The sequence below is a fragment of the Acidovorax sp. 94 genome, assembly GCF_003634645.1.
GTDB classification, from domain to species: domain Bacteria; phylum Pseudomonadota; class Gammaproteobacteria; order Burkholderiales; family Burkholderiaceae_C; genus Acidovorax; species Acidovorax facilis.
Genome location: NZ_RBJA01000001.1, coordinates 673757 through 731184 on the forward strand (window position 1 = coordinate 673757; position 57428 = coordinate 731184).

Here is a 57428-nt window from a genome sequence, read left to right on the forward strand (position 1 = left end):
CATCCGGTCTTCGGCGCGACGCCGCGGCAGCTGGCGTTTGACGGACGGGCGCTGCAGCCGCTGCTTGGGGTCTGCACCCTCGGGCAGATCAGTGGCCCGCTGCAACTGCAGGTGGGCTACCAGGCCGCCGGTGCTGGAGTTGGCCAGTGCAAAGATGCCGCCCATGCGCTGCACGGTTTTGTCCACGATGGAGAGCCCCAGCCCCGCGCCTGCCGCTGCGGTGCGCGCAGAGTCACCGCGAAAGAAGGGCTTGGTCAGATTCGACAACTGCTCGGGTGGCACGCCGGGGCCATGGTCGCGCAGTTTGACCAGCACCCAGTTCTCACGGCCTTTGGCGGCAATGTCCACGTTGGTGATACCGGTGTCCTCGGCCTTGCCGTAGCGCCGCGCGTTTTCGAGCAGGTTGGAGATCACGCGGGCCAGTTCCACTTCGTCGGCCAGCACGTTGAGGTCTTCGGGCACGGACATCGTGATCTGCAGTTCGCGATGGTCTTGCACCGCATAGACGCAGGACGACACCACAGCATGCAGGTTGACCGGTGTCAGCGTGACATGGTCCGGCCGAGCGTAGTCGAGGAACTTGTCGATCGTGGCGTCGAGCTGCACGATGTCTGCCACCATGTGCTCGCGGGCCACTTCATCGGTCACGCTCATCTCGGTTTCCAGCCGCAGGCGCGCCAGCGGCGTGCGCAGGTCGTGCGAAATGCCCGCTAGCATCACGGCGCGGTCCTGCTCCAGCTTGGCCAATTTTTGCGCCATGCGGTTGAAGCCGATGTTCACTTCGCGGATTTCGCTGGTCACCACTTCCTCGTCGAGGTGGCTCGCTGCGAAGTCGCCGTCCTTGACGCGGTTGGCCGCGTAAGAGAGCTGCTTGAGAGGCCGGTTGATCAGCCGCGCAATGGCCGCCGCACCGGCCAAGGACAACGCCCCTGCCGTGATCAGCCAGATCAGCCAGGTGCGGCCGCCCGCCGGGCTGAAGCGCGAGCGGTCCATCAGCAGCCAGTTGGGATCGCCATTGATGTTGAAGCCGACCCACAGGCCGGTTTCCCCATTCACGTTTTGCGCCACGATGGTGTCGGGCCCCAGGCGCTGGGTGAGTTCGTCGGTCAGGCGGTTGCCCAGGGCCGTGCCCTCCAGAAGCTCGAACTTGTCGCGCGGCTCGCGCGGCAGGATGCGCACGCCTTCCTGGTCGGCCATGGTCTTGATGAGCGACACACGAGCAATGGCGTCGGAATGCACCAGCGCCGCACGGCTCAGGTTCACCAGCGATGCGATCTGCTGCGCGGTGTGCAGGGTGCGCGGCTCGAACTCCAGCGCCCGCAAGGTCTGCAGCCACGCCAGAATGCTCCCCACCAACAGCAGCGCCAGCAGGAAGAAAGTGCGCCAGAAGAGATTGAGGCCCACACGCGCCCGCTGCTCCCGGGCCTGTCGCAAGGACTCCAGGGGAGCGGGGCTGGTGGCATCGGGGGAAGCGGTCACGGACTGCCGGACCGATGATGAAGATCTCGACCTCGAATTGCCGTCGGAATTGTGCATACAGGCAAGGAAAGAGGGGTCAGCTGGTTCCGTCCGGCACGAACACGTAGCCTACCCCCCACACGGTCTGGATGTAGCGCGGGGCGGCGGCATCCACCTCCACCAGCTTGCGCAGGCGCGACACCTGCACATCCAGGCTGCGGTCAAACGGCTCAAACTCGCGGCCACGGGCCAGCAGGGCCAGCTTTTCGCGCGAAAGGGGCTGGCGTGGGTGGCGCACCAGCGCCTTGAGCATGGCAAATTCGCCGGTGGTCAGGGGCAGTTCTTCGCCATTGCGCTGCAGTGCTCGGGTGCCCAGGTCGAAGGTAAAGGGACCAAAGGTCACGACCTCGTTGTCGCCCGAGGGGGCGCCAGGCGCTTCCTGTGCGGGGCGGCGGCGCAGCACGGCGTGGATGCGGGCCAACAGTTCGCGGGGATTGAAGGGCTTGCCCAGGTAGTCGTCGGCGCCCACTTCCAGGCCCACGATGCGGTCCACGTCCTCGCCTTTGGCGGTGAGCATGATGATGGGGGTGCGGTCATTGGCGGCACGCAGGCGGCGGCAGATGGAAAGCCCGTCTTCGCCCGGCATCATCAGGTCGAGCACGATGATGTCCACGGTTTCGCGCAGCAGAAGGCGGTTAAGCGCTTTGCCGTCTTCGGCGACCATGACTTCAAAGCCTTCCTGCGTGAGGTAGCGGCGCAGCAGATCACGGATTCGTGCATCGTCGTCCACCACCAGAACTTTGTCGGTGCGATTGGTTGTTGTGGCCATCTTGATCCCAAGTCCAATTTGTAACAGAGCCGATTCTGACCACTTGGAACGCCGAAGTTCGGGTTTTGGGGCTGGGTTTGACCAACTGTTACAAGTTTTGCCCAGCTTCGCACGCGCGGTGGAGGGGCTTCATCGCAACGCATGGGCAGTGCGGTTAAGGTGGTGCCCCGCATGGCCCGGCCCAGGGCCGTGCACCGATATCAAGGACACCTTTGTGATGAAAATTACTACTAAATTGATAGCTGCTGGCGTTTTGATTGCTTGCGCTGGTGCCTCTTTTGCTCAAAATTCTCCACCCCCCGAGCTGCGCAATGTCGTGCAGCTGTCGGCCACGGGCACGGTGGAGGTGCAGCAGGACCTGCTGGTGCTCAACCTTGCCACCAGCAAGGAGGCTGCCGACGCTGCCACGGTGCAGACGCAGCTCAAGCAGGCGCTGGACGCAGCCCTGGCCGAAGCCAAGCGCAACGCCCAGCCGGGACAGCTCGATGTGCGCACCGGCCCGTTCGGCCTGTACCCGCGTTATGGCAAGGACGGCAAGATCAACGGCTGGCAGGGCCGTGCCGAGCTGGTGCTGGAAGGCCGAGACTTTGCGCGCATCACCGCCACGGCCGGCAAGATCCAGACCCTGGCCATCAGCAATGTGGCTTTCGGCCTGTCGCGCGAGGCCCGGGCCAAGGTGGAGGGCGAGGCCCAGACCCAGGCCATCGAACAGTTCAAGGCACGCGCGGCCGAACTGGCCAAGGGTTTTGGCTTCAGCAACTACAGCCTGCGCGAGGTGGCGGTGAACAGCAATGAGATGGTGCCCGGGCCACGTCCGCGCATGATGGCCATGGAGGCCAAGGCGGGCTCGTTCTCTGATTCCGCCGTGCCGGTCGAAGCGGGCAAGGCCCAGGTCATCGTGAACGTGTCGGGTTCGGTGCAGATGCGCTGATTTTTTTAGGTAATATTGGCCGCCAGCGCTTATCTGGTAAGCGCTGGATGCTATCAATTTTGCAATTTACCGGGCGTCTGTGCTGGCATGTCACCAGCGATCAGACGCCCGCGCGTGCTTTCTCACTGCGCTGCCCAGCCGCCATCCATGTTCCATGCCACGCCACGCACATTGTTGGCGGCGGGGGAGCAGAAGAACACAGCCAGCTCGCCCAGTTCTTCTGGCGTGGTGAACTGCATGGACGGCTCTTTTTCGCCCAGCAGCAGTTTCTTGGCGTCTTCGTTCGACAGGCCGTGTTCGGCCGCCTTGGCATCCACCTGTTTTTGCACCAGGGGCGTCAGCACCCAGCCAGGGCAGATGGCGTTACAGGTCACGCCGCTGGTGGCGTTCTCCAGCGCCGTCACCTTGGTCAGACCCACGATGCCGTGTTTGGCCGCCACGTACGCAGCCTTCTGTGCCGAGCCCACCAGGCCGTGCACCGATGCCACGTTGATGATGCGGCCCCAGTTGGCACTCTTCATGGCCGGCAGCGCCAGGCGCGATGTGTGAAAGGCGCTTGTGAGGTTGATGGCGATCACTGCATCCCAGCGCTCCACGGGGAAGTCTTCCACATTGGCCACGTGCTGGATGCCTGCGTTGTTCACCAGGATGTCCACGCGCCCGAACAGCGCGGCGCTGTACTTCATCATGTCCTCGATGTCGGCCACCCGGCTCATGTCTGCACCGTGGTAACCCACTTCGGCGCCAGCAGCTTCGCCAGCTGCCAGCACCTCGGCGCGGGGGCCATCCACATCGCCAAAGCCATTGAGCACGATGTTGGCACCTTGGCGGGCCAGCGCCTTGGCGATGCCAAGACCAATGCCACTGGTGGAGCCGGTGACGAGGGCGGTTTTGCCTTTCAGCATGTGAGTCTCTCCGAATGAATTACGATGCAACGCAAGAAAAAGTCGGCACGCATGAACGAACAATGGGTGCCGACGGCTCCTGCATTATCGAGCGCTGCCCCCGGATTTCGCACCCATGATTGAACCTACGCTGAACTACGTACTGTGCCCTGGCCCGGGGGCGCCTGTGGTGTCTTCCGGTAACTCCTCCGCATCTGCGGCTACACACCATCGCATGGCGTATTGGGAGTGGAATGCCACGGGCAACCCGGCGCATCCCCATGTGGTGGTCTGTGTGCATGGCCTCTCGCGCCAGGGGCGCGACTTCGACACCCTGGCCCGTGCGTTGAGCCAGCATGCCCGCGTGATCTGCCCCGACGTGGTCGGGCGCGGCCAGAGCGACTGGCTGGTTGACCCCATGGGCTATCAGATTCCCCAGTACGCCGCGGACATGCTGGCCATGCTGGCCCAGGTGCACCAGCAGGCACCCATCACCACCCTCGACTGGGTGGGCACCAGCATGGGGGGGCTCATTGGCATGGGCATTGCGGGCCAGCCGGGGCTGCCTTTGCCGGTGCCTGTGCGCAGGCTGGTACTCAACGACGTGGGCCCCGTCATCCAGTGGGAGGCCCTGCAGCGCATCGGCTTGTACCTGGGGCAACAGGCGCGGTTCCAGTCGCTCCAGCAGGCGGCCGACGCCATGTGGGCGATTTCCACCAGCTTTGGCCCCCATACACCCGAGCAGTGGCTGGACTTGTCGCGTGCCATGGTGCGCGCGTTGCCGGAATCTGCCGGTGGTGGCATCACGCTGCACTATGACCCGGCCATCGCGGTGCCGTTCAAAACACTCACGCAAGAGTCCGCAGTGGCTGGTGAGGCCATGCTGTGGCAGCTGTATGACCACATCACGGCCCGCACCTTGCTGCTGCGCGGTGCGCAGTCTGACCTGCTCTCTCGCGAAACCGCGCAGGCCATGGCGCAGCGCGGGCCCCGGGCACACGTGGTCGAATTTGAAGGCGTGGGGCATGCTCCCACGCTGGTGGCGGGCGATCAGGTGGCTGCGGTCACCGGCTTTTTGCTTTCGGCGGAAGGTGTTGTGGCCGGATGAAAACCTACCCTCCCGCACAGGCGTCCCACACCCCCCAGGCCGACGCCGTCCCCCAGCTCATTGCCGCTACCGCACACACCCTGCCTGAGCAGGTGAACGCGCTGGCGCGTGCGCGCGCGTTTGCCGAGCCCTTGATGGCTGGCGAAACGCTGGATTCCGGCGAAAACACGCTGGCCCACGCCGATGCCGTGGCTGCCATCCTCAAGGGCATTGGCGGCTCGGAGGCCATGCAGGCCGCCAGTTACCTGGTGCATGCGTGCATTCATCTGAACAAGCCTGAAGAGGTGATCGCCAAGGCCTTTGGTGCCAACTTTGCCGCGCTGGCGGTAGAGACCACCAAGCTCATGCGCGTGCAGCAGCAGGCCCGCACCGCAGAGCACCTGGAAGACCCCGCCGTGCAGACCGAGAACGTGCGCAAGATGCTGCTCGCCTTCTCGCGCGACCTGCGTGTAGTGATGCTGCGCCTGGCCTCGCGCCTGCAGACGCTGCGTTTTCATGCGGCCAGCAAGCGCCCCGTATCGCCCAGCCTGGCGCGCGAGTCGCTGCAGGTGTTTGCACCGCTGGCCAACCGCCTTGGTATCTGGCAGGTCAAGTGGGAGCTGGAGGACCTGTCCTTTCGCTTCCTGGAGCCTGACATCTACAAGGAAGTGGCCCGCCTGCTCGACGAAAAGCGGGGCGAGCGCGAGGTGTACATGGAGCAGCTGCGCGCGCGGCTTGAATCCGACCTGCGCGCACGCAGCATCAGCGCCAGCGTGCAGGGGCGCCCCAAGCACATCTACAGCATCGTCAAGAAGATGCGCGGCAAGTCGCTCAACTTCGATCAGGTGTTTGACATCCGCGCGCTGCGCGTGGTGGTGCCCACGGTGAAGGACTGCTACGCGGCCCTGAGCTGGGTGCACGAGCAGTTCAAGCCCATCGTGGAGGAGTTTGACGACTACATCGCCAAGCCCAAGCCCAATGGCTACCAGTCGCTGCACACCATCGTGCGCGACGACAACGGCAAGCCCATCGAGATCCAGATCCGTACCCAGGCCATGCACGACCATGCGGAGCACGGAGTGGCGGCGCATTGGGCCTACAAAGAGGCAGGCAGCAAGGGCTATGCAGGGGTTTCGGCCACCGGTGAATACGACGCCAAGATTGCGGTGCTGCGCCAGTTGCTGGCCTGGGAGCGCGATCTGTCGGGTGCCTTGCCCAACCGGGGCCTGTTTGAAGACCGCATCTATGTGCTGACCCCAGATGCTGCTGTGGTGGAGCTGCCCCAGGGCGCCACACCGGTGGACTTTGCGTATGCCGTGCACACGAGTGTCGGGCACCGTTGCCGGGGCGCCCGGGTGGACGGTGCGATGGTGCCGCTCAACACACCGCTGCAAAACGGACAGACGGTGGAGATATCCACCGTCAAGGAAGGCCGCCCCTCACGCGACTGGCTCAATGCTGAGCTGGGCTACCTCACCAGCAACCGCGCCAAAGCCAAGGTGCGAGCCTGGTTCAACGCCCAGGCCACGCACGAAACCGTGGCCCGTGGGCGTGAGGCGGTCGAAAAGCTGCTGCAGCGCGAGGGCAAGACTGCCATCAAGCTCGACGATCTGGCGGTGCAGCTGGGCTTCAAGTCCGCCGATGCCTTGTTCGAAGTGGTGGGCAAGGATGAATTCTCGCTGCGCAACATCGAAACGGTGCTGCGACCGCCCGAGCCGGTTTTGCAGCCCGACGACTATTTGTTGCTCAAGAAAACACGCACCAACGATGCCGCACCCAAGGGCGGTGTGCTGGTGGTGGGCATTGACTCGCTGATGACCCAGCTGGCCAAGTGCTGCAAGCCAGCCCCGCCGGACCTGATCCGTGGTTTTGTCACGCGGGGCAAGGGCGTGAGCGTGCACCGGGCCGACTGCAGCAACTTCCGCGAAATGGCCGCACGCAGCATTGAGCGGGTGATCGATGTGGAGTGGGGCTCCACCTCCAAATCGGCTGCACTGGCTGCCGTGTACCCCGTGGACGTCGCCGTGGAAGCCGCCGACCGTCAGGGCCTGCTGCGCGATATCTCCGAAGTCTTTGCGCGCGAGAAGACCAATGTGATCGGCGTGCAGACGCAGTCGGTGAAAGGCACGGCGTGGATGACCTTCACGGTGGAGGTTGCCGATTCGGGCCGGCTGAACAAGGTGTTGGGCATCGTGGCCGGCGTGCCCGGTGTGCGCTCCGCGCGCAGACGCTGAGTGGCGGGACGGTAGGCATGGAACAAGAGCCACGAACATCTCTTTGCCGTTTGCTGTGCTGTTTTGATCGAAGCACCCGATTTTTATGGCTATAATCGTGGTCTAAACAACGACAGGCGCGTAGCTCAGCTGGTTAGAGCACCACCTTGACATGGTGGGGGTCGTTGGTTCGAGTCCAATCGCGCCTACCAAGTTTTTCCCTGAAAGAAACCAGCTTTCAGACCACTGAAAAACTTGTGGAAACCTTGACCAGGTTTCACAAAGCACAAAGCCACCTTTTTACAGGTGGCTTTTTCTTTGGTCGCGCTCGAATCAGTCCTCTTTTTTATGCGATGTCGGGCGTCGCGGTCGTTCATCGCCCTGGGGATACCGACGAACTTCTTTGTTGGCTCCTTGCACCCATTGGGTTCACCGAGGGTGGCGGCGCCTGCGTGTCTGGCGGCAAATCAATGAATTGGTTTTTGTCTGACACGAAGACGCACGGGGTCGCGATAACTTTGGTGCCTTCAAAGAGAAGGGATGCCACCATGAACACTCCATCCAATTCTTCAAGTGTCCACCAGGGTTTTGTGGACACTGATCCTGAACTGGGTCTGTACGACATCCGGATCTTCTGGCTTGCAGCTCTCGCCGCCATCGTCGCGGTGCTTGCGGTGGCGTACTTCAAGATGGGCTATTGAGGAAGAATGCCCGTGTTCCGGCATGGTTGCTATCGTGGCGACATCTGGCGGGGCTTCTTGTGGGTGCATCGATAGCGCTGCCTTGGCTCAGGCCTTCAACGGGGGCTCTTGCGCGAGTGGTCTCGTCGGTGCTTCAGCCCACTGTGCAGGCACACGCACTTGTGGAAGGCAGTCCGGGTATTCGCGTTGAATGAAGGTCACCAGCGCTTCGCGCACCCGGCACCGCAGGTCGAACGCCAGGCCGGATGATCGTGCGGAGACCAGCACGCGGATTTGGATGGTGCGCTCGGTCACATCGGTGAGCTGCAGCACGTTCACGCGCCTGTCCCACTCTGGTGCGGTTTCCAGCACCCGCTGCAATTCGGCCCGCAGCGGGTCAAGCGGCAGGCGATAGTCGGCAAACAAGAAAACGGTTCCCAGGATTTCAGAGCTGGTGCGTGTCCAGTTTTGAAACGGGTTTTCGATAAACCACTGCAGCGGGATGATCAAGCGCCGCTCGTCCCAGATGCGCAGCACCACATAGGTGCTGGTGATTTCTTCTACCCGCCCCCATTCCCCTTCGACGATGAGCACATCGTCGATACGGATGGGCTGGGCCAGTGCGATCTGCAGGCCGGCGATCATGTTGCTGAAGACCGGGCGCGCTGCAATGCCCGCCACAATCCCCACCACCCCGGCCGACGCGAGCAAACTGGCACCTACTTGCCGGGCCCCTGGAAAAGTCATGAGCATGAGCGCGAGGCCCGCCATCACCACACCGGTCATCGCCGTGCGCGACAGCACGCGTGCCTGGGTGGCGATGCGTCGGGCGGTGAGGTTGTCTTCCACATCTGCGGGGTGTTGGGCAATGACGCCATTGGCCAGGCCGCCAATCGCGGCAATCAGCAGCCAGCAGGCCCCGCCAATCACCGCCAGGCCATTGAGATGGCGGATACCGCCGATGTACGGCAGATCATCGCTGGCGGCTTGCCATACCAGTTGCAGCGCGATCAACGGCAGCAGAATCCGCATGACCGGTATGCATGCCAGCACCACGGTCTGCACCACGGGGAGGGGGGTTGTTGCGCGGCGCAGAACGATGGCGACCATCCGATGGGCGATGGCTGCCAAGGTCGTGGCAAACAAGGCCGCTACCGCCGTAGCGAGCCAGGGGGAGAGCTGCAAACTTTCGAGCATCGTGTGGAAAAGAGGGCAAACGCCCACTATCGCACCGGCAAACGTATTCAGCTGTCAGACGGTGCGCCGCACCGGTGGATGGGCTGGTGCAGGCCTGTGACGGCTGCGCCAAGCGTGGTGACGCTACCGGGCCCGGCAAGTGTCACCCCGGCGACAGTGGCGCGCAGCTAGTCATCAGGGTATTCCTTTGCTGGTGCCGGGCTGCCCGTTCCCTAGAATGTGCTGCACTGCAATACATGGGCTTCCAGCCCGAGGAGTTCGTCGTGTCCGAACAGAAAAGTGCCGCGCCCAAGTCGGCGCAGCGTGTCATCAAAAAATACCCCAATCGCCGTCTGTACGACACAGACACCTCCACCTACATCACCCTGGCCGAGGTGCGCCAGTTGGTCATGGCCAACCAGCAGGTGGTAGTGCGCGACGCCAAGACGGGCGAAGACCTCACGCGCAGCATTCTGCTGCAGATCATTCTGGAAGAAGAGGCCGGTGGCGCACCCATGTTCACCGAGGCGGTGCTGGCCAACATCATCCGTTTTTATGGCCATGCCATGCAGGGTTTCATGGGCGCGTACTTGGAGAAGAACGTACAGGCGTTTACCGACGTTCAGGCCAAGCTGGCCGAGCAGTCGCAGAGCGTGACGCCAGAGATGTGGGCCCAGTTCATGAGCCTGCAATCGCCCATGCTCAAGGGCATGATGGGCAACTATGTGGAGCAGTCGCAGTCCATGCTCACGCAGATGCAGGAGCAGATGCAAAAGCAGACGGAGCAGATGCTGGGCGCGTTTGGACTCAAGCGGTAGCCCCCCTGAGCCGCTTCGCGGCTTCCCCCCAGGGAGACGCCACCAGCGCGGCGGGGCGGCCCTTGCGCGGTGGCCGCTGGCCTAGGATCGCGCCAGTTTCATAGGTCGCGGCGAGTCGCAAGCATTGCAGGCAATTGCCCGTCCCACCGGTCTGACGCCGGAACTGGGACAATACGGGGATATGAGCGAAGCAATTGCCCCCACCAAAACACCCAAAGTCGGATTCGTCAGCCTGGGCTGCCCCAAGGCGCTGACCGATTCCGAGTTGATTCTCACGCAGCTGAGCGCTGAGGGTTACGAAACCTCCAAGACCTTCCAGGGCGCGGACCTGGTCATCGTCAACACCTGCGGCTTCATTGACGACGCCGTCAAGGAAAGCCTGGACACCATTGGCGAAGCCTTGGCCGAGAACGGCAAGGTCATCGTCACCGGCTGCCTGGGCGCCCGCACGGGCGACGACGGCGGCAACATGGTGCGCCAGATGCACCCCAGCGTGCTGGCCGTAACCGGTCCGCATGCCACACAAGAGGTGATGGATGCCGTCCACCTGAACCTGCCCAAGCCGCACGACCCGTTTGTGGACCTGGTGCCGGGCAGCTTTGGTATTGCGGGCATCAAGCTCACGCCCAAGCACTATGCGTACCTCAAGATCAGCGAAGGCTGCAACCACCGTTGCACCTTCTGCATCATCCCGTCCATGCGCGGTGACTTGGTGTCGCGGCCCATTGGCGATGTGCTCAGCGAGGCCAAGGCTCTGTTTGAAGGTGGCGTCAAGGAGTTGCTGGTCATCAGCCAGGACACGTCGGCCTACGGTGTGGATGTGAAGTACCGCACCGGCTTCTGGGACGGCAAGCCGGTCAAGACGCGCATGCTGGAGCTGGTGCAGACGCTGGGCGAGATCGCCGAGCCCTACGGCGCCTGGGTGCGGCTGCACTACGTGTACCCGTACCCCAGCGTGGACGAGGTGATCCCGCTCATGGCCACGGGCCGCGTGCTGCCCTACCTGGATGTGCCTTTCCAGCACAGTCATCCCGACGTGCTCAAGCGCATGAAGCGCCCGGCCAGCGGCGAGCGCAACCTGGAGCGCATCCTGCGCTGGCGCGAGGCCTGCCCCGAGATCGTGATCCGCAGCACTTTCATCGCCGGTTTCCCTGGCGAGACGGAAGAAGAGTTCCAGCATCTGCTCGATTTTGTGCGCGAGGCGCAGATCGACCGTGCGGGCTGCTTTGCCTACAGTGATGTGACAGGTGCTGCTGCCAATGAGCTGCCGGGCATGTTGCCTCTGGAAGTGCGCGAAGAGCGCCGTGCCCGCTTCATGGCTGTGGCCGAAGAGGTGTCGATTGCCAAGCTGCAGCGCCGCGTGGGCGCCACCATGCAGGTGCTGGTGGATTCGGCTCCCGGCCTGGGCCGCAAGGGCGGTGTGGGCCGCACCTATGCGGATGCGCCCGAGATCGACGGCACCGTGCAGCTGCTGCCGCCCGAGAAGATCAGCAAGACCATGAAGGTGGGCGAGTTCACCAAGGCGCGCATTGTCGGCGTGCGTGGGCACGATCTGGTGGCGCAACCCATTTGATAGCTATGTAATTGATAGCTATCTGCGCTTTGTAGATAAGCGCTGGCGGCTAAAAATACCATGAAAAAAGGCTTCCCGAGGGAAGCCTTTTTCATGGTCGTTCTCCCGCAAGGGAGAACTGCGCAGGGCAGCTTACACGCGCTTGCGGTATTCGCCGGTGCGGGTGTCGATTTCGATCTTGTCGCCTTGGCTGACAAACAGGGGCACGGGCACTTCAAAGCCGGTGGCGATCTTGGCAGGCTTCATGACCTTGCCGGAGGTATCGCCCTTGACGGCGGGTTCCGTCCAGGTGATTTCACGCTCGACGCTGGTGGGCAGTTCGACCGAGATGGCCTTGCCGTCGTAGAACACCACTTCCACGGTCATGCCGTCTTCCAGGTAGTTCAGCGAGTCGCCCATGTTTTCGGCTTCCACTTCGTACTGGTTGTACTCGGTGTCCATGCACACGTACATGGGGTCGGCGAAGTAGGAGTAGGTGCACTCCTTCTTGTCCAGGATCACGTTGTCGATCTTGTCGTCGGCCTTGAACACGACTTCGGTGCCGAAGTTGCCGATCAGGCTCTTGAGCTTCATGCGCACGGTGGCTGCACCGCGGCCGCCGCGGGCGTATTCGGTCTTCAGGACCACCATGGGGTCCTTGCCGTGCATGATGACGTTGCCGGCGCGGATTTCTTGAGCGATTTTCATAGCAAGTTGCTTGGGTTGGGGCCGCTCAACGCGCGGGCTGGCAAACCGCCTGGTTTGCGCGCCGGTGCATGTTCTGCGGCGAAAGTGCGCGGGGTGGTGGCACTGCTGTGCCGTACCTGATTTGCGCAAAGCCTCGGATTTTACCGTTTTTCGGCGACAAAGCCCAAAAGTTGTGCAACGAGGTTGTCCTGTGTCAGCAGGCGCGCACGGGCGGCCCGGGTGCAGGCCGTCCACTCGGCCAGGGTGTCGTCGCCGGGCCATTGCAACGGCTCGGCGTCCAGTCCGTTCCAGGTCGCGTGGAACTGCCGCAGCGAGGCGGGGGCCTGCAGCCAGTCCAGAAACGCCCAGAGCTTGTCGTGGTGCGCGTTGTCATGCTGCGGGTAGATCTGCCACACAAACGCCTGGCCCGCCCACAGCGCCCGCACCAGCGAGTCCTCGCCGCGTACGGCGTTGAAGTCACAGGCCCAGAGCATCTCGTCAAACGCAGGCTGGGGGCGGTGGGGTAGATATGAAATTGATAGCTGCTCGCGCTTGTCAGATAAGCGCTGGAGACCCTTTTGAGCGATATTTTGATCACAGCCCTCAGCCAATGCAGCCCGCACGGCGGCCGTGGGGCGGCCCGGAGTCACCAGCAACTGCGTGGGCCGTGTCTGGCCGTGCCGCAGCAGCTCCGGCAAGGCGGCGGGTTCATAGCAGAACAGCGAAACCCAGCGCTGCTCGGCGCAACCATCGCCCAGCCCGAAGGCGGCGGCGTGTTCTGCACGCCAGGCGCTGCGGTCAAACGTCTCGCGCCTTGCCATCAGGTCGGGTTCGCGCAGCAAGCCGCCCGTGCCGGGCGTGAAGCCAGGGTAGAAGAACCAGCGCGTCCACCCTGCCGCGGGGCCGGACAGGATGGGTGACGGCAGCCTGTGGTTGCGCTCCACGTAAGCTTCTGCCGACAGGTATTCCAGGTTGATCCAGACTGGTTTGGAGGATTTTTTGCCTCTAGCGCTTGATGGATAAGCGCTATAAGCTATGAATTCAGGAGCAATGTCGCAGCCGAAGGCCTCCACCATCACATCGGGGGCGGGTTCATCAGGGCTCGGTGGTGGCGAACCCCAGGCGCGCAACTCCACGCCGGGGCAGCCTTGGGGCGCCATCCACTGCAGGGCCGAAGCGTCGTCCACCCACAGGCGCACGCGGTGGCCCAGCGCGGCCAGTTGCGCCACGAGGCGCCAGCACACGCCGATGTCGCCAAAGTTGTCGATCACGCGGCAAAACACATCCCACTGGAGCGGGGGCAGGGGGCGGCTCATGGTGATGGCCCCGTTGGCTGCGCGCGCAGGTGCTCCACCAGCAGCCGGGCAACGCTGGAGAGCGATTCTTCAGACCGCACACACAGTGCCAGCCGCCGCTGCGCCCAGGGCTCGTTCAGCGTGACGGTGCGGATGGCCAGCGTGCCCCGGTACAGCGCGGCGCTGCCACGGGGCATCACGCCCACACCCAGGCCCGCGTTGACCATGAGGCACAGCGCGTCGTAGCTCGTCACCTGCATGCGCAGGCGCAGTGGCAGGCCCGCCTCGGCGGCCGCGCGGGTCAGTTGGTTGTTGATGACGCTGCCCGGGTGCGCGCCCACAAAGTCAAAAGGCAGGGCGTCTGCCAGGCGCACGGACTTGCGCCGCACCAGCGCGTGGCCGGTGGGTACCACCAGCACCAGTTCGTCGGTGCGGTAGGGCAGCAGCGTCACGCGTTCGCCGTAGCTGCCTTCGTTGAGGATGCCCACGTCGGCGGCGTTCTCGGCCACGGACTGGGCAATCGCGGTGCTGATCTGCTCCTGCAGCCGCACATCCACCTGAGGGTGTTGCTCCAAAAAGCTCTGCAACTCGGCGGGTAAAAACTGCGTGATGGCCGAAATATTGGCCACCACACGCACATGGCCGCGCACGCCCGTGCCGTAGTCGCGCATCTGCGTGGCGATGCCGTCCAGGTCGTTCAGCACACCGCGCGCCAGGTTCAGCAGCGCAAACGCGGCGGCGGTGGGCTCGGTGCCTTTGTTGCTGCGGGTGAACAAGGCCACCTGCAGCGCGTCTTCCAAGTCGGCCAGGCGGCGGCTGACGGCCGATGCGGCCAGGTGCTCGCGCGCGGCGGCAGCGGCGATGGTGTTTTCTTCCATCACGGCAACGAACAGGCGCAGGGAGACGGGGTCGAGTTTCATGGGGCACCGATGGTAGCAAGCTGCTTGTTTGCCATGCCGGATTGCGATGGTGGCTTGTTGCTTGAGCGTTTTGCAGGAGGGCCGCAGGTGCGCATCATTCCCGCCCAGCATCACCGCCCGCAGGAGACACACAGTTCCATGGATTCCATCGCTTCCCCCGCCGCACTGCAAGGCGTGCGCGTCATCGAAATGGGCCAGCTGATTGCCGGGCCGTTCTGCGGCAAGACGCTGGGCGAGTTTGGCGCCGACGTGATCAAGATCGAAGCGCCCGAGACCGGCGATCCGCTGCGCAACTGGCGCCTGATCAAGGAAGGCACCTCCGTCTGGTGGCAGGTGCAATCGCGCAACAAGCGCTCGGTGGCGCTGGACCTGCGGCAAAAGGAGGGGCAAACAATAGCTCGCCAGCTGATCGCCGAGGCCGATGTGCTGGTCGAGAATTTCCGCCCCGGCACGCTGGAAGGCTGGGGCATGTCGCCCGAGGAACTGCACGCGCTCAACCCCGGCCTCGTGATGCTGCGCATCTCGGGCTATGGCCAGACGGGGCCCTACCGCGACCTGCCGGGCTTTGGTGCCATCGGCGAGGCCATGGGCGGCCTGCGCCACCTGACGGGCGAGCCCGGCCGCGTGCCGGTGCGCGTCGGTGTCTCGATTGGCGACACGCTGGCGGCGCTGCACGGCACCATCGGCGTGCTCACGGCGCTGTACCACCGCAAGGTCAACGGCGGCAAAGGCCAGGTGATCGACGTTGCGCTGCACGAGGCGGTGTTCAACGTGATGGAAAGCCTGATCCCCGAATACAGCGCTTTCGGCGCGGTGCGCGAGGCCGCAGGCAGCGCCCTGCCGGGCATTGCGCCCAGCAACGCCTACCCCTGCACCGACGGCTGGGTGCTGGTGGCGGGCAATGGCGACAGCATTTTCAAGCGGTTGATGGACGCGATTGGCAGGCCCGATCTGGGCGCCGCGCCGGACCTGTCCAACAACACCGGCCGCGTGGCCCGCGTGGAGGAGATCGACGCTGCGATTGGCGCCTGGAGCGCGCAGCGCACCGTGCAGCAGGTGCTGGACGCGCTGGGCGCCGCCCGCGTGCCGGCGGGCAAGGTCTACACCGCCAAGGACATCGCCGAAGACCCGCACTACCGCGCCCGCGACATGCTGCTGACGCAGCAGACGCGCGACGGCTACAGCGTGGAAGTGCCGGGCATCGTGCCCAAGCTCTCCGGCACGCCCGGAACCATCCGCAGCAGTGCTCCGCACCTGGGCGATGACACCGATGCGGTGCTTGCCGACGCGGGGTTGACGGCCGAACAGATTGCCCTGCTGCGCAGCAAGGGGGTCATTCAATGAGTGCATCCAACACCGTGTGGCAAGGCGCGAACCGCCGCATCCACATGCAGGAGGTCGGCCTGCGCGACGGCCTGCAGATGGAGAAGACCTTCGTTCCCACTGAAGACAAGATCACGCTGTGCAATGCGCTGTCGGCAGCGGGCCTGTCCAAGATCGAGGTGACTTCGTTCACATCGCCCACCGCCATTCCCGCGCTGAAAGACGCCGAGGTCGTCATGCGCGAGATCACGCGCCGCCCTGGCACGGTCTACACCGCGTTGGTGCCCAACCTGCGCGGTGCCGAGCGCGCCATCGAGTCGCGCACGGACGAGCTGAATCTCGTCATGTCGGTGAGTGCCACGCACAACCTGGCCAACCTGCGCATGACGCAGGAACAGTCGTTCGCTGCGCTGGCGCAGGTGGTGGCGCTGGCGCAGGGCTCCACTGTGGCGGTGAATGTGTCGCTGTCCTGCGTGTTCGGCTGCCCCATGGAAGGTGATGTGGCCCAGGCCGACGTGTTCGGCTGGGTGCAGCGTTTTGTGGACCTTGGGGTGTGTGGCATCACGCTGTGCGACACCACGGGCATGGCCTACCCCACGCAGGTGCACCAGCTCACGGCGGCGGCCCGCGCGCGCTGGTCAGGCGTGGAGTTCACGCTGCACTTTCACAACACGCGCGGCATGGGCCTTGCCAACGTGCTGGCAGCCATCGACGCGGGTGCGGACCGGTTCGATGCCTCGCTGGGCGGCCTTGGCGGCTGCCCCTATGCGCCGGGCGCCAGCGGCAATGTGTGCAGCGAAGAGATCGTGCATGCGCTGGCGCTGATGGGCTACGACACGGGCGTGGACCTGGCCCGGCTGGTGGCAGCGGCGCAGCAGTTGCCTGTGCTCATCGGCCACGACATTCCGAGTCAGATCGCCAAGGCAGGCCCGCGCCTGGCGCTGCACCCGGTGCCTGCGGACTTCGAGGCGATCCGCGAAAGAGCGCTTGCCCGCTGAATGCGGGCGAGCCTGCATTCATTCACAACCACAGGAGACAAAAGCCATGGCATTTCAAACCCCACTGTCCCGCCGCATCTTCACGGCCGCTGTGTTGTGCTCTGCAGCCATGGCCGCAGGCGCGCAGGACAAGTACCCGTCCAAGCCCATCACCGTGGTCGTGCCCCAGGCTGCGGGAGGCGCCAATGACGGCATTGCGCGCGTGGTGGCGCAAAAGCTCGGCGAGCAACTGGGCCAGAGCGTGATCGTGGAGAACCGCCCTGGTGCCGGCGGCACGCTGGCCACGGGCACCACGGCCCGCACGCGCAACGATGGCTACACCCTGCTGCTGACGGCCGACAGCGCCCATGTGATTGGCCCCGCGCTGTACAAGAACCCCGGCTTTGACCCGGTGAAGGACTTTGCCCCCGTGGCCCCTGTCGCCACGGCCGGTTATGTGCTGGTGGCGCACCCGTCATTTCCCGCCAACAACGTGGCCGAGCTGGTGAACTTGGCCAAGGCCAGCCCTGGCAAGTATTCGATTGCCTCGGCGGGCAACGGCACGCTGAACCACCTGATCGGCGAGATGCTGCAAAAGGCCGCTGGCATCCAGCTGCAGCACATCCCGTACAAGGGCTCTGCCGCAGCCGCCACCGACGTGGTGGGTGGGCAGGTGCCGCTGTCGGTGCAAAGCCTGCCGTCGGCCATCGCCTTCATCAAGGCGGGCAAGCTCAAGGTGCTGGGCGTGGTCAATGAAAAGCGCGTGGCTGCGCTGCCCGATGCGCCCACCATTGGCGAGACGATCAAGGGCTTTGGCCAGGCGCCCTGGTACGCGTTGTTTGCCCCGGCCGGCACGCCTTCGCCCATCGTGGCCCAGCTGCAGGCCGAGGTGGCCCGGGCGCTAGAGCACAAGGACGTGGTGGACAAGCTGGCTACCGTGGGCTGTGAACCCTTCAAGGGCACGGCAGCCCAACTGGCGGCGCTGGTGCAGTCCGACCTGCCCAAGTGGAGCCGCGTGGTGAAGGACACCGGCGCCACCGTAGATTGAGCGCCTGAGATGGCTATGGCGGGTGCTGGCTGCCCAGCCGCCGCCCCGGAACGATATTCAACAACAGAGAAAGCGGAGACATCGCATGAACCTGCATCGCAAGCAATTCACGTCCCTGGCCCTGGCGGCCATCGCCACCGGCTTTTGGGGTTCTGCCCTGGCGCAAGGCGCCTACCCTACCAAGACAGTGACCATGGTGGTGCCCACCGCCGCGGGTGGCACCACCGACCTGTCGGCCCGCATGCTGGCCCAGGCCCTGGCGCCGGTGCTGGGCCAGTCGGTCATCGTGGACAACAAGGGCGGCGGCAACGGCAATATTGCCGCCAGCATCGTCAAACGCGCCGAGCCCGATGGCTACACCGTGTTCATGCAGTACTCGGGCTATCACGTCATCTCGCCCCACATCACCAAACAAAAGCAGTGGGACCAGGCCGACTTTCAGCCCGTGGCCAACGTGATCTCGGCACCGCAGATCATCGTGGTGCGCAACGACCTGCCCGTGAAGACGCTGCCTGAGCTGATGGCCTATGCCAAGGCCAACCCTGGCAAGCTCAACTACGCCTCGTCGGGCAATGGCTCGCTGCAGCATGTCACGGGCGCCATGCTGGAGCAGCAGGGCGGCATCAAGATGGTCCACGTGCCCTACAAAGGAACGGGCCCTGCGCTGCAGGACCTGCTGGGTGGGCAGGTGGACCTGACTTTTGGCACCGCGCCTCCGTTCATGCCCCACATCGCCAGCGGCAAGCTGCGCGTGCTGGCCGTGACGGGCAAGCAGCGGCTGCCCAGCCTGCCCGATGTGCCCACCACGGCCGAGGCGGGTTACCCCAAGGTCGATGCCACGTCGTGGTTCGCGTTGTTTGTGCCCGCTGCGGTGCCCAAGCCGGTGGTGGACAAGCTCACTGCCGACATCCGCACCGTGGTGCAAAGCGCCGCCTTCCAGCAAAAGGCGCAAGAGCAAGGCGCCACGGCCGACTACCAGACCCCGGCGCAGCTGGGTGACAAGGTCAAGGCGGACCTTGCCAACTGGGCGCAGGTGGTGAAAAGCTCGAAGATCGAAGCAGAGTAGTGGTCAAATTGGCTGCTAGCGCTTGATGTGTAAGCGCTAGTAGCTATTTTTTTCATAGTACACAGGCCAGGCTGCGCGCGGGGCCACAATACGCGCCATGTCCCATTCCGAAGAACTGCTGGCGCAGGTGGCTGCGCTGCCCGCGCTGCCGGGCGTGTACCGCTATTTCGACGCCCAGGGCGCGCTGCTGTATGTAGGCAAGGCGCGCCACCTCAAGCGGCGCGTGTCGAGCTACTTCACCAAGAACCATGGCGGCACGCGCATCGGCCACATGGTCAGCAAGATCGTGCGCATGGAGACCACGGTGGTGCGCTCCGAGGCCGAGGCGCTGCTGCTGGAAAACAACCTCATCAAGACGCTGAACCCCAAGTTCAACATCCTGTTCAGGGACGACAAGAGCTATCCCTATCTCAAGATCACAGGCACGCCCACGGCCAGCGGCAATGCGCCCGCTCAAGTGTTTCCGCGCATGGCTTATTACCGGGGTGCGGTCGATAAGAAGCACCGCTATTTCGGTCCGTACCCCAGCGCCTGGGCGGTCAAGGAAACCATCCAACTGCTGCAAAAGGTGTTTCGCCTGCGTACCTGCGAAGACACGGTGTTTGCCAACCGCACCCGGCCCTGCCTGCTATTCCAGATCAAGCGCTGCACCGGGCCTTGTGTGGACTTGATCTCGCCCGAGGCCTATGCAGCCGACGTGCAGCATGCCGAGGCACTGCTGCGCGGCGAAACGCAGGAGGTGCTAAAGGCCATGGAGGTGCGGATGATGGCGCATTCCGACAGGCTTGAATTTGAGCAGGCCGCCGATGTGCGCAACCAGATCCAGGCGCTGTCGCGGGTGCTGCACCAGCAGTCCATCGAGATTGCGGACGACAAGGATGTGGACATCTTGGCCGTACGCGTGCAAGGCGGCCGCGCCTGTGTGAACCTGGCCATGGTGCGCGGCGGGCGGCATCTGGGAGATCGGCCGTATTTTCCGGTGCATGTGGAAGACGCTGCCGCCGTGTTCGAGGAAGAGGGCGGTGATGGCACCGATGAGAATACTCCGGCCGCGCCCTTTCGCCGTGTCGAGGTGCTGGTGCTGGAAGCGTTCATCGCCCAGCATTACATCGGCGTGCCGGTGCCGCCGGTGCTGGTCACCAGCGAACCAGTGGACAAGGCGTTGCTGGAGGCACTGGGCGACCAAAGTGGTGTGCGCGTGACCGCCATCCACCAGCCGCGCGAACAGCGCCGCGCCTGGCTGGACATGGCGCAAAAGAACGCCGATCTGCAGTTGGCCCGCCTGCTGGCCGAAGAGGGCTCGCAACAGGCGCGCACGCGTGCCCTGGCCGAGGCGCTGGATCTGCCGCCCGAAGACCTGGACCAGCTCACCATCGAGTGTTTTGACATCTCGCACACGGCGGGTGAATCCACCCAGGCATCGTGTGTGGTGTTCCATCACCACAAGATGCAGAGCAGCGAATACCGCCGCTACAAGATCGAAGGCATTACGGGCGGCGACGACTATGCCGCCATGCGCCAGGTGCTGACGCGCCGCTACAGCAAGGTGGCCGAGGCCGCGCGCGAAGCTGGGGGCATCGACTTTGCGGCCGACCCCGCGCCCGGGGGTGAAGAGCCCACCAAGCCCAAAGGTGTGGCACGCCTGCCCGATCTGGTGCTCATCGACGGTGGCAAGGGCCAGGTGGGCGTGGCGCGCGAGGTGTTCACCGCGCTGGGGCTGGATCTGACCCGCATCGTGGGCGTGGAAAAGGGCGAGGGCCGCAAGGTGGGCCTGGAAGAGCTGGTGTTTGCAGATGGCCGCGAGAAGGTCTACCTGGGCAAGGATTCGGCGGCGCTGATGCTGGTGGCGCAGATCCGCGACGAGGCCCACAGGTTTGCCATCACCGGCATGCGCGCTGCACGGGCCAAGGTGCGGGTGGGGGGGGGGCAGCTCGAAGAAATTGCGGGGGTGGGCCCCAAGAAGCGTGCACGGCTGCTGCAGCGTTTTGGCGGGGTGCGCGGTGTGGCTGCGGCCAGTGTGGAGGACCTGGTCACCGTGGACGGCATCTCGCGTGAGCTGGCCGAAGAGATCTATCGCGCCTTGCGTTGAGTCCCCGGCCGGACTGCTCGCCTGCCGTGACACAATCGACCCATGTTCTGGACTATCCCCACCTTGATGACCTGGACGCGCATCGTCGCGATACCTTTGATCGTGGGGGTGTTCTACGCACCGCTGGACCCGGCCACGCGCAACCTCATTGCCACCGTGATGTTTGTGGTGTTCGCAGCCACCGACTGGCTGGACGGCTACCTGGCCCGCAAACTGAACCAGACCTCGTCGTTTGGCGCCTTTCTGGACCCGGTGGCCGACAAGTTTCTGGTGTGTGCATCGCTGCTGGTGCTGGTGCATCTGCAGCGCGCCGATGTGTTCGTTGCGCTCATCATCATCGGCCGCGAGATCGCCATATCAGCCCTGCGCGAGTGGATGGCGCAGATCGGCGCGAGCAAGAGCGTTGCTGTGCACATGATCGGCAAGGTCAAGACCACGGTGCAGATGGTGGCCATCCCCTTCCTTCTTTATGACGGGCGCCTTTTCGGCGTCATCGATACCGGCGTGTGGGGCACCTGGCTCATCTGGGCCTCGGCTGTGCTCACGGTCTGGTCGATGGTGTACTACCTGCAAAAGGCATTGCCAGAAATCCGGGCGCGTGTGAAGTAGCAGGAGTGTGGCGCGCGCATCCCGTCGGTGGTTTTGCGGATGAATGCGGGGGACTGTGGCCTGCGCTGCATTGTCGGAACTGGGGTGTCAATACGGAGTGCTGCCCATACGGCGTGTTTGAGACAAAAACGCCCCACAAGCCCTGTCGCAGCGTGAAATACGACTAGAATTCAGCCCAACGCTGCGCCAAACCAGCGTGTTGTATTGACACCCGGAAACTCGATGGCTTTAATCTGATGCAGCAGCCACTGCTGTGTATGCCAGTCATTCCCCCGTCTGTTTTCAACCAGCCTCCGGCTGCGCTTTCGGACGTGTGAAGACCAGATATCCGCGAGACATTCCATCAACTCTTTTCCGAGAGGCTTCTTGTGAACAAAACCGAACTGATTGAGCACATCGCTACCAACGCCGACATCTCCAAGGCCGCCGCTGCTCGTGCCCTGGAATCCACGATCGAGGCCGTCAAGAAGACCCTGAAGAAGGGCGGCACCGTTTCGCTCGTCGGTTTCGGTACCTTTGCGGTCGGCAAACGCGCTGCTCGCACGGGCCGCAATCCCCGTACCGGCGCTACGATTAAAATCAAAGCTGCTAAAGTTCCAAAGTTCCGTCCTGGCAAGGCATTGAAAGATGCCTTGAACTGAGGATCAGTTTAGGTGGGGTCCTTAGCTCAGTTGGTAGAGCGGCTCCTTTACACGGAGTAGGTCGGCGGTTCGAGACCGTCAGGACCCACCACCACCGAACAAAGGCGAACGCAAGTTCGCCTTTTGTTTTTTGCCTTCTGAAAGATCGACCATGTTTGAATCCATCCGCAAGCACTCCAAGATCGTGATGATCTTATTGTTCTTGCTGATCATTCCATCGTTTGTGCTGGTAGGCATTGACAGCAACTACTTCTCTGAAAAGAGCCCAGTGGTGGCGCGCGTCGATGGCGACAAGATCAACCAGACTGACTGGGACAATGCCCATCGCATGGAGACCGACCGCATGCGTGCGCAGTCTCCCTCGGTCGATCCCAAGCTTCTTGACTCTCCCCAGGCCCGCTACGCCACGCTCGAGCGCCTGGTGCGCGACCGCGTGCTGGCAGCTGCCGCCAAGGAAATGCACCTGGTGACGAGTGATTCGCGGCTGGCACGCAGCCTGCAGGAGATTCCCGCCATTGCAGGGCTCAAGCGCGCTGACGGTACGCTGGACGCAGAAGCCTATCGGGCCCTGGTGGGTACGCAAGGTTTGACGCCGGAAGGCTTCGAGGCCAATGTCCGCCGCGATCTGTCGATCAACCAGGTCATTGGTGGTGTGATGGGTACAGCCTTCAGTACCAATGCCCAAGTCAAGCTTGCGCTGGACCCGCTCTATGAGCAGCGAGAAATCCAGGTGGTGCGCTTCAAGTCTGCAGATTTCTCTGCCAAGGTTGCGCCCACGGATGCAGATCTGGAGTCCTACTACAAGGCAAATCCTGCAAAGTTCCTTCAGATGGAGCAGGCTTCGGTGGAGTATGTGGTTCTGGACCTCGACAGCGTGCGTTCCGGTATCACCCTCAATGAGGACGACTTGCGCACCTACTACAAGGAAAACGTGGCGCGAATGGCCGGCAAGGAAGAGCGTCGCGCCAGCCACATCCTGATCAATGCCTCCAAGGACGCATCGTCTGCCGACCATGAGAAGGCCAAGGCACGTGCTACGGAACTGCTGGCCCAGGTGCGCAAGGCGCCAGCCACGTTTGCGGATGTGGCCAAGAAGGCCTCGGACGACAAAGGATCGGCCACCGCAGGTGGCGATCTGAATTTCTTCGGACGGGGCGCCATGGTCAAGCCGTTTGAAGACGCGGCCTTTGCCCTCAAGAAGGGTGAAATCAGCGATTTGGTGGAAACCGACTTCGGTTACCACATCATCCAGCTGACCGACATCAAGGCACCCCGCCAGCCTTCCTTTGAAGAACTGCGCCCCACCATGGAAGCCGAACTCAAGCAGCAGCAGGCCCAGCGCAAGTTTGCCGAGGTGGCGGAGTCATTCACGAACAGCGTGTATGAACAGGCAGACAGCCTCAAGCCGGTGGCAGACAAGCTCAAGCTCAAGGTGCAGACCGCGTCTGGCCTCACCCGCACGCCAGCTCCTGGCGCGGTGGGACCACTGGCCAACCCCAAGTTCCTGGAAGCACTCTTCTCTTCGGATTCGGTGCAGAACAAACGCAATACCGAGGCCGTGGAAATAGGCCCCAACCAACTGGCTGCTGGCCGTGTGGTGCAGTACACCCCCGCCAAAACCCTGCCGCTGGAAGAAGTGCGAGCCCGCGTGCGCGAACTGTATGTGGGGCAGAAAGCCTCTGAATTGGCGCGCAAGGATGGCGAAGCCAAGCTGGCTGCGTGGAAAGCGGCCCCGGCAACCGCCAGCGGCCTCGGTGCCCCCATCCAGATTTCGCGTGAGCAGGCCCAGAACCTGCCCCGGCCTCTGATTGATGCAGCGTTGCACGCGCCGACAGCCGACGCGCTCCCAGCCTGGGTTGGTGTGGACCTGGGGAGTGAGGGCTATGCCGTGGTCAAGGTGAACCGTGTGGTGCCTCGGCCGTCTCCAGAGGGCCAGCGCGCGCAACAGGAGCGGCAGCAATATATGCAGTGGTGGGCTTCGGCGGAAGGCCAAGCGTACTACGAGATGCTCAAGAAGCGTTTCAAGGCAGAGATCAAAGCGCCGCGACCCTCGGCCACTTTGCAGGCCGCTGCAGAAAATTAAGCAAATTGGTCTTGGGGCTCAAATCCCAGGCTATAATACAAAGCTACGGTGGCTGTAGCTCAGTTGGTAGAGTCCAGGATTGTGATTCCTGTTGTCGTGGGTTCGAGCCCCATCAGCCACCCCAAATCAGAAAAAGCGCCGCAACAAATGTTGCGGCGCTTTTTTGTTTTGGGCCTCCAGCATGTGAGGGGCAGTCCGGAGCCATTGCTTCTGCCCACTCTTCGAACAGTCTTTCTTGGCGGGATTTGGGTAGTGCCGGGATGGAGCGCGTCGTATGCAGCGCATACTGCGTCTTTAGCTTTTTCTGGAGTCTTCCATGAGCCTTGTGATCCGCGACGCGTCGCCCAGCGAAAAACGTGGCAACGCCATGTCAGCAGCCCTTGCCAAGGAGCAGCTGGAGTACGCGGTCCAGATCGTTCGGGAGGTTTTGCCTCAGAGTGCGGGCGATGGCGCGCTCATTGGCGCAGTGGTCCAGGCCATTGCCATGAACTACGCTGCGGTCCCGCAGCCAAACCGATAGTGCTCCGAATGTTTTGATGGAAGGGAGTGTCCCTTCAGGCATCAGTGCATGAAATGTCCGTGCCGAAGTAGAACTGAGCCACCGCGCCGCTTGAATCGTGAGCCAGGGGTGGAAGCCGACGCTGTGATGGTCGGCTGTGGACCGCATTCCACGCTGTGGCTGTGCGGTCTCCTGATCCATTGAACGCTGATGATCCTGACGCTGGAATCGACAAGATAGAACCCGGGAACTACCGGGCCCAAGTATTTGACGGCCGTGAGGAGCTGGGTGATTTTGGAGCCCCGGGAGGACATAGGCAAATTCACCAGCTTGGCGCCTTGCATCGCCCTTCGGGAGCTGGAGGGGCCGACCTCTTCACCACCCCAAAACCGACGTTACATGGGCCGTGCCCGCAACTTTGGCTTAGGCTGGATCAAAGACATCCTCTACACTTCAAATGATACGTATTCTTATGAAGGGGTGGAGATGAATTTGCGAGACGTTGGCGTGGGCTTGATTTTCTTCCTGGGAGCGAACCTAGCTCAGGCCGTCTACACGATCAACATCAATCAGGTGGGGCCTGATGTCGTGATGAGTGGCTCAGGCTCGATAAACACCAGTTCTTTCTCCTCCGTGGGCCTCATTGGACCGTGTCTTCTTGGCGATGGATTCATCGGTACAAATGCCCTCTGCATTGGCTCAGACACAAACGGAGATTGGTATCCTGGGGCGCTGTCGCCTGGCATTTCGCTGCCTTCTATAGTGCCGACCGCTGGGTCAAGCTCTTCGGGGCCCAACGTGTTCCTCCTGGGAACTGAACTGTACCTACCGGAAAACTATGTTTCAGCGTCTCCGCTCGTCAATCAAACGACTTTTGCAGGTACGACGTTGGCAGCGATTGGCCTCAACGTGGGGACTCAAACGTTGTTCGTGCCATCTGGCGACGAGATCATCATCAATGTGGGGCTAGCGCCACCCGCCGCTCCAGCTAGCATTCCCACGCTCGGTGAGTACGCCTTACTTGGACTGTCGTCATTGCTGGCTATTCTGGGCATGGTAGCTATGCGGCGTCAGCGGGGCTAAGGGACGTCCGCAATCGGAAGAAATCTGGTCCTGGGCGACAGGCCCACAGGATCTGCACCTTCATCCTCAATTTCGCCAACGTAGTCCGGCCCTGATTGGGAGAGCTGGGGCTGCGGGGGGACAGTCGACGTCTCGGTACTGGGCGGCAGGTCGCCCGGGGGAAGGGGATAGGTCTCGGGGACCTTGTGGGCTGGGTGTTCGTTCGGGTCGGTGGCCATGGCGAGCTCCTTGCGGAAAGAGTCCATTGGGACACTCGCCTGTGTCGGCCGTCGTAGGAGGTCATCCATATAGAACGACCGTCCAGAGCTGGCTTCAGGCGTGAGCTAGTTGGTCAAAGTCCGCCAGCGGCATCTCGGTGCCATCGTGGGCCACAAGAACGCCAGCAGTGGCATCCGATACCTCTACCGGGCTGCCATTGAATTTGCTTTGCTCTGGCTTCACGCCATTCATTGGCACGCAGCCATAGAGGCGGCACAGAAGCAGATCGTCGGCCTGGGCCCTGGTCAGGACCAGCTTCTGCGGTTGCGCTGTACCGTGTGCGCGCCAGTGTGCGCGGAATGCGTTTGTCGCGCGGCGGTGGGTGTCTGCCATGCCTGGGCGGCAGGGTGGGAGGTCTACGATGTTCTGGGCGGCCATGCCTGCGATTTTGTCAGGATGGCGGAGCATCAATCGAAAATTCCTCCCCGATTCTTCCCTGGCGCAATGCAGAAAAGGTGTTTTTCAGAGGGGATGGGGTGGCCTGCCCGGAGGGACTCGAACCCCCGACCTATAGCTTAGAAGGCTATTGCTCTATCCAGTTGAGCTACGGGCAGTAGACAAGCTTTTTGCAGAGAAGCGCCTACTTGCTTGTATTGCAAAACATTTCGCAACTGCGCTGTAGCGCAGACCGCGAATCATACCCTGCGTACGGAGCTGGCCCGAAGATGGCGGCTCCGATGTTGGTAGTAGCAAAAGCCCTGTGGATGCGGGTATAACGAGGTCACCTACCCGCTAACGCATTCCCCCACCCCGTCCGCACCATGCCGCACAGCGTCACGCTCATACACACCATCGCTGCCGCGCTTGGGCTGGCCCTGGCGTTGGGTTTTGTGGCTACGCGGTTGCGGTTGCCAGCGTTGATCGGGTATCTGCTGGCGGGCGTGGTCATCGGGCCGTACACACCTGGTTTTGTGGCAGATGCGGCAATGGCCAGCCAGTTGGCTGAAATCGGCGTGATGCTGTTGATGTTTGGCGTCGGCCTGCATTTCTCGTGGGGTGATCTGCTGGCCGTGCGCAAGATTGCGGTGCCCGGGGCGGTGGTGCAGATAATGGTGGCCACGGCGCTGGGCATGGCTTTGGCCACCTGGTGGGGCTGGGGCTTGGGCGGGGCTTTGGTGTTTGGCTTGGCGCTCTCGGTGGCTAGCACGGTGGTGCTGTTGCGTGCGCTGGAGACCCTGGGCATTCTGGACAGTCACACGGGCCGGATTGCCGTGGGTTGGCTGGTGGTGGAAGACTTGGCCATGGTGTTGGTGCTGGTGTTGCTGCCGCCGCTGGCAGGCTGGCTGGGTGGCGGCAAAGGGGGGGAAGGTTCCGCCGCCCAGGGCGTGGATGGCGCGGCGCTGTGGCAGACCTTGGGATGGACGTTGCTGCAGGTTGGAGGGTTTGTTGCGCTGATGCTGCTGGTGGGGCGCCGTCTGTTCCCTTGGGTGCTCTGGCAGGTGGCGCGCACGGGTTCGCGGGAGCTGTTCACGCTCTGTGTGGTGGCCGCTGCGGTGGGCATTGCGTTTGGGTCGGCAGCGCTGTTTGGGGTGTCGTTTGCGCTGGGGGCTTTTTTTGCCGGTATGGTGATGCGCGAGTCGGAATTCAGCCACCGGGCTGCGCAAGAGTCTTTGCCGCTGCGCGACGCTTTTGCTGTGCTGTTTTTTGTCTCGGTGGGCATGTTGTTCGACCCCTCCGTGCTGTGGAGCCGGCCAATGCAGGTGCTGGCGGTGGTGGCGATCATCATGCTGGGCAAGACGCTGGCTGCGGCAGCCCTGGTGCTGGCATTTCGCTACCCGCTCAATACGGCGCTCACCGTTTCGGCGAGCCTGGCGCAGATCGGGGAGTTCTCTTTCATTCTCGTGGCGCTGGGTTCGTCACTGGGGCTGCTGCCGCCCGAAGGGGCCAGCCTGGTGCTGGCGGGGGCGCTGATCTCGATGGCGCTCAATCCGATGCTCTTTCACGCCATTGCCCCGCTGCAGGCCTGGCTGCGTGCCCGTTCGGCATTGGCGCGGCGACTGGAGCAGCGCGACGACCCCCTGGCCGAACTGCCCATGAGCACCGACGCCCGCTATCTCGCGCGGCAAGTGGTGCTGGTGGGATACGGCAGGGTGGGGCGCCGCGTTGCCAATGTGCTGGTGGCCAACGACATCCCGTTCGTGGTTGCCGAGCAGAACCGCGAACTGGTGGAGTCATTGCGGGAGTCTGGCATTGCAGCAGTGTTTGGTGATGCGGTGGACCCTGCCGTGCTCATTCAAGCGCACATTGCCCGCGCCGCCATGCTGGTCATTGCTACGCCGGACACCCTGAATGTGCGGCAGATCATCACCACCGCGCGCACACTGAACCCCCATATCGAAACCGTGGTGCGCAGCCACAGCGGCGATGAAGCGCGGCGGCTTGCGCAGGAGTGCGACAGCACGGTGTTCCTGGCCGACGAGGCGCTGGCCCAGGCCATGGCCCGCCATGTGCTGGAGCGTACCGAAGCACGCCTTGCGCGGCATACCCGCCCTGCATCGCTGCACGGTGGGGTCTGAATATCAGTGTGTTTGGCTGCTAGCGCTTGATGGACAAGCGCTGGTAGCTATTAGTTTTATAGTTTTTTCTCTGCCGGGGCACTGGTTGCAGCCTCGTTGGGCTGCTCCTGCGCACTGCCTCCTGCGCCTTGGCCCGTATTTCTGCCGCCTGGACCCACAAGACCTTGCGTTGTTCGGCAGTGGTGGGTTTCAGGCAGGCGCATTCAAGCGCTAGTTGATGTCTTCAAACACCAGGGCAGGGGGGGACATGATGCGCGCGGTATTTCCCAGCTCGTCAATCAGGTGGTTGGCAAAGTAGCTGTTTTGCGTGTCGGGCTCCAGGGCGGCCACCGCCAGGTTGGCGCGGGGCTGATTCAGTGGCACATAGAAGCTGCCCGCAGGCACGTCGATGGCACTGCGCACTGGCGATACCTGCACGCGGACAATGCCCTTACCCCCGGCGATGGTGCCGATCACGTCCTGCCGGTCGCCGGACTCACGCGCGGTTTCGCGGTAGATATCGGCCAGTGCCGATCCGGATTCGGCCACGCGCATCACCTGCAGGCCGAGCATTTTCAAGCGCTCAACGGCGGCGGTGGAGCTGGCCGACAGCCAGTAGCCGCAGGGGCGGGCGCGGGTTTTGGTGGGGCGCAAGGTGAGGGATGAGTTCCAGTCCACCCGGATGGCGCGGTCTGCACCCGTTTCGGGGTCCAGGAAGTCCAGCTCGCGCTGGGTGGGAGTGGCCGCTGCCTCTACCACCACTTGGTCGCGGCAGGCCTGGGCGCTTACGTCGCGCACGACGAAGGATCGGACCTGCTCCAGGTTGGCTGCCCGCTCGGCGGTGCTGCGCAGTGCACTGGTGATGGCCGTGACCTGCGAATGCACGCGGCGCTGGATGTGCATCCGCCCGATGCCCACGCCCCGTGTTTCGATCAGCAGGCTGACGGTGTTCTTCAGGCCGTTCACATTGCGGCCGGTGTCGGGTTGGGTGCCCCCCATGGAGATGCGTTTGTCGTCCGGGTTCGTCGAGGTGGTGTAGTACCAGTCGCTGGTCAGGCCCTGGGCCTTCAGGGCCGCCACCATGGGCTGGTGGTACCACTCCTGCGAGGCCTTGGTCAGAAACTCGGGGTAGTTCGCGGTGGTGGTGTACTGCAGCAGGGCGTCATAACGCTGGATGGCGTTGAATTTCTGCAGGTAGCGGCCCACCACCGTGTATTCATGGGCATCCACCACCAGGATGGGGCGGTAGTCGTTCACCACCTTGGCCAGAGCGCGGGCCTCGGGGGTGTTCAGCAGCAGGTGGTCGCGGTTCATGTCCACGCCATTGGCCGTGACGCGGGTGCCAACGGCGGCGCCATCGGGGTTGGCGCGCGGCACTACCACCACGTTGATCCGGTCTAGCAGGGGTTCCAGCAGCCCATGGGTCAGTTCACGGCTGATCACGAGCAGCGCCTCGCTGCCTGCGGGCTCGTCGCCGTGCTGCTGGCCGACGAGCACCACGGTGGGCCGCCCGCTGGTGTCCAGGTTGGCGGGTTCCGTGCCCGCAGCGCGGGTCACCAGCAGGCCCAGGATGGGTTCACCGCGCTGCGACATGCCCAGGTTGAGCAGCTTGGTGCGCGTGGGCCCACGGGGAGCCGGGTCGGCCAGTGAATGCAGCCACTGGCCCAGCTCCGCGTTGGTGGTGAATGCCCTGCGGTCCGGCCCCAGGCCGGGCGTGCTGTAGGCCATGGGTGGATCAGGGAACCGGGCCGCCACGGCCGCACCGTAGGGTGGCGCCATCGGGCCTTCGTTTTGCACAACCAGCGGAGCGGGCGGTGGCAGCGGGCTGGCGATCGCCCCTTGGCGCGGGGCCTGTGCCTGTGGTGCCTGGCCCAAGGGCGCTGGCACCACCGTACCTGGCTGAGCGCGGGGCAAGGGGGCCGGTGCGCTGGTTCGCGTGGCTGGCGCTGATGGCCAGGGTGGCAGCGGGGTGCTGGAGCACGCCGTCAGCAGCACGGCTGCCAGCAACGCCGAGACCTTCCAGGGCATGCGCTGTGGGCGAGCCGGTGGCGGCAGGGCCGATGACGCTTCTGGTGGGGTGCGGTGAGGGTTGGGGTACATGTTCATGGTGGTATCTGCCTTTTGGGGCCTGGCCGGGCGGCTTTGTTACGGTGATGTTACCTGCCCGTCACCGCCATGCCGTGTCAGCGTACATCCCGTTGCAAACCCGGGGTTGACGCGCCAAAGCCCTGTGCGATGTCACAGTTTTGGGGCCGATGGGACTGGATTCGAGGCCAGCGAGGTGCCGGCGGAGGTGGACGGTGCAGGTGAGGGCTCCGTCTGCTGTGCCATCTTCAGCCGCAGCAGTGCGCGCACAAAACCGTGGTCCGATCGGGTCCTGTCACGTCCTTCGTGCAGGTGGTCGTTGAAGTAGTCCACGCGCCGCACGTCGCCCATGCTGTTCCTGCCGTTGTGCACGAATTCCTCGCTCACCAGAATCTGGTCCAGCACGCTGGGCGAGCCTTGGTGGATGTGTGAGTACGCGACATCCTTCTTCAGCGCCGCATCGCCCTGCAGGTCGTAGGCATTGAACAGCGCGACATCGCGTGCCGAGCGGTCGTAGGCGATCTCATTGGTGGCGCAGATGAGCTGTGTGGTGACGCTGTCCGGGGTGTCATTGAAATCGCCCAAGACCACCAGCGGCACGCTGGTGCGGTGCAGCAGGTCGATGACCAGGCAGCGCAGCGCCATGGCTTCGGCGCCCCGCATGATCAGCGAGCGCAACGATGCCAGCGCCATCACCTTGCGGTCGTCCCGGTCTTCCGTGGGGTTGCCCTGTGCATCCTGCAGGAACTTGGGCCGCTTGGATTTGAGGTGGGCCGTCAGTACGTTCAGGCTCTGTCCGTGTTTCATGCGCAGTGTTGCAACCAGAGGCGGCCGTTCAAAGCGGGTGTGCAGGCCCAGGCCCGGTATTTCTACCTGGAAGCCCGGGGGAAATTCCGCAAACGACTGCAAGGCATCCACCTTGAGCCGTGTCGCAATGCCTACCCGGGGCGTGCCTTGTGCTCCAGTGTGCGTCGCATCGTTCTCCGCCCCGGGTACCGCCACGAAGTCGTAGCGCAGGCCGCTGCGGCCGAGGGCGCCCTTGAATGCTGCGTCGTCCCACACCTCCTGTACTGCCAGCACGTCGGCATTGAGCATGCGAAACCGGTCGCCCAGCCAGGTGAGCTTGCGATCAAACTCTGTCTGGCTGTAGGGGTCTTGGTTCTCGTAGAACAGGCGGCCAGGATTGGCCAGGTTGAGCACATTGCAGGTGGCCACCATCAAAGTGGCCAGGGGCTGGGGGAAGTCGTTGGGGCGCATAGGCCACAGCATCGCACAGGCAACTGCAGTGGACTGAGGAGGAGGTCAGAAGACCTGCAGCGCGTTGCCTGACAGGACGTGCAGCCCCGAAGGCCGCGTTTGCACGGCATGGACAAGCGCTCGCGCCACATCGTCACCGGGGCGGGCGCGGTAGCTGGCGGGGATGAGCGGGTCCAGCAGCTTGAAGGCCTTGATGGACAGGGACTCGGCGGGGCGCGCGGCCTGGCCCAGAGCCCGGCGTTCACCCAGCAGCAGCGATGGGCGCGCGATCACGAGCGTGTCAAAGCCCAGGCTTTTGAGCGCCTGCTCGACCTCGCCTTTGATACGGTTGTAGAAGATGCGGGAATTTGCGTCTGCACCCATGGCGGTCACTACCCCGCAGCGGGTGGCCCCGGCCGCCATCGCTGTGCGCGCGGTGGCAATGACCGCGTCGTGGTCCACCGCGCGAAAAGCCTGCTGGCTGCCAGCCGCTGCGATGGTCGTCCCCAACGTGATGTAGACATCATCTACATGCGGCAGGCCCGGGACCGCGGGCTGTGCGCCCAAGGCCGCAAAATCCACAGCGTGCAGGTGCAGCCGTGGATGCGTGATGTCAGGCGTGCGCCGACCAAGGGCATACAGCGCATGCACCTCGGGTGGCAGCGCTTCGCCCGGCGCTGTGCCGGTATGGGCTGTGTTTTTGCCTACCGACGGATCAGCGGCCAAAAGAGCCGCGAGAACCGCCCGGCCCACGAGACCCGTTGCCCCGGCCACCAGAACCACCCGTGCCTCCGCCATAGCCGCCACCTCCACCGTTGTTGCCACGATAGCCACCACCGCCACGGCGACCGCCGCCGCCCAAGCTGTCCACGCTGGTGCGCATGGGATCTGGCTGGCCGCCAGCGCCGCCGCCTGCATGGCTGGAGTTGCGATGGCCTGGGTTGGCATGGCCCATGTGCGTGCCCAGGTGGGCATTCGCGCGTGGGGGTTGCGAGTCGTCGTAGCGATTGCCGCCTTCGTAGCCGCCGCCTCCGCCACCGGCGCTGCCGCCGGAGCGGCCGCGTGCAGGTGCCTGGCCGCCAGCGCGTGCGCCGCCGCCCTGGGCGCCACCGCCACCACCGGCACGGCCACCGCGCGGACCATTGCCGCCACCGCCCGCTGCAGCAGGGGCACCACCGGCGCGGCCACCACGGGCACCACCGCCGCCGCCACTGCGGGGGCCGCGGTCACCGCCACCGCCGCCGCCAGCACCCTGGCCGGCCTTGTTGGTGCGGATGCGGTCCATCATTTCGCTGCGGGCTGCCTTGGCGGCTGCCTGCATCACGTCACGGCTCGGGGGCTTGCCTGCACCGCCCCAGATGGTCTGGCGGCCCATGGCGATGGGCTCTGCCTTCTCGCCCGCGTCGGGGCCGAAGCCTTCGATGATCTGGACCGGGATCTGCTGCTTGGTGAAGCGCTCGATGTCCATCATGAAGCCTTCTTCGTCCATGCAGACCAGGCTCACGGCTTCGCCGGTAGCGCCAGCGCGGCCCGTGCGGCCAATCCGGTGCACGTAGTCTTCAGAGACGTTCGGGATTTCGTAGTTGACGACGTGCGGCAGGTCGTCGATGTCAATGCCGCGCGCTGCAATGTCGGTGGCCACCAGAGCGCGGATTTCGCCGCTTTTGAAGCCTGCCAGTGCCTGGGTGCGCGCACTCTGACTCTTGTTGCCGTGTAGGGCCATGGCCTGCACGCCGTTCTTGGTCAGGAACTCGGCCACATTGTTGGCACCAAACTTGGTGCGGGTGAACACCAGCACCTGGCTCCAGTTGTGCTGCTGGATGATATGCAGCAGCACCTGCTTCTTCTTGCCACGGCCCACGGGGTGAATCACCTGCGAGATGCGCTGCACGGTGGTGTTGCTGGGGGTGACCTGGATGCTCTGAGGGTTCTTGAGCAGGGTGTTGGCCAGGTCGCGGATTTCATCGCTGAAGGTGGCCGAGAACAGCAGGCTTTGCTTGTCCTTGGGCACCAGGGCCAGCACCTTCTTCACGTCGTGGATGAAACCCATGTCCAGCATGCGGTCGGCCTCGTCGAGCACCAGCACCTGCACGGTCGACAGGTCCAGGAAGCCCTGCTGCTGCAGGTCCAGCAGGCGGCCGGGCGTGGCCACCAGAATGTCCACCCCGCGCTTGACGCGGTCGATCTGCGGGTTCATGCCCACACCGCCGAAGACGACGGTGGAGTTGATATCCAGGTATTTGCCGTATTCGCGCACGGATTCTTCCACCTGGGCGGCGAGTTCGCGGGTGGGCGTCAGCACCAGGGCACGGATGCCCTTGCCACCGAACTTGTTCTTGGGGGCAGCGCTTTGCGAAAGGCGGTGCAGCATGGGCAGGGTAAACGCGGCGGTCTTGCCGGTGCCAGTCTGCGCGCCAGCCAGCAGGTCGTGGCCTGCGAGCACGGCGGGAATGGCCTGGGCCTGAATGGGCGTGGGGGTTTCGTAGCCCGTTTCGTGCACGGCCTTCAGGATGGCAGGAGCCAGGTTCAGTTCGTCAAATGTCATGTCTTTGGATGCGCCCGTCCGGGGCGCTGGGTATCGGCCTGTCGTGCAACCGGGAGGTTGTCGAGCCAGTCTCAAGCCGATGAGGTTCAAGAGTGGGAGCCTGGAAGTTGATGCTTCCTTCGTCCCCAGCAGTGTGCTGATGTGGCGGGCAACTGGAGCCCGCTACGGTGGGTATTGTCGCATGGCCCGATAATCTCGGTTTGCACGCAGAATTTCTGCTCATTTTTGCAGGTTTGACACTCAATGGCCCAATACGTTTTTTCCATGAATCGCGTCGGCAAGATCGTGCCGCCCAAGCGGCAGATCTTGAAAGACATCTCCCTGAGCTTCTTCCCGGGCGCCAAGATTGGCGTATTGGGGACTAACGGTTCGGGTAAGTCCACCCTCCTGAAGATCATGGCGGGCCTTGACAAGGAAATCGAAGGCGAGGCCATCCCCATGGCCGGTCTGAACATCGGCTATCTGCCCCAGGAACCCCAGCTGGACCCGACACAAACCGTGCGGGAGAGCGTGGAAGCCGGCATGGGCAAGGTTTTTGCCGCCAAGGCCCGTCTGGAAGAGGTATACACCGCCTATGGCGCTGAAGATGCCGACTTTGACGCGCTGGCCGCCGAACAGGCCGAGCTGGAAGCCATTATTGCAACGGCGGGTACCGACTCCGAGCACCAATTGGAAATCGCCGCCGACGCGCTGCGCCTGCCACCGTGGGACGCCAACATCGGCGTGCTCTCCGGTGGTGAAAAACGCCGCGTGGCGCTGTGCCGCCTGCTGCTGTCCAAGCCCGACATGCTGCTGCTCGACGAGCCTACCAACCACTTGGACGCCGAATCGGTGGACTGGCTGGAGCAGTTCCTGCAGCGCTACTCCGGCACCGTGGTGGCCATCACCCACGATCGCTACTTCCTGGACAACGCCGCCGAATGGATTCTGGAACTGGACCGTGGGTCCGGCATCCCCTACAAGGGCAATTACTCCGACTGGCTGACCCAGAAAGGCGCCCGTCTGGAAGCCGAACAAAAGGGTGAGGAAGCCCGCGCCAAGGCCCTGAAGAAGGAACTTGAATGGTCGCGCCAGAACCCCAAGGCCCGCCAGGCCAAGAGCAAGGCCCGTCTGGCCCGCTTTGAGGAACTGAGCGATTACGAATACCAGAAGCGCAACGAAACGAACGAAATCTTCATCCCCGTGGCGGACCGTCTGGGCAGCCAGGTGATCGAGTTCAAGAACGTCACCAAGTCGTTTGGCGACCGCGTGCTGATCGACAACTTGAGCTTCAACATTCCTGCAGGCGCCATCGTCGGCATCATCGGGCCCAACGGCGCCGGTAAGTCCACGCTGTTCAAGCTGATTGCGGGCAAGGAAAAGCCGGACGCGGGGGAGGTCGTTATCGGCTCCACCGTCAAGATGGCCTTTGTGGACCAGCACCGCGATGACTTGTCGAATGACAAGACCGTCTGGGAAGACGTATCGGGCGGGCTCGACATCCTGAACGTGGGCAAATTCCAGATGGCCAGCCGCGCCTACTGTGGCCGGTTCAACTTCAATGGCGGCGACCAGCAAAAGAAGGTTGGCATGCTCTCAGGGGGGGAGCGCGGTCGTTTGCACCTGGCCAAGACCCTGATTGCGGGCGGCAACGTGCTGATGCTGGACGAGCCGTCCAACGATCTGGACGTGGAAACCTTGCGGGCTCTGGAAGACGCGCTGCTGGAATTTGCCGGCACGATGTTGGTAATCAGCCACGATCGTTGGTTCCTGGACCGGATCGCCACCCACATCCTGGCGGCTGAAGGTGACAGCCAGTGGACGTTCTTTGACGGCAATTACCAGGAGTACGAGGCCGACAAGAAGAAGCGCCTGGGTGAAGAAGGGGCAAAACCCAAACGAATGAGGTTCAAAGCCCTCAAATAAGGCGTCAGGTCAAGTAGCATTGCATCTGGAAACCTGTTGTCCGATCGATTCCTCCCCACCATGTCCCAGACTGCTTCTCGTTCGAGAACTGTTTTCCGCGCCTGTGTCGTCAACGCCGTGCGCGGCGGCGAGGCGTTGATGCAGGAATTGGTCAAGGTCACGCAAGGGGCCCTGACGGGTGAGGAGTCTGTCGTCCGCAATATCCAGCAGCGCAATCTGGTCAGTGACAGCCTGCGCTTGCTGAACCAGCATGAAGCTGCGCTGGTCAAGGGTTATCCCATGGCCCTGCTGGAGATTTTTGCAGAAGGTCCCGCTGCCAAAGGCCGCAGTTCTGCCGAGGACACCGGCATGGACTTCGGTGAACTCTCGCTCATGGATGAGAACGAGATGCAGGCGCAGGTGGAGCTGTCCAAGGCGCAGCAATCGGCGTTGCATGCCACTGATGCGGTACTGGCCGAACTCAACACCCTCGTCAGTTCCGCACAGGGCTTGCGTAGTGTGCAACCCGAACGCAACCCACTGCGCCCCGAAAGCTATATCCGCGCGCTCCAGCAAGTGGTGGGAGACACTGGTGTATCGCCCGAAGTGCGCCAGCTGTGGATGCAGCACATGCGCGACCTGTTGGGTAAGCTGCTGGTGGATGAATACAAAAAAACGGCTGCCAGCCTGCGCGAACATGGTGTTCAGCCCGTGGGCTACGCGGTGCTCGGCACGCCCGGCGGCAACGCGGGTCGTGGCGGTGGCTACGGTGGCCCTGGCACCAACACCGGCATGGGTACCGGCTATGGTGGGGGTTACTCCGGCTATGGCAATTCGATGGGCGCGCCCATGGGAGACTATGGCAACACCGGCTATGGCCGTGGCATGGGGCCTTCCACTGGCTGGAGTGGCGATTCCCTGCAATCGCCGATGGCGCCCGCCGCAGAAGAAGCATTGTTGACGGTGGGCATCCTGCGCCAGATGTTGGCTGGCGGAGATCCTTTTGATCCACGCGCATATGGCGCCATGCCTTCGCAGCCGGTGGCTTTGCAGCCTGCGTGGGGTGTGCCTCCTGCGGGTGGGGTTGTGGCGGGTGCCCAACCCATGCCGCAAGGCGGTGGTTACTACCCTGTGGGTGCAGCGGCTGAGGCCATCGAGGACATGGCCCAGCTCGAACGCTTGGTGGGAAGGCTCGCCAGCGGCAGCCAGGCAGCTTCGCTGTCGGCGCCTTTGACGGGGTGGCGGGGCCCGGGCGTGGCTCCTGTGGTGTACGCGGCCATGCCGATGGAGGCGGCCACCCAATCCCCGGCCATGGCCATTGAGGTGGTTGGCCGCATGATGGAGAACATTGCCCAGGATGCTCGCCTTCTGCCGCCCGTGCAGAAGGCTGTGAAGAGTTTAGAGCCCGCACTCAAACAACTGGTGACACACGATGGGCGTTTTTTCACCGATGGCACCCATCCCGCGCGCCGTTTGCTGGATGAGCTGACGCAACGCAGCCTGGCGTTCACCGCAGAAGCAACGCCGGGGTTCAGCAGTTTCATGCGCTTGGTGCAAGGGGCGGTGGAGCACCTGACTGCCAACGAAATCAAAGATGCAGGGCCTTTTGATACCGTGCTCAAGGCCCTGCAGTCTGCCTGGGAGACTCAGGAGCAGAAGATCAAGGCCCATCAGGAAGCGCAGCAAAAAGCCTTGCTCCAAGCGGAGCAGCGGGAAATGCTGGCCGAAAAGACTGCGGCCGACATCCGCAGGCTGCCTGATCTGGAGAACGTGCCTGCCGACGTGCTCGATTTTGCCGCCGGCCCATGGGCGGATGTGATCGCCTTGGCGCAGGTGCTCAAGGGCGGAGATGGGCAGGATGAGGACCCCGGTGGCTACTTGGCGCTGGTACCTGTGCTGCTATGGAGCGCCCAACCCGACCTGACCCGCCAGGAACCTGAGCGCCTGAACGAGGCCATTCCCGGCCTGCTGGCCAAGCTGCGCAAGGGGCTCAAGACCATCAATTATCCCGCTGTGCAGACCAGCGCCTTCTTGCAGCGTTTGGTGGGGCTGCATCAGTCGGCCTTTGAAAAGCCAGCGCCCGCACCTGTGGCGGCGCCTCAGCCAGAACCCGAGCCGGTGGCCCAAGAAGCAGCCTCTGCTGAAGCGCAAGCCTCCGCTGTGGCCCCCGAGGACAGTGTTCAGGCGCCCGTGGATGCGCCCGATCCCTACGCTGACTTTGTAATTGGCGCGTGGGTCGAGCTGGTCACCAACGGCCGGGTCGTCCGCACGCAACTTACCTGGGCCAGCCCACACGGCACTCTGTTCCTTTTCACCGCACCGGATGCAAGCACGCAGTCCATGACCCGGCGGATGCGTGACAAGCTGGCTGCGGACGGCTCCTTGCGGGTGGTTCCGGCAGTGTCCTCCACGGTCCGTGTTCTGGACGCTGTCTCAGCGGGCTCGTCCCGGAAGGTGCCCAGTAGCGCCCCTTACTCCAAAGTTGCCCCGTTGGGCTCCAAGTCTTCCAAGACACGCTAAGAGCGGCTCACAAAACCCAGCGCAACGGCCCTGGCTAGGCGTTACGTCGCAGGCAGTACAATCGGTACGACAAGACGCAACGACGATGCCAGGGGAGTTTTGTTAGCCGCTCTAAGTTGCGGGCGCCTTCCGGGCGCTCCAAAACACATTCGGCCGTTTACCTCGCCTGCTGCCTGCAGAAAAGAGGCATTCAACTCAGCGGTGCACTCAAGTGCGGAGCAACTTTTTGCGCACCAGGTGAATGTGATTGCGCAGCGCGTACAACTCGTCTGCGTAGGACAACGGTACGCTCACTTTTTCAGCCTGTGCCTCCAGCGTATTGAGGGCCTTGAGCAGCTCGGCGGCGTCAATGTTGCCAGCCTCCATGTCGTTTTCAATCTCACGAAGCCGGCCATACCAGCGGAAAACGCGTGAACGCACCCGGAACTGGTACAGCGGCGGCACGACGCGCGACAGCGGGAGCATGATCGCCAGCAAAATGCCCAGTACCAGCCACATGCGCTCAATCAGGTTTGCCATCCAGAACGGCAGGTAGCGTTGCAGCATCGGCACCGGCTCGTTCATGGCCCGGTCGCCTTCCTTGGCAATCGGAAGTTCGCTATTGCGTGAGTTGGGGAACTCGCGGGCCCGGTTGAACCAGCCCGATCCACCGTGCAGTTTCTGCGCGTTCTGCGCAAACAGGGTGAGCAGGGCAGGGTGCGTGGCATCGCGCGCCAGCAGCGAGGTGGTGGATGCCACCAGGCGCACATCCCGCGTGGGCACGTTGGCCGCCAGGTCCACCACGCCGCGCGGCAATGTGACCGGAGTCAGGAACGGAAACCGCCGCGCATAGGCCTCGTGCTGGGCAAAGTCCAGCAACTGCACGCCGGGTGTCTGCAGCAGCATCTGCACCATCAGCGATTCGGGGGCCGAGGCGAACACCAGCGCATCAAGTCTTCCCGCCAGAAATTCCACGGTGGCTGGCGTCTGCTCCAGCCGGGACATCTGCACCGCACCAGGCGCCACCTTGTTGGCGTCGAGCAGACGCTCCATCAACTTGGGCACGCCACTGCCGTCTGAGCCTACATTGACCCGCCAGCCACGCAACTGCCGCAGGCTGTCGATGCGCGGCGTGTTGTACACACGTTCTGCAGTCTCCGCACGGTAGAACAGCCACACGGGCTCCACAAAGAGGCTGCCCAGAGACACCAGCTCGTCGGCATCATCGGGTTGCAGTTCGGCCGTGCCACCCTGCACAAACGCCACATCGGCCTTGCCCTCACGCAACAGCTGCAGGTTGTGCGAAGAGCCATCGCTGGGCAGCAACCGGACTTCGATGCCGTCCTCCGCCAACGCCTTCTGGTAGCGCTTGCCAAACTCCTCGTAAGCGCTTTGCGCCGGGCCTGTGGCCAGTGTCACGGTTTTGGGTGGGTTGGGGTTGAGCCACCAGTACGCCAGCACCAGCAGTCCCACCGCCAGAAACGCGAGAGGACCGGCCGACACGATCAGATCGCGCAGAGAAAGCAGGGTATTGCGGAAAGCCTGGGACATGGAATAAGTGCTGAACATGGGGTGGAGCAACCACGAGACCTCTGCGACCGTCCGAGGCCCCGTGGTTGCTCATGTGGCTGTGGCGTACGCCCTCCAGGCACATGGGGCCAGGAGCGACAGGAGTTCCTGAGATCTATGGCTTGCTGCCGCGCCGCTGGCGCTCGTAAGCCACACATTCCGGAAGGGAGAGCTGGTCGTCCTGATCGGTATCCGCCGCGTCGAAATAGGCCATGCGGCTTTCAACGACTTCCTTGAACGACAGCTTGCCGTCGCTGTCCGTGTCAACGGCTGCAAGTCGCTTCAGGCGGCCTTTGCCCATGCGCGGCACCTGGGCCAGGTCGGAGAGCTGGACATGGCCTGTCGCATCGGGCGAGAGGTTGTGCCAGCCTTGCACGATGTCCCGGTGAAACTCTTCCAGAGACACCTTGCCGTCGTGGTTCAGGTCAGCAGACGAGCAGATCGCCTGGAGCCGGTTGGCGCGCGATGGTGCTGCTGGCTTCTGGGCCGTGGTGGTCACCTTGGGTGGGGATGTGGGGGAAGACACCGGGGCATCCGCTGCCTGCGCGGCGGATGCACATGCCAGAGCGAAGGTGCCTGCCGCTGCTGCACTGCACAGCAAGCGCATGGTGCGCAGAGCGTGTGGGGTTTGGGTTGTGATCATCATTGGGCCCTCTTTACCACCACCAGCGTTGGCTGGGACTGCGGTTGCAGGGCCAGACCATGGTGTGTGCGCCCTGGCGGACCCGGCCATCCTCCACGTCCAGGCATTTGCCGGTGAGCTGGCTCACGATCTGGCCGCCACGGGTGGCCCAGCTTTGGCTGCGCGAGCCCGAGCACGACCACAGCACCACCCGTGCGCCATCGCGCGGGTCGCCACGGTCCACGTCCACGCACAGGTCGCGTACCCGGATCTCACCCCCGCGCCCCACAGCAAACCGCTGGGACGCGGTGCCGTTGCATTCATACACCTGCAATGTGGTGCCTGGCTGGAACTTGCCACCCCGCACGTCCAGGCACAGGCGGCCGTCCACGCGGACTTCTCGCCCCCAGTCGCCACCTTGGCCGGGATAGTCCGGGTACTCGGGTCGCCGGTCGTTGTCGTGCCGGTTGTGGTTGGCCAGCAGCGCAAGGCCCGCGATGGCAGCCACCGCGGCCACAGCTGCGCCAGCGTTGGACCCACTGCTGTTGCCAGAGGCGTAGCTGCGGGTAATCTGGAAGCGGCCGCCACACCCCCCGTTGGTCCACAGTTCCCGGTTCGTCAGGTCATAGCCCCAGGTGCGATTGAAACGGCAAGCCCCCTGTGTCTGTGCGCTCAGGTCCACCTGTGTGGTGTCGTCCGGCAGGCGATAGGACGTGTAGCCACCGTTGGATTGCAGGTCCACGAACTGGTCCTGGGCGATGGCGGCTTGGGTATTCAGGAGCAAAGGCAGGCACAACAACCAGCTGTGCCGCAGACGGTTTAGGTCTTTCATGAATTCTCCTTGTCGCGATTGATAGGGTGGCAAGACTGGCGCGTGGGGGCCGCGGTGCGCTCCGGGCGTGTTCTGGCGCCTGAGCCCTGCGCGCGGTGTGGGCATCATATGGGCTCATGGGCGATGGCCCCATGACCATGGTTTACCCCAACTCACCAGCCCAGGGCAAGTACAAACCTTCCGCCGTGGTGATGGACCGCGCCGCGCGTGCCGCGCGTGCCGTGGCAATGGCCGTGGCCTCGGCCGCCATGGTGGCCAGTACCATCATGCCCAGGCTTTTGCCTGCGCGGCCAGTGCCCAGGCTGAAGAGCGTGTCGCCGTCGGACATGGTGTGCACCGGGTTGATGCTGCGCGCCAGGCCGTCGTGGGCGGCCACGGCCAGGCGGTGGGCCTGCACCTTGGTGATGACGGCGTCGGTGGCCACCACGCCGATGGTGGTGTTGGTGCCCGCCAGCAGGGGCTGGGGCGGGTCGCCGCGCAGCAGGGCTCGGCGTGTGTCGCGCAGGCGCAGGCCGTCGTCGGTGCGGGCCCCGGCGATGACTTGCGCGGTGGCGGGGTCGATCACGTCACCCAGGGCGTTGCAGGCGATGAGTGCGCCCACCGTCACGCCATCCACCGTGACAGAGGCGGTGCCAATGCCGCCCTTCATCGCGCGCTGGATGCCGAAGATCTTGCCCAGTGCCGCACCCGTGCCCGCACCTACATTGCCCTCGGCCGGGTCGGCGGTGGATGCCGCATCGCACGCGGCGTAGCCCGCCGCAGCGTCGGGGCGGATACGCATGTCGCCCACCAGCAGGTCAAACAGCACGGCGGCAGGCACGATGGGCAGGCGGCCCACGGCCACGTCGAAGCCTACGTTGCGCTCTTCGAGCCAGCGCACGGCGCCAGTGGCGGCATCCAGCCCCCAGGCGCTGCCCCCGGCCAGCATGATGGCGTGCACCTTGTCCACCAGGTTGGAGGGGTGGAGCAAATCCGTCTCGCGCGTGCCCGGCGCGGCGCCACGCACATCCACACCGGCCACAGCGCCCTCGCGGGTGATGATGACAGTGCAGCCCGTGGGGCGGCGGGTTTCGGTGAAGTGGCCCACCTCGATGCCTGCCACGCGGGTGATGCTGCCAGCGCTGCCGGCCAGAACGTGTTGAGAACTCATGGCCGTCGATTATGGTGCCCGGGCGCACCAGCTGGCTTGTGCGACATCAGTCGGCCGGCAGGGGGCTCACCGGGCCTTTTCGATCTGCTTGACGTGGTAAGTGCCATTGACCTGCTCGGCCCGAAAGCGCACCTTGTCACCCGGTTTCATGTCACCCACCACGCTGGCGTCCGCCACGCGGAAGACCATGGTCATGGGCGGCATTTCCAGGTTCTTGATCTCGCCATGCTTCAAGGTGAGGCGCAGTGTGCGCGGGTCCCAACGGGAGATTTCGCCTTCGCTCAGTTCCGCTTGGGTCGCCGACGGGGCCGGATGGTGGCTGTTGTGGCTATCGGAGGCTGCAGCGGTGGGGGCTTGCGCCAGAGCGGGCCCTGCGCCCAGGAGAAGCAGGCTGGCGACCAGTGGGATGTAAAGGATTTTCATGTCGATGCCTTCTTGTTGTAGCTTTTGAAAACACGGGTGCTGCCGTCGCGCGCCACCAGCAGCACGTCGTACGGGTCACGCCGGTCGCCATACGCAGGGCCGTCCATGCCGGGCGAGCCCACGGGCATGCCAGGCACCGCCAGGCCCAGGGCCTTGGGCTTTTGCTGCAGCAGCGCGCGCACGTCGCTGGCAGGCACATGGCCTTCCACCACATAGCCGCCGACGAGGGCGGTGTGGCACGAGCCCAGCTTTTGCGGCAGGCCCAGCTGTGCGCGCACGGCGTTGTTGCCGGTGGCGTGCACCTTCACGGCAAAGCCGTTGGCCTGCATGTGGTCCACCCAGTCCTGGCAGCAGCCGCAGTTGGGGTCTTTCCACACCTCCAGTGGTGTGGGGGTGTTGGTGGCTGAGCGTGACATACCCGGCAGCAGCGCGATGGCCAAACCCGCGCCCAGCAAAGGCAGGGCGGTGGTGAACCATTGGCGTCGTGGAGGGTTGGCTGCGAACGATGCGGAGCGTGGATTGCGTGAAATGGTCATGGCGTGTCCTCCTGGCGTTATTGGTTGCGGGGCAGCACGGTGATGGTGCCGGTCATACCTGCCTGGTAGTGGCCGGGGATCAGGCAGGCAAAGTCAAAACTCCCGGCGCGGTTGAAGTGCCACACGATGTCACCGGTCTTGGCCGCCGCCACGTGGGCCATGTAGGGCTCGTCATGTTCCATGCCGGGGTGCTTTTTCATCATCTCGGCGTGCTGGTTCAGCTCGGCCTTGGTGCCGATCACGATCTCGTGCAACACCTTGCCTTTGTTCTCGGCACGCAGCCGCACGGTGTCGCCCTCACGCACTTCGATGTGATTCGGCGCAAAGCGCATGTCGTCGGTCATGCGGACGGTGATGGTGCGGCGCACGGCCTTGGCGTCGCCTGCGATGCCCCAGTCCTTTTGCTCCTTGACCACCGGGGTGTTCGATGCGGTGTGATGGGCGTTTTCATGGCCAAAAGAGGTGCTAGCGTTTATCCATAAAGCGCAAGCAGCTATCAATTTAATAGTGTTCATGGTGTGTGCTGATGGGGAGGTTCAGTGCTGGTGGCCGCTGGCAGCGGGCTTGCGTGCGCTCGCTGCGCCGGGCGCGGTGCCTGGGGTGTCTGCGCGGGCGGGGCGTGGTGTGCTGGCGGGGGCACCCTGCCATTCGTAGGCCACCGTGCCCGCAGGTTGCTTGAAGTCTCCAGGGTCGCGGTAATCGCCCGCAGGCTGGTCGGCGCGCACCTTGAGGGTGGTGAACATACCGCCCATCTCCAACGGGCCGAAGGGGCCGGTGCCGGTCATCATCGGAAAGGTGTTGTCGGGCAGTGGCATCTCCATGGCACCCATGTCGGCCATGCCGCGCTCGCCCATCACCATGTAGTCGGGCACGATCTTCTGGATCTTGCCCACCAGGCCCCGGTGGTCCACGCCGATCATGGTCGGCACGTCGTGCCCCATGGCGCCCATGGTGTGGTGGCTCTTGTGGCAGTGCAGGGCCCAGTCGCCGGGCTCGTCGGCAATGAACTCGACCTGCCGCATCTGGCCCACGGCCACGTCGGTGGTCACCTCGGGCCAGCGCGCACTTTTGGGCACGGGGCCGCCGTCGGTGCCGGTCACTTCAAATTCGTGGCCGTGGATGTGTATCGGGTGGTTCGTCATGGTGAGGTTGCCGATGCGCATGCGCACGCGCTCACCCTGCCGCGCCACCAGCGGGCTGATGGCGGGGAACACGCGGCTGTTCCAGCACCAGATGTTGTGGTCCAGCATGGTGTTGACCTTGGGGGTCATGCTGCCGGGCTCCACGTCAAAAGCGTTGAGCAAAAACGCGTAGTCGCGCTGCACCTTGGCGATGTGCGGGTGCGCAGCCTTCGGGTGGGTGATCCACAGGCCCATCATGCCCATGGCCATCTGCACCATCTCGTCGGCATGCGGGTGGTACATGAAGGTGCCGGGGCGGCGCGCCACAAACTCGTACACAAAGGTCTTGCCGGGCTGGATGGCGGGCTGGGTGAGGCCGCCGACGCCGTCCATGCCGTTGGGCAGGCGCTGGCCGTGCCAGTGGATGGTGGTGTGCTCGGGCAGGCGGTTGGTGACGAAGATGCGCACGCGGTCGCCTTCAACCACCTCGATGGTGGGGCCGGGGCTCTGGCCGTTGTAGCCCCACATGTTGACCATGAAGCCGGGCGCCACCTCGCGCACCACGGGCTCGGCCACCAGGTGGAACTCCTTGACGCCTGCGTTCATGCGCCAGGGGGCGGTCCAGCCGTTCAAAGTGACCACCGGGTTGTAGGGGCGGCCCGTGGGCGGGTGCAGCGGCGGCGCGGTGTCGGCGCTGGTCTGCATGGCGGGCTCGGGCAGCGCGGCCAGGGCCGCGCGGCTGACGGAGGCTGCGGCCACTGCCGTGGCGGCGCCGGAGAAGAAATTGCGGCGGTTCATGTCAGTGGCCTTGTGGGGTGGTGGAGGCTGCGGCGCCCGATGCGAGGCCCTGCAGGGCGCCTGGCGATGTGCCAGTGAGTGCGAGCTGCAAATCGGTCTCGGCCAGCCAGAAGTCGCGCTGTGCTTCGATGGCGTTGGCCACGGCCTGGGTGCTGTTGCGCGCTTCGGCCAGCATGTCCCACACGCTGGCCAGCATGCCGTTGTAGCGCAGGGTGGTCTCGTCGCTGATGAGCTGGCGCAGGGGTACCACCTCAGCCTGCTGCTGGCGTGCCAGGTCGAGCGCGGTGCGGTAGGTGAGCCAGGCGGCGCGCACCTCGCTGCGGGCGCGCACGGCGGTGTCCTGCAGCTGGGCGGCACTTTGCTCCACCTCGGCCTGGGCGCGAGTGCGGGCTGCGCCGCCCCAGTCGAACAGGGGCAAAGGCAGTTCCAGCTCCCAACCCCGCGTGATCTCGCGGTGGCCGCCATCCCGCTCGGTGGTGGTGTTGCGGCTATAGGCCAGGCCGATGTCGCCAAACACGGCGCCTGCGCGGCTCCAGCCCTGCCGGGTGGCCTGGGTGTCGAGCTGGCGGCGGGCCGCTTGCAAATCGAGCCGTTCGCGCAGCGCGGTGGCTTCGATGCCCTCCGCGGGCAAGGCACTGGCGGGCAGGGGCGGCAGCTGGTTGGCCAGCTGGTACTGCGTCTGCAGCCCCCACACGCCCATGCGGCGGTTGAGCTGCTCGCGTTCGGTGGCTGCGGCAAGGCGGGCGCGGGCGCGCTGGCGGGTGGCCTCTTGCAGCACGGCCTGCTCGCGGGCCTGCTGCAGGCGGCTCCAGTTGCCCACCTGCACCATGCGGCGGGCCAGCTCGGCACCGGCCTCGGCCGCCTCGACCATGCGGTCGTGGGTGGCGGCTATTTGCTCCGCGGCCACGGCACGCAGCCAGGCGCGGCGGGTGTCGGCAGCAAGCGTCACCACGTCCTGCGCGGCTTGCAGCGTCGCGATCTGCAGGCGCTCGGCCTGGCGCGCGGTGCGCCAGGGCAGGGTGATGAGGTCAATCAGGCTGAAGGCCAGGGTGCGCTCGATTTCGCGCTCGTGGCTGTTGGTGAATCTCCCCAGTGCAAGGTGCGGGTTGGGCAGGGTAATGGCCTGCACGCGCTCAGCGTCGGCCACGCCCAGTGCGGCCAGGCGGGCTTGCAGGCCGGGGTTGTGGAGCAGGGCAATGCGCACGGCAGCGTCTTGTGTCAAGGGCTGTGCCAGCCAGCCTTCGACGGATTTTGCTGCAGAGGCGCGGGCGGCAGGGTCTGCTGCAGGCAGGCTCGCTTGCACGCCCCCGGTGCGGCCCGCAGCGAGAGTGGCGACGTCACCGCGCAGGCCATCGGGCGAGACACTGGCGCAACCGGCCAGTACGGCTGCAGCGGCCAGCAGGCAAAGGCGCGGAGACAGGCGTGGGGAAAGGTGTGGAGAAATGTGCGGCATTTGGGCGGGGAGGTTCATGGCTTGCCTCCCGGTGCGTGGTGGCGTTGGTGCATCGGCGTGGGTGAAGCGGACTGGCCGTTGCTGCTGCTGCTGCCGTGGTGCCCGTGGTGATGACGGTGATGACGGTGGGGGCTTTTTTGCCCTTCGACAGTGGACGGGGGTGTGGCGGGCTGGGCGCTCTGCCGAGCCTCCCAGGCGACGATGTCGGCATGCCCCCTGGGAAAGGCAGCCACCGCCTCGTGCGCCTCGCGCCATGACTGGGGCGATGGGGTCGCGCCGGGCAATGGGGGTTGTGGGACGAGGGCGGGGTGGGCCAGTGGATCCGTCGGGGCCGCAACATAGGTAGTGTCGGCAGCCGGTGCAAGAGGATGGCTGGGGGTGGGAGCAAGGCCCTGGGCCAGCGAAAGCAGCGGTGCCAGCAGCACAAGGCAGACGGTTCGCGGGGGCGATAAAGCGGGATACGGAAATGAAGCAGGCGCGCGCATGGCGATCTCCAGACAACGGACGAAAAAGGTGTTGCGCTACCGCCCGGGCCACCCTGTTTCAGGGGTGCTCAGGCTGGGGCAGACGCACTTCGGGCGTTGGAGATCAGGCGATGGGTGGTTTGATGGTCAGTGCGGGAGGCGCACTGTCAAACCGTGCAGACGCCGTGGGCAGCGCGGTGCCCAAGCGGCGAAGAGTGCAGGACGCTGCCGGGGCGGCGTCGAGCATTGCCGAATGGCAGATTTCGCAGGCGGAGCATGCGGCAGAGTGGTGATCGTGTGCAGCACACCCCACCAGTTCACCATCACACGCGGATGCCGCAGCAGCATGCACGGCATGGTCATCGTGATGGGCGATGGTGTGATCGCCTTCCTGCATTTCTGCAGCCATGGCCTGTGCGGCCTGGTCAGTCGTGTGCTCTTGTGAAGTCGCGTATGCCGCTTCGGCTGCCACCAGGTGGATGTGCTCCTGCGCATGCGGCGCGCTAGCAGGAAGCAGGGGCGGCAAGACCCCGGCGGCCATGGCGGTGCCGGTAAGTCCCCGCAGGACCAGCACCACCATCAACACGAAATAGAGGCCGCGACGCATGTCCCAATGATACGGCGGCACGCCTCAAGGTTCCCAAAAGGTTACATCTCCGGCACCCGGCCCTTGGGGCGGCCACCAGGCACTGCGGGCAAATGGGGGTGCAGATGTAGGGCGGTTCGGCTTACGATGTAACAATGCGTTCGGTGCATCTCCTGGCCCTGCGGTGCCTGGAATGACTGTGCAAGACGAAAGGTCGGTATGCCTTCCTGGCTGGTGGGAACCTGGAGTACGTTGTCTGCGCGAATCCGCTGGCTGGTTCTGGTGGCGACCCTGCCCGCCGTGCTGCTGGCGGTTTACCAGGCACGGTCGCACCGCATGGACGCCATCGCCGCCGCAGAGAACCAGGCTTTGGGCACGCTGCGGGCCGTGGCAGCCAGCCAGCAGCGCCTGATTCAGAACACCCGCGATTTTCTGCAGAAGCTTGCTGCCATGCCCTCGGTGCACCGGCCGGCGGAACCCGAGTGTGGAAGGTACTTGGCCGAGGTGCTGTCGCTTAACGCCACTTACGTCAACATTGGTGTGCCACAGGCCAGTGGCGACCTGCTGTGCAATGCCCGCCCGTTGAAGGCGCCCGTGAACGTGGCGAATCGGCCCTATTTCCAGCACGCCATCACCGCCCGGGAGTTCTCGGTGGGGGCTTTTCAGATCGACCGGGCTGCCCAGGTGGCGAGCGTCAACTTTGCGGTGCCTGTGGTCCCGCCGGGCAGCCAGGAGGTGGTGGGCGCTGCAGTGGCCGTGGTGTCGCTGGAATGGTGGAGCCTACGGCTTGCCGATTTGGGCCTGCCACCCGGGGCTGTGGCGCGTGTGACCGACGCCGATGGGCGCGTGGTGGCGCGTTTCCCGCCCGATGGGGCCGAACTCGGAACCCAGTTGGCCGACGCAGATTTCAGCGCGGCGCTGCAGCGCTCTGCCGAAGGGGTATTGCAGCGCAGCAATGCGGCCGGATCACACCAGTTGATGGTGTTTCAGCCGCTCATAGAGTCGGGTGGAAAAACGGTTGCCACCATGAGTCTGGCTGTGCCACTGGACCAGCTCTACGCCACGGCCAACCGCAACATGTGGACCGAGGTGGCCTTCTTGCTGGCTGGCCTTGCGCTGTCTTTCCTGCTGGCCCAGCAGGGCGTGCGGCGGGGCGTGATGAAACCATTGCGGCGCCTGTTGGACGCCACCGACGAACTGGCCCAGGGCCGTTATGCCGCCCCCCAGCCCCTCGCCACCGGCCTGGCAGAGTTGACCGAGTTGGGTCAGCGTTTTGACCGCATGGCGCTTACGCGCCAGAGCGCCGAGGCCCAGTTGCGCCAGAGTGAGGAAAACCTGTCCATCACGCTGCATTCCATTGGTGATGGGGTGGTGGCCACGGATGCGCAGGGCCATATCACACGTATGAATGCAGTGGCCGAACGCCTGACAGGCTGGCCGTTGCCCGAGGCACTGGGCAAGCCGCTGACGGACGTGTTTCGCATCGTCAATGCCAGCACGCGGGAGCCGGTGGTAGATCCGGTGCGGATGGTGGTGGCCAAGGGCGAGGTGGTGGGGCTGAGCAACCACACGACCTTGCTCGCGCGGGACGGTGCCGAGTATCAGATTGCGGACAGCGCGGCGCCCATTCGCAATGCGCAGGGGCAGATCGTCGGTGTCGTGCTGGTGTTCAGCGACGTGACCGAGGCCTACCGCGTGCGCAAGCAACTGGAAGACAACGAAGCGCGCTTTCGCACCCTGACCATCTTGTCGTCCGACTGGTACTGGGAGCAGGATGCCCAGTTCCGCCTGACCCATGTGGACGGAAGCGACAAAGACCGTCTGCTGCAGGAGGCGGCCGCGTACATGGGCAAGACGCGCTGGGAGTTGGCAGGCCCTGGGGTGAGCGAAGCCCGCTGGCAGGAGCACCGCGAGCTGCTGGAACGCCATCAGGAGTTCCGCGATTTCGAGTTCCAGCGCAAAGACCGTTCGGGCCAGCTGCACTGGCTTTCGGTGAGCGGCACACCCATTTTTGACGTGAACGGAACATTTTGCGGCTACCGGGGCGTGGGCAAGGACATCACGGCGCGCAAGCGCGATGAAAACGAACTGCGCATTGCGGCCATTGCGTTTGAGTCGCAGGAGGGCATGATCGTCACCGACCGCGAGACCGTCATCCTGCGCACGAACAGGGCCTTCACCAAAATTACGGGCTACAGCGCGGAAGATGCGGTGGGCAAGCGTTCCAGCCTTCTCGCGTCGGGCCACCATGACAAGGCCTTTTTCGACGCCATGTGGGGCAGCCTCTCGGACACCGGTGAATGGAAAGGCGAAATCTGGAACCGCTGCAAAAGCGGGGCGGTCAATCTCCACTTCATGGGCATCACCGCCGTCACGGACGGTGGGGGCGAAGTCACCCACTATGTCGGCACGCTCAGCGACATCACCCAGCGTGCCCAGGCCGCGCGCGAGATCGAGCATCTGGCCTTTTATGACCCGCTGACACACCTGCCCAACCGCCGCCTCATGCTGGACCGTCTTCAGCAGGCGTTTGCCACCAGCGCGCGCACCGGCCTGCATGGGGCGCTGTTGTGCCTCGATCTGGACCACTTCAAGACCCTGAACGACACACTGGGCCATGACATGGGTGATGTCTTGCTGCAGCAGGTTGCGCAGCGCCTGTCGGGATGCGTGCGCGAAGGCGACACCGTGGCCCGCCTGGGCGGCGATGAGTTTCTGGTGCTGCTGGAAGACCTGGATGCGCTTGCCACCGACGCGGCTGAGCAGGCACAGAATGTGTCCGAGAAAATACTTGCCGCCCTGAACCAGCCTTACCAGCTTGCCTTGCACCATGTGCACAGCACGACCAGTGTGGGAACCGTGCTGTTCAGCGGCCAAAGCCAAACGGTGGAAGACGTCGTCAAACACGCCGACCTGGCCATGTACGCCGCAAAAACAGCGGGGCGCAACGCGATCCGGTTCTTTGATCCGATGATGCAGGCGGCGGTCTCTGCCCGCGCTGCACTGGAAAACGACCTGCGAACTGCGTTGGCTGCCGGGCAGTTTTTGCTGCACTACCAGATCCAGGTGGGCTGTGGTGTACGCCCTGTCGGGGCCGAGGCGCTGATCCGCTGGCAACACCCGGAGCGCGGCATGGTCCCCCCTTATGAGTTCATTCCTTTGGCCGAAGAAACGGGGCTCATACTGCCCATAGGCCTTTGGGTGTTGCAGACCGCGTGTGCTCAGTTGCGCCGCTGGCAGGGCAACCCCGCCACTGAACAGCTGCAGTTGTCCGTGAACGTGAGCGCACGGCAGTTCCGGCAGCCCGATTTCATGGAGCAGATTCGCACCGTGTTGCTGCAAACCGGTGCGCGGCCCGACCGTTTGAAGCTGGAACTGACGGAAAGCCTGGCGCTGGACAACGTGGACGACACCATCGCGAAGATGAACGCATTGCGCGCCCTGGGTCTGCGGTTTTCTCTGGACGACTTTGGCACGGGGCAGTCATCGCTGTCCTACCTCACGCGTCTGCCGCTGGACCAGCTCAAGATCGACCAGAGCTTTGTGCGCAACATTGGCATTCAGCACACCGATGCGCTGATCGTGCAGACCATCATCGGCATGGCGCAGAGCCTGGGAATCGACGTGATCGCCGAAGGCGTGGAGACGGACGCGCAGCGGGCGTTTCTGGAAAAGCACGGCTGCACGCTCTTTCAGGGTTACCTGTTCAGCCGCCCGGTGCCTATCGGGGTGCTGGAACAGTACCTGCAGGCACGGGCAGCCTCTGTTTGAGTTCTGGCCCGTGTGTTCTGGCCCGGCTTACACCGCCATGTAGCGCCCGGGCCGATGGTTCATCGCCAGGACCAGGTTGAGCGCCACGGCCCCGGCAATGGACCAGGCAACGCGCAGGGGTTCCACCGTCCACAGCGCCAGCAGCACGATGCAGCAGTCCACCGCCATCTGGATCTTGCCGGCGCGCCATCCGTACCGGTCCTGCAGGTACAGCGCGGCAATGCCCACGCCCCCCAGGCTGCAACGGTGGCGAAACAGCACCAGAAACCCCGTGCCCGTGATCAACCCGCCTGCCACGGCCGCATACAGCGGCTGCAACTGCGCAAACTCCAGAAATTGAGTCTGCAGTTCGGTCAGCAGCGACAACAGCAGCACGGCAATAAACGTCTTGACCGTAAATGCGCGTCCCAGCTTGCGCAGGGCCAGCCAGTAAAAGGGCAGGTTCAGCACAAAGAAAATCTTGCCAAAGCCGATACCCGTGGCGTAGTGCAACAGGAACGCAAGGCCTGCGGTTCCCCCGGTCAGCAGGCCTGCGCTGGTGAAAAAAGCAACCCCTACGGAAATGAGCAGCACGCCGGTGAAGATGGCCACAGCATCTTCCGTGAGCGTGTGCGGCACCACCACAGGAGCGGCCACTTGCGCAGGGTTTGGCAGGGAAGGGGCGTGGGGTGCAGGCGGGTTGGACATGGTGAGCGCAGGCGGGCAGGGCGGCGGGTGCCGGTCAGGGGAAAGAGTCGCAGATTGAAGCATGCAAGCCCTGTGCCGAACTTGTCCGCCGTCAAGAAGCGGCATGTCTGTGGGGGCTCGGTCCTGGAAAACTGGCCGCTCCTTGGCGGTTTTTTGGCCGATTCTTGCAATCTGCTTTAGATGTAACACCTGCAACGCACAGCGATGTGGGGCTGGGGCGGCAGCGTTCCTGCGAAAATAGCGGGCTTTGCCCATTGCGGGGACCTGCTCCCTGACGCCCGCCACCCTTCGGGGGGGCCGGTGCCATGGACGCCTCAGATTGATGTACCAGCCCCACCGACTCAACAGCTCCAGACTTGTGCTTTTGCTCCAGCAATGGACGCAGCCACAAGGTGGATCGGCGCGCCAGGATGTGGCGGAGCAACTCAGCCAGTGGCTCAGTACCGTGGATGCGGTCAAGCTCAGCCGGGCGCTGCATGCTCTGGAGTCCAGCCAAACCCCGGCTGTCACTACGCTGGGGCGGGGGACGGTGGATGTGCGCGCATTGCAGGCCAGCCTTCAGTCCACCCGGGCCGAGTTGACGGACTTGGTCACGGCCAAGGCCGCGCCCGCCAAACCCGTGCGAGAGCGTGCCGACAACACCCCTGTCGACGGCCCGGACCCCGAGGCCGGGGCAGATTTTGCAGTCCACGCGGCGCGTTATCTGGCGCTACAAAAGCAGATGGATGCCAGACTGGCTGCCTTGCGCGCGCTGATTCGGCAGAGCTTGTCGATGGGCCCCGAGGGCCTGCGTCGGCTGGCCCTGCTGGATGCGGTGATGGACCAGATGCTGGGTGCGCGTGAGCAAAGGCTGTGGGCGTCGCTACCCGGCCATCTGGAGCGGCGGATGGCGCATTTGCGCGCAGCCCACCAGCAGCAGCTGGAGGCTGCAGGGCGAGACGATGAGCCGCAGCGCTGGGTGCTGCCGGGCGGCTGGCTGTTTGCCTTTGAGCAGGACTTGCGGGCGCTGCTGCTGGCCGAGCTGCAGGTGCGGCTGGAGCCCCTTGCTGGTTTGCTGGAAGCGGCGCAGAGCCATGACTCCTACCGTCCCCCCACAACCACGAAGACCCCGGAACCGGTAACAGGAATGATCGAATGAACAAGAGTGTGATGGCCGCCATCTTTGCGGTGGGCCTGGCGGTGGTGGGCTGGGTGGGATGGGGATTTGTCGGGTCGAGCCCTCTGGCGCTGGCCATGACGGTGGTGATTGCTGCCGTCTACGTGGTGGGAGCCTATGAGCTGATGCAGTTTCGGGCCGCGACTTCGTCGCTGTCCATTGCGCTGGCCGGGCCGGGGCAGCAGCCCCTGGTGGACCTGGGTGGTTGGCTGGAGCGCCTGCATTCGTCCTTGCGCAACCCGGTTCGCCAGCGGATCGACGGGGAGCGTGTGCCCCTGCCGGGGCCTGCGCTGGCGCCGTACCTGGTGGGGCTCCTGGTCATGCTGGGCATGCTGGGCACCTTTCTGGGCATGGTGGTCACCTTCAATGGCGCGGTTTTCGCACTGGAGGCCTCGTCCAGCCTGGAGTCGATCCGGGCGGCGCTGGCCGCGCCCATCAAGGGGCTGGGTCTGTCGTTTGGTACCTCGGTGGCCGGGGTGGCAGCGTCGGCTATGCTGGGGCTGATGTCCGCCCTGTGCCGCCGCGAACGGCTGGCAGCGTTGCGCATGCTGGATGCCCGCATCGCTAGTGATCTGCGCCCCTTCTCGGCAGCCCACCGGCGCCAGGAAATGTTCGAGGCCCTGCAGGCCCAGGCGCAGGCCATGCCGCTGATTGCAGAGCGCCTGCAAGGCCTGATGGAAGGGCTGGAGCGCCGCCACGAACAGTTGAACGGCCAATTGCAAGACCAACAGCAGGTGTTTCACCGCGAGGCGGCTGCGGCCTACACCCAGCTGGCCACCACCGTGGGGGCATCCCTGCACGACAGCCTGGGCGCCAGCGCCCGCATGGCGGGTGAGACGATCCGCCCGGTGGTGGAGCAGGCCATGGCAACGCTGGCGCAAGAGGCTGAGCGCTCGCACCAGCGGCTGCGCGAGGCCACTGGCGTGCAGATGCACGCCCTCACGGCCCAATGGGAGGGCACGGCCCGCCAGGTGGCGGACACCTGGACGGAGGCCTTGGACCGCCACACGCAGACGCAGGACCAGCAGGCGGCGCAGTTGGGCAGCGCGCTGCAGTCCATCACGCAGACGCTAGAGCAGCGCACCACGACGCTGCTAGCCACGTTGCAAGAGACTGTGGCCCAATCACAGGCGGCCCAACTGGCGGCCGACCAGCAGCGCCTTGCGGGCTGGAGCCAGTCCATGGAGGGCATGGCCAGCCGACTGGCGGAGCAATGGCAGCTTGCGGGTGAACAAACGGCGCAGCAGCAGCGCGGCGTCTGCCAGGCGCTCGAAGGCGCTGCCACCCAGCTCGACCAGTCGCTGCAGACGGCATCGCAGGCCTTCGAGCAGCGCACCACGACGCTGCTGGCCTCGCTGGAACAGACGGTGGAGAAAACGCAGGCCGACCAGGCAGTGGCGGATCAGCAGCGCCTTGCGGGCTGGAGCCAGTCCATGGAGGGCATGGCCAGCCGATTGGCGGAGCAATGGCAGCAGGTGGGCGAACAAACGGCGCAGCAGCAGCGCGGCGTGTGCCAGGCGCTGGAGGGCGCTGCGGCGCAGCTCACCGAGCGCATGACCGAGCAGGTCCACCAGGCCCTGGGCGGTGCCGCCCGGTTGATGGACCAGTCGGACGCACTGTTGCACACCCGCATAGAGGCCGAAGCCCGATGGGCCGACACCCAGGCCCAGCGCATGGATGCGCTCGCGGGCGTGTGGCGCACGGAATTGGTGGCGCTGCGGGATGCCGAGGCGGCACGCGGCCAGGCCGCAGTGGAGCGGCTCGATGCGCTGCAGGCCGCTGTGGCCGGGCACCTGGCCACGCTGGGTTCTGCGCTGGAAGCCCCGCTCACGCGATTGCTGCAGACGGCGTCGGATGTGCCGCAGGCCGCGGCTGAGGTGATCACCCAGTTGCGCCAGGAGATGACCCACCTGAGCGAACGCGACAACGCGGCCCTGGCAGAACGCACGGCCATGATGGAGCAACTGGGTGTGTTGCTCCAATCGGTGAACGAAGCCGCCGGGCAGCAGCGTGCGGCCATTGAATCGCTGGTGGGGTCTGCGGCCTCGGTGCTGGAGCAGGCGGGGCAGGAGTTTGCCCAGGCGCTCGGCGCGCAGGCGGGCAAGGTCGATGAAGTGTCGGCACACGTGGCCGCCAGCGCGGTGGAGCTGTCGAGCCTGGGTGAGTCCTTTGGCCATGGCGTGGAGCTGTTCACGGCCAGCAACGAAAAGCTGATGGACAGCCTGCAGCGCATCGAAGGCGCCATTGGCCAGTCCATGAGCCGCAGCGATGAGCAGCTGGCCTACTACGTGGCACAGGCCCGCGAGGTGATCGACCTGAGCATTTCTTCGCAGCAGGGCATCGTGGAAGACCTGCGCCGCCTCAACGGGCAGATGGCCGCAGCGGTGCAGGGAGTCGCCGCGTGACCGGCCTGGACGACACGCTGGACGATGCCACCGAACAGACGGCCCCGGTGTGGGCCGTATTTGGCGACCTCATGGCGGGCTTGCTGGGTGCGTTTGTGCTGATTCTGGTGGGCGTGCTGGTGGTACAGATCGACCTGGTGGCCAGCCTCAAGCAGGAAGTGGAAAAGCGGCAGATGGAAGAAAAGCGCCGCATGGCGCTGGAAAAAGCACTGGCGATTCCGCTGGCCAGCGGCCGCGTCACGGTCAATGAAGGCCGTATCGGCATCAGCGGCAGCGTGCTGTTTGCGGCGGGCTCTGCCGAGTTGCGCCCTGAAGGCCGGCAACTGCTCCAGAGCCTGGTGCAGCCGCTGCAGGTGTACCTGCGCGAACGTGACGAGATGCTGATGGTGAGTGGCTTTACCGACAACACCACGCTGCTGCAAGGGCGCCACCAGCGTTTTGCCGACAACCTGGAGCTGTCGGCCCAGCGCGCGTTGACCGTGACCCGCGCCCTGATCGAAGAGGACATGCCCTCGTCCCAGGTGTTTGCTGCGGCCTTTGGCGCCGAGCAGCCGGTGGCAGACAACGCCGACGAAAAGGGGCGGGCACAGAACCGCCGCGTGGAGATGGCCCCCGTACCGCGCGCTGCCCAGGCCAAGCCCGCCCGCAATGAGTGAGCCCACCCTGGAGTCCCTGCGGGCCGAAGGCGCGCAGCACCACGACCCGGTGCGCTTTCGGTACCTGGAGGTGCTGGCCGCGCGCCTGCCTGCGCAGCCCCCCGCCGTACAGCAGGTGCTGGCCCGCAGGCTGCAGGCCGCCTTGGTGGACTACGCCAGGCGCACCCGGACACCTCCCCGCCAGCCACTGGCCGCCACAGCGCCAGCCGGTGCACCATCTGCACTGGCGCAACTGAACCGCGATCTCAG

The 57428-nt window shown here is 64.4% G+C and carries 47 protein-coding genes and 4 tRNA genes (2 of these 51 running past the window's edge); 27 read left to right on the forward strand and 24 right to left on the reverse strand.

Annotated features, from left to right (window positions below; translation table 11 throughout):
* Together C8C94_RS03140 and ompR are read right to left on the reverse strand one after the other, a co-directional pair.
* Positions 1-1536: the 5' portion of an ATP-binding protein gene (locus C8C94_RS03140; protein ID WP_228894678.1), read on the reverse strand. The gene continues 6 nt to the left of window position 1, outside the view; only the first 1536 of its 1542 coding nucleotides appear in the window; the start codon lies at positions 1534-1536; its stop codon lies off the left edge, out of view.
* Between the two features lie 19 nt (positions 1537-1555).
* Positions 1556-2287, reverse strand: coding sequence for a two-component system response regulator OmpR (gene ompR, locus C8C94_RS03145; RefSeq protein WP_010460834.1), 732 nt, complete (start codon positions 2285-2287; stop codon positions 1556-1558).
* 217 nt (positions 2288-2504) lie between these two features.
* Here ompR and C8C94_RS03150 point away from each other — a divergent pair, with 217 nt between their 5' ends.
* On the forward strand, positions 2505-3218 hold the full coding sequence (locus C8C94_RS03150; protein WP_121419678.1) for an SIMPL domain-containing protein: 714 nt from the start codon (positions 2505-2507) through the stop codon (positions 3216-3218).
* A 122-nt stretch (positions 3219-3340) separates the two neighbouring features.
* On the opposite strand, the gene C8C94_RS03155 is transcribed toward C8C94_RS03150, so the two are convergent.
* Complete coding sequence (locus tag C8C94_RS03155; RefSeq protein ID WP_121419679.1) at positions 3341-4123, reverse strand: 3-hydroxybutyrate dehydrogenase; 783 nt, start codon at positions 4121-4123, stop codon at positions 3341-3343.
* A 115-nt stretch (positions 4124-4238) separates the two neighbouring features.
* Between C8C94_RS03155 and C8C94_RS03160 the strand changes: the two genes are divergently transcribed.
* The 4 genes from C8C94_RS03160 (at position 4239) to C8C94_RS25580 (ending at position 8103) form a co-directional block, all read left to right on the forward strand.
* A complete protein-coding gene (locus C8C94_RS03160) occupies positions 4239-5210 on the forward strand; it encodes an alpha/beta fold hydrolase (protein WP_121419680.1) in 972 nt (323 codons plus the stop codon).
* Entirely contained in the window at positions 5207-7423 is a 2217-nt protein-coding gene (locus C8C94_RS03165; RefSeq protein WP_055393623.1) for a bifunctional (p)ppGpp synthetase/guanosine-3',5'-bis(diphosphate) 3'-pyrophosphohydrolase, read from the forward strand. The genes C8C94_RS03160 and C8C94_RS03165 overlap by 4 nt, the downstream gene beginning before the upstream one ends.
* A 114-nt stretch (positions 7424-7537) precedes the next feature.
* A tRNA-Val gene (locus C8C94_RS03170) sits at positions 7538-7614 on the forward strand.
* Between the two features lie 336 nt (positions 7615-7950).
* Positions 7951-8103 (forward strand): hypothetical protein, encoded by a 153-nt coding sequence (locus tag C8C94_RS25580; RefSeq protein WP_158603795.1) that lies wholly within the window; start codon positions 7951-7953, stop codon positions 8101-8103.
* 87 nt (positions 8104-8190) lie between these two features.
* On the opposite strand, the gene C8C94_RS03180 is transcribed toward C8C94_RS25580, so the two are convergent.
* Positions 8191-9279, reverse strand: coding sequence for a mechanosensitive ion channel family protein (locus C8C94_RS03180; RefSeq protein ID WP_121419682.1), 1089 nt, complete (start codon positions 9277-9279; stop codon positions 8191-8193).
* Positions 9280-9515: 236 nt separating this feature from the next.
* Between C8C94_RS03180 and phaR the strand changes: the two genes are divergently transcribed.
* A complete protein-coding gene (gene phaR, locus C8C94_RS03185) occupies positions 9516-10076 on the forward strand; it encodes a polyhydroxyalkanoate synthesis repressor PhaR (protein ID WP_055402453.1) in 561 nt (186 codons plus the stop codon).
* A 181-nt stretch (positions 10077-10257) separates the two neighbouring features.
* Positions 10258-11649, forward strand: a complete 1392-nt coding sequence (gene rimO / locus C8C94_RS03190) for a 30S ribosomal protein S12 methylthiotransferase RimO (protein ID WP_121419683.1) — start codon at positions 10258-10260, stop codon at positions 11647-11649.
* 132 nt (positions 11650-11781) lie between these two features.
* Here the strand turns inward: rimO and efp are convergent, their stop codons facing one another.
* The 3 genes from efp to C8C94_RS03205 form a co-directional block, all read right to left on the reverse strand.
* Positions 11782-12336: an elongation factor P gene (gene efp, locus C8C94_RS03195; RefSeq protein WP_008906801.1), complete on the reverse strand. Its 555-nt coding sequence runs from the start codon at positions 12334-12336 to the stop codon at positions 11782-11784.
* Positions 12337-12476: 140 nt separating this feature from the next.
* A complete protein-coding gene (earP, locus tag C8C94_RS03200; RefSeq protein ID WP_121419684.1) occupies positions 12477-13631 on the reverse strand; it encodes an elongation factor P maturation arginine rhamnosyltransferase EarP in 1155 nt (384 codons plus the stop codon).
* Positions 13628-14530 carry a LysR family transcriptional regulator gene (locus C8C94_RS03205; RefSeq protein ID WP_121419685.1) on the reverse strand — a complete coding sequence of 301 codons (903 nt, stop codon included), beginning with the start codon at positions 14528-14530 and terminating at the stop codon, positions 13628-13630. Before C8C94_RS03205 ends, earP begins: the two co-directional genes overlap by 4 nt.
* A gap of 138 nt (positions 14531-14668) precedes the next feature.
* Between C8C94_RS03205 and C8C94_RS03210 the strand changes: the two genes are divergently transcribed.
* The 12 genes from C8C94_RS03210 to C8C94_RS03270 all read left to right on the forward strand — a co-directional run bounded on the left by C8C94_RS03210 (position 14669) and on the right by C8C94_RS03270 (position 25948).
* Complete coding sequence (locus C8C94_RS03210) at positions 14669-15874, forward strand: CaiB/BaiF CoA-transferase family protein (RefSeq protein WP_121422667.1); 1206 nt, start codon at positions 14669-14671, stop codon at positions 15872-15874.
* The gene (locus C8C94_RS03215) at positions 15871-16851 is read left to right on the forward strand and encodes a hydroxymethylglutaryl-CoA lyase (RefSeq protein ID WP_121419686.1); all 981 of its coding nucleotides are present in this window, start codon (positions 15871-15873) and stop codon (positions 16849-16851) included. Before C8C94_RS03210 ends, C8C94_RS03215 begins: the two co-directional genes overlap by 4 nt.
* Positions 16852-16897: 46 nt before the next feature.
* Positions 16898-17878 (forward strand): tripartite tricarboxylate transporter substrate binding protein, encoded by a 981-nt coding sequence (locus tag C8C94_RS03220; RefSeq protein ID WP_121419687.1) that lies wholly within the window; start codon positions 16898-16900, stop codon positions 17876-17878.
* 85 nt (positions 17879-17963) lie between these two features.
* On the forward strand, positions 17964-18944 hold the full coding sequence (locus C8C94_RS03225) for a tripartite tricarboxylate transporter substrate binding protein (protein ID WP_121419688.1): 981 nt from the start codon (positions 17964-17966) through the stop codon (positions 18942-18944).
* A gap of 97 nt (positions 18945-19041) precedes the next feature.
* The gene (gene uvrC / locus C8C94_RS03230; protein WP_121419689.1) at positions 19042-21033 is read left to right on the forward strand and encodes an excinuclease ABC subunit UvrC; all 1992 of its coding nucleotides are present in this window, start codon (positions 19042-19044) and stop codon (positions 21031-21033) included.
* Between the two features lie 42 nt (positions 21034-21075).
* Complete coding sequence (pgsA, locus tag C8C94_RS03235) at positions 21076-21642, forward strand: CDP-diacylglycerol--glycerol-3-phosphate 3-phosphatidyltransferase (protein WP_055400785.1); 567 nt, start codon at positions 21076-21078, stop codon at positions 21640-21642.
* A gap of 368 nt (positions 21643-22010) precedes the next feature.
* Complete coding sequence (locus tag C8C94_RS03240; protein ID WP_008906675.1) at positions 22011-22283, forward strand: HU family DNA-binding protein; 273 nt, start codon at positions 22011-22013, stop codon at positions 22281-22283.
* A gap of 15 nt (positions 22284-22298) precedes the next feature.
* Positions 22299-22374, forward strand: a tRNA-Val gene (locus C8C94_RS03245).
* A 60-nt stretch (positions 22375-22434) separates the two neighbouring features.
* Positions 22435-24366, forward strand: a complete 1932-nt coding sequence (locus C8C94_RS03250; RefSeq protein ID WP_121419690.1) for a SurA N-terminal domain-containing protein — start codon at positions 22435-22437, stop codon at positions 24364-24366.
* 48 nt (positions 24367-24414) lie between these two features.
* A tRNA-His gene (locus C8C94_RS03255) sits at positions 24415-24490 on the forward strand.
* Between the two features lie 192 nt (positions 24491-24682).
* Complete coding sequence (locus C8C94_RS03260) at positions 24683-24886, forward strand: hypothetical protein (RefSeq protein WP_055400780.1); 204 nt, start codon at positions 24683-24685, stop codon at positions 24884-24886.
* Between the two features lie 378 nt (positions 24887-25264).
* On the forward strand, positions 25265-25948 hold the full coding sequence (locus C8C94_RS03270; protein WP_121419692.1) for an IPTL-CTERM sorting domain-containing protein: 684 nt from the start codon (positions 25265-25267) through the stop codon (positions 25946-25948).
* Positions 25949-26260: 312 nt separating this feature from the next.
* On the opposite strand, the gene C8C94_RS03280 is transcribed toward C8C94_RS03270, so the two are convergent.
* Both C8C94_RS03280 and C8C94_RS03285 read right to left on the reverse strand, forming a co-directional pair.
* Positions 26261-26539, reverse strand: a complete 279-nt coding sequence (locus C8C94_RS03280; protein ID WP_147433219.1) for a hypothetical protein — start codon at positions 26537-26539, stop codon at positions 26261-26263.
* A gap of 144 nt (positions 26540-26683) precedes the next feature.
* Positions 26684-26760, reverse strand: a tRNA-Arg gene (locus tag C8C94_RS03285).
* A gap of 207 nt (positions 26761-26967) precedes the next feature.
* On the opposite strand from C8C94_RS03285, the gene ybaL reads away from it, so the two are divergent.
* Positions 26968-28722: a YbaL family putative K(+) efflux transporter gene (gene ybaL, locus C8C94_RS03290; RefSeq protein ID WP_121419695.1), complete on the forward strand. Its 1755-nt coding sequence runs from the start codon at positions 26968-26970 to the stop codon at positions 28720-28722.
* Between the two features lie 210 nt (positions 28723-28932).
* On the opposite strand, the gene C8C94_RS03295 is transcribed toward ybaL, so the two are convergent.
* From C8C94_RS03295 to C8C94_RS03310, 4 genes are all read right to left on the reverse strand, one after another.
* A complete protein-coding gene (locus tag C8C94_RS03295) occupies positions 28933-30807 on the reverse strand; it encodes a M14 family metallopeptidase (protein WP_121419696.1) in 1875 nt (624 codons plus the stop codon).
* Between the two features lie 132 nt (positions 30808-30939).
* On the reverse strand, positions 30940-32055 hold the full coding sequence (locus C8C94_RS03300) for an endonuclease/exonuclease/phosphatase family protein (protein ID WP_121419697.1): 1116 nt from the start codon (positions 32053-32055) through the stop codon (positions 30940-30942).
* Between the two features lie 33 nt (positions 32056-32088).
* Complete coding sequence (locus C8C94_RS03305; protein ID WP_199731169.1) at positions 32089-32748, reverse strand: nucleoside-diphosphate sugar epimerase; 660 nt, start codon at positions 32746-32748, stop codon at positions 32089-32091.
* Positions 32738-34567, reverse strand: coding sequence for a DEAD/DEAH box helicase (locus tag C8C94_RS03310; protein WP_121419699.1), 1830 nt, complete (start codon positions 34565-34567; stop codon positions 32738-32740). Before C8C94_RS03310 ends, C8C94_RS03305 begins: the two co-directional genes overlap by 11 nt.
* Before the next feature lie 243 nt (positions 34568-34810).
* On the opposite strand from C8C94_RS03310, the gene ettA reads away from it, so the two are divergent.
* Both ettA and C8C94_RS03320 read left to right on the forward strand, forming a co-directional pair.
* Positions 34811-36472 (forward strand): energy-dependent translational throttle protein EttA, encoded by a 1662-nt coding sequence (ettA, locus tag C8C94_RS03315; RefSeq protein ID WP_055400762.1) that lies wholly within the window; start codon positions 34811-34813, stop codon positions 36470-36472.
* Positions 36473-36532: 60 nt separating this feature from the next.
* The gene (locus tag C8C94_RS03320; RefSeq protein WP_121419700.1) at positions 36533-38971 is read left to right on the forward strand and encodes a DUF1631 family protein; all 2439 of its coding nucleotides are present in this window, start codon (positions 36533-36535) and stop codon (positions 38969-38971) included.
* A 207-nt stretch (positions 38972-39178) separates the two neighbouring features.
* Here the strand turns inward: C8C94_RS03320 and C8C94_RS03325 are convergent, their stop codons facing one another.
* The 10 genes from C8C94_RS03325 to C8C94_RS03375 form a co-directional block, all read right to left on the reverse strand.
* Positions 39179-40501: a TAXI family TRAP transporter solute-binding subunit gene (locus C8C94_RS03325; RefSeq protein WP_121419701.1), complete on the reverse strand. Its 1323-nt coding sequence runs from the start codon at positions 40499-40501 to the stop codon at positions 39179-39181.
* Positions 40502-40634: 133 nt separating this feature from the next.
* The gene (locus tag C8C94_RS03330) at positions 40635-41162 is read right to left on the reverse strand and encodes an EF-hand domain-containing protein (RefSeq protein ID WP_233573376.1); all 528 of its coding nucleotides are present in this window, start codon (positions 41160-41162) and stop codon (positions 40635-40637) included.
* A gap of 13 nt (positions 41163-41175) precedes the next feature.
* On the reverse strand, positions 41176-41973 hold the full coding sequence (locus C8C94_RS03335) for a lectin (RefSeq protein WP_055400756.1): 798 nt from the start codon (positions 41971-41973) through the stop codon (positions 41176-41178).
* A gap of 142 nt (positions 41974-42115) precedes the next feature.
* On the reverse strand, positions 42116-43123 hold the full coding sequence (locus C8C94_RS03340; RefSeq protein ID WP_121419703.1) for a P1 family peptidase: 1008 nt from the start codon (positions 43121-43123) through the stop codon (positions 42116-42118).
* A gap of 66 nt (positions 43124-43189) precedes the next feature.
* Positions 43190-43546 carry a copper-binding protein gene (locus tag C8C94_RS03345; RefSeq protein WP_121419704.1) on the reverse strand — a complete coding sequence of 119 codons (357 nt, stop codon included), beginning with the start codon at positions 43544-43546 and terminating at the stop codon, positions 43190-43192.
* Complete coding sequence (locus C8C94_RS03350; RefSeq protein WP_199731171.1) at positions 43543-44082, reverse strand: DUF411 domain-containing protein; 540 nt, start codon at positions 44080-44082, stop codon at positions 43543-43545. Before C8C94_RS03350 ends, C8C94_RS03345 begins: the two co-directional genes overlap by 4 nt.
* A gap of 17 nt (positions 44083-44099) precedes the next feature.
* Positions 44100-44597 carry a plastocyanin/azurin family copper-binding protein gene (locus tag C8C94_RS03355; RefSeq protein WP_121419705.1) on the reverse strand — a complete coding sequence of 166 codons (498 nt, stop codon included), beginning with the start codon at positions 44595-44597 and terminating at the stop codon, positions 44100-44102.
* Between the two features lie 21 nt (positions 44598-44618).
* Positions 44619-46001, reverse strand: a complete 1383-nt coding sequence (locus C8C94_RS03360) for a multicopper oxidase family protein (RefSeq protein WP_121419706.1) — start codon at positions 45999-46001, stop codon at positions 44619-44621.
* Between the two features lies 1 nt (position 46002).
* Entirely contained in the window at positions 46003-47454 is a 1452-nt protein-coding gene (locus C8C94_RS03365; protein ID WP_121422669.1) for a TolC family protein, read from the reverse strand.
* Positions 47455-48042: 588 nt separating this feature from the next.
* The gene (locus C8C94_RS03375) at positions 48043-48525 is read right to left on the reverse strand and encodes a hypothetical protein (RefSeq protein ID WP_121419708.1); all 483 of its coding nucleotides are present in this window, start codon (positions 48523-48525) and stop codon (positions 48043-48045) included.
* A 198-nt stretch (positions 48526-48723) separates the two neighbouring features.
* Between C8C94_RS03375 and C8C94_RS03380 the strand changes: the two genes are divergently transcribed.
* Positions 48724-52275, forward strand: coding sequence for an EAL domain-containing protein (locus tag C8C94_RS03380; protein WP_121419709.1), 3552 nt, complete (start codon positions 48724-48726; stop codon positions 52273-52275).
* Positions 52276-52302: 27 nt separating this feature from the next.
* On the opposite strand, the gene C8C94_RS03385 is transcribed toward C8C94_RS03380, so the two are convergent.
* Positions 52303-52962 (reverse strand): YitT family protein, encoded by a 660-nt coding sequence (locus C8C94_RS03385; RefSeq protein WP_121419710.1) that lies wholly within the window; start codon positions 52960-52962, stop codon positions 52303-52305.
* Between the two features lie 322 nt (positions 52963-53284).
* Between C8C94_RS03385 and C8C94_RS03390 the strand changes: the two genes are divergently transcribed.
* The 4 genes in view from C8C94_RS03390 to C8C94_RS03405 are tightly spaced (each overlapping or abutting the next) and all read left to right on the forward strand, a layout consistent with a single transcriptional unit that may run on beyond the window.
* A complete protein-coding gene (locus tag C8C94_RS03390; protein WP_121419711.1) occupies positions 53285-54100 on the forward strand; it encodes a DUF3348 family protein in 816 nt (271 codons plus the stop codon).
* Positions 54097-56523 carry a DUF802 domain-containing protein gene (locus C8C94_RS03395; RefSeq protein ID WP_121419712.1) on the forward strand — a complete coding sequence of 809 codons (2427 nt, stop codon included), beginning with the start codon at positions 54097-54099 and terminating at the stop codon, positions 56521-56523. Before C8C94_RS03390 ends, C8C94_RS03395 begins: the two co-directional genes overlap by 4 nt.
* Entirely contained in the window at positions 56520-57179 is a 660-nt protein-coding gene (locus C8C94_RS03400; protein WP_055393450.1) for an OmpA family protein, read from the forward strand. The genes C8C94_RS03395 and C8C94_RS03400 overlap by 4 nt, the downstream gene beginning before the upstream one ends.
* Positions 57172-57428: the start of a DUF2894 domain-containing protein gene (locus C8C94_RS03405; RefSeq protein ID WP_121419713.1), read on the forward strand. The gene runs 337 nt beyond the window's last position; only the first 257 of its 594 coding nucleotides appear in the window; the start codon lies at positions 57172-57174; its stop codon lies beyond the right edge, outside the window. Before C8C94_RS03400 ends, C8C94_RS03405 begins: the two co-directional genes overlap by 8 nt.

Excerpts from the sequence above, each read along its gene's own strand:
- C8C94_RS03210 (WP_121422667.1), top strand. The coding sequence starts at position 14,669 with ATGGATTCCATCGCTTCCCCCGCCGCACTGCAAGGCGTGCGCGTCATC.
- earP (WP_121419684.1), bottom strand. The coding sequence starts at position 13,631 with ATGAGCCGCCCCCTGCCCCCGCTCCAGTGGGATGTGTTTTGCCGCGTG.
- ybaL (WP_121419695.1), top strand. The coding sequence starts at position 26,968 with ATGCCGCACAGCGTCACGCTCATACACACCATCGCTGCCGCGCTTGGG.
- C8C94_RS03215 (WP_121419686.1), top strand. The coding sequence starts at position 15,871 with ATGAGTGCATCCAACACCGTGTGGCAAGGCGCGAACCGCCGCATCCAC.
- C8C94_RS03225 (WP_121419688.1), top strand. The coding sequence starts at position 17,964 with ATGAACCTGCATCGCAAGCAATTCACGTCCCTGGCCCTGGCGGCCATC.
- C8C94_RS03395 (WP_121419712.1), top strand. The coding sequence starts at position 54,097 with ATGAACAAGAGTGTGATGGCCGCCATCTTTGCGGTGGGCCTGGCGGTG.
- C8C94_RS03380 (WP_121419709.1), top strand. The coding sequence starts at position 48,724 with ATGCCTTCCTGGCTGGTGGGAACCTGGAGTACGTTGTCTGCGCGAATC.
- C8C94_RS03280 (WP_147433219.1), bottom strand. The coding sequence starts at position 26,539 with ATGGCAGACACCCACCGCCGCGCGACAAACGCATTCCGCGCACACTGG.
- C8C94_RS03150 (WP_121419678.1), top strand. The coding sequence starts at position 2,505 with ATGAAAATTACTACTAAATTGATAGCTGCTGGCGTTTTGATTGCTTGC.
- C8C94_RS03360 (WP_121419706.1), bottom strand. The coding sequence starts at position 46,001 with ATGAACCGCCGCAATTTCTTCTCCGGCGCCGCCACGGCAGTGGCCGCA.
- C8C94_RS25580 (WP_158603795.1), top strand. The coding sequence starts at position 7,951 with ATGAACACTCCATCCAATTCTTCAAGTGTCCACCAGGGTTTTGTGGAC.
- rimO (WP_121419683.1), top strand. The coding sequence starts at position 10,258 with ATGAGCGAAGCAATTGCCCCCACCAAAACACCCAAAGTCGGATTCGTC.
- C8C94_RS03345 (WP_121419704.1), bottom strand. The coding sequence starts at position 43,546 with ATGAAAATCCTTTACATCCCACTGGTCGCCAGCCTGCTTCTCCTGGGC.
- C8C94_RS03350 (WP_199731171.1), bottom strand. The coding sequence starts at position 44,082 with ATGACCATTTCACGCAATCCACGCTCCGCATCGTTCGCAGCCAACCCT.
- C8C94_RS03385 (WP_121419710.1), bottom strand. The coding sequence starts at position 52,962 with ATGTCCAACCCGCCTGCACCCCACGCCCCTTCCCTGCCAAACCCTGCG.
- C8C94_RS03335 (WP_055400756.1), bottom strand. The coding sequence starts at position 41,973 with ATGAAAGACCTAAACCGTCTGCGGCACAGCTGGTTGTTGTGCCTGCCT.
- ettA (WP_055400762.1), top strand. The coding sequence starts at position 34,811 with ATGGCCCAATACGTTTTTTCCATGAATCGCGTCGGCAAGATCGTGCCG.
- phaR (WP_055402453.1), top strand. The coding sequence starts at position 9,516 with ATGGGCTTCCAGCCCGAGGAGTTCGTCGTGTCCGAACAGAAAAGTGCC.
- C8C94_RS03270 (WP_121419692.1), top strand. The coding sequence starts at position 25,265 with ATGGGCCGTGCCCGCAACTTTGGCTTAGGCTGGATCAAAGACATCCTC.
- C8C94_RS03330 (WP_233573376.1), bottom strand. The coding sequence starts at position 41,162 with ATGATCACAACCCAAACCCCACACGCTCTGCGCACCATGCGCTTGCTG.
- C8C94_RS03375 (WP_121419708.1), bottom strand. The coding sequence starts at position 48,525 with ATGCGTCGCGGCCTCTATTTCGTGTTGATGGTGGTGCTGGTCCTGCGG.
- C8C94_RS03155 (WP_121419679.1), bottom strand. The coding sequence starts at position 4,123 with ATGCTGAAAGGCAAAACCGCCCTCGTCACCGGCTCCACCAGTGGCATT.
- C8C94_RS03180 (WP_121419682.1), bottom strand. The coding sequence starts at position 9,279 with ATGCTCGAAAGTTTGCAGCTCTCCCCCTGGCTCGCTACGGCGGTAGCG.
- efp (WP_008906801.1), bottom strand. The coding sequence starts at position 12,336 with ATGAAAATCGCTCAAGAAATCCGCGCCGGCAACGTCATCATGCACGGC.
- C8C94_RS03165 (WP_055393623.1), top strand. The coding sequence starts at position 5,207 with ATGAAAACCTACCCTCCCGCACAGGCGTCCCACACCCCCCAGGCCGAC.
- C8C94_RS03310 (WP_121419699.1), bottom strand. The coding sequence starts at position 34,567 with ATGACATTTGACGAACTGAACCTGGCTCCTGCCATCCTGAAGGCCGTG.
- C8C94_RS03205 (WP_121419685.1), bottom strand. The coding sequence starts at position 14,530 with ATGAAACTCGACCCCGTCTCCCTGCGCCTGTTCGTTGCCGTGATGGAA.
- C8C94_RS03325 (WP_121419701.1), bottom strand. The coding sequence starts at position 40,501 with ATGTCCCAGGCTTTCCGCAATACCCTGCTTTCTCTGCGCGATCTGATC.
- C8C94_RS03355 (WP_121419705.1), bottom strand. The coding sequence starts at position 44,597 with ATGAACACTATTAAATTGATAGCTGCTTGCGCTTTATGGATAAACGCT.
- C8C94_RS03340 (WP_121419703.1), bottom strand. The coding sequence starts at position 43,123 with ATGAGTTCTCAACACGTTCTGGCCGGCAGCGCTGGCAGCATCACCCGC.
- C8C94_RS03220 (WP_121419687.1), top strand. The coding sequence starts at position 16,898 with ATGGCATTTCAAACCCCACTGTCCCGCCGCATCTTCACGGCCGCTGTG.
- ompR (WP_010460834.1), bottom strand. The coding sequence starts at position 2,287 with ATGGCCACAACAACCAATCGCACCGACAAAGTTCTGGTGGTGGACGAC.
- uvrC (WP_121419689.1), top strand. The coding sequence starts at position 19,042 with ATGTCCCATTCCGAAGAACTGCTGGCGCAGGTGGCTGCGCTGCCCGCG.
- C8C94_RS03365 (WP_121422669.1), bottom strand. The coding sequence starts at position 47,454 with ATGCCGCACATTTCTCCACACCTTTCCCCACGCCTGTCTCCGCGCCTT.
- C8C94_RS03160 (WP_121419680.1), top strand. The coding sequence starts at position 4,239 with ATGATTGAACCTACGCTGAACTACGTACTGTGCCCTGGCCCGGGGGCG.
- C8C94_RS03320 (WP_121419700.1), top strand. The coding sequence starts at position 36,533 with ATGTCCCAGACTGCTTCTCGTTCGAGAACTGTTTTCCGCGCCTGTGTC.
- pgsA (WP_055400785.1), top strand. The coding sequence starts at position 21,076 with ATGTTCTGGACTATCCCCACCTTGATGACCTGGACGCGCATCGTCGCG.
- C8C94_RS03260 (WP_055400780.1), top strand. The coding sequence starts at position 24,683 with ATGAGCCTTGTGATCCGCGACGCGTCGCCCAGCGAAAAACGTGGCAAC.
- C8C94_RS03390 (WP_121419711.1), top strand. The coding sequence starts at position 53,285 with ATGTACCAGCCCCACCGACTCAACAGCTCCAGACTTGTGCTTTTGCTC.
- C8C94_RS03300 (WP_121419697.1), bottom strand. The coding sequence starts at position 32,055 with ATGCTGTGGCCTATGCGCCCCAACGACTTCCCCCAGCCCCTGGCCACT.
- C8C94_RS03295 (WP_121419696.1), bottom strand. The coding sequence starts at position 30,807 with ATGAACATGTACCCCAACCCTCACCGCACCCCACCAGAAGCGTCATCG.
- C8C94_RS03250 (WP_121419690.1), top strand. The coding sequence starts at position 22,435 with ATGTTTGAATCCATCCGCAAGCACTCCAAGATCGTGATGATCTTATTG.